Annotated in this window: 55 protein-coding genes (1 of these 55 running past the window's edge); 28 read left to right on the top strand and 27 right to left on the bottom strand. The window is 57.6% G+C overall.

The window, feature by feature from the left end; all coding sequences use genetic code 11:
- From lnt to miaB, 6 genes are all read right to left on the bottom strand, one after another.
- The coding region (lnt, locus tag ACR0JE_RS17615; RefSeq protein WP_480865096.1) for an apolipoprotein N-acyltransferase at positions 1-1,259 on the bottom strand (1,259 nt) is incomplete at its 3' end.
- Entirely contained in the window at positions 1,256-2,143 is an 888-nt protein-coding gene (locus ACR0JE_RS17620; RefSeq protein WP_480541880.1) for a hemolysin family protein, read from the bottom strand. The genes lnt and ACR0JE_RS17620, both read right to left, overlap by 4 nt.
- Before the next feature lie 36 nt (positions 2,144-2,179).
- Positions 2,180-2,674, bottom strand: a complete 495-nt coding sequence (ybeY, locus tag ACR0JE_RS17625) for an rRNA maturation RNase YbeY (protein WP_480541878.1) — start codon at positions 2,672-2,674, stop codon at positions 2,180-2,182.
- A gap of 35 nt (positions 2,675-2,709) precedes the next feature.
- Positions 2,710-3,732, bottom strand: a complete 1,023-nt coding sequence (locus ACR0JE_RS17630) for a PhoH family protein (protein WP_353012261.1) — start codon at positions 3,730-3,732, stop codon at positions 2,710-2,712.
- A 134-nt stretch (positions 3,733-3,866) separates the two neighbouring features.
- Positions 3,867-4,631: an outer membrane protein gene (locus tag ACR0JE_RS17635; protein ID WP_480865097.1), complete on the bottom strand. Its 765-nt coding sequence runs from the start codon at positions 4,629-4,631 to the stop codon at positions 3,867-3,869.
- A 172-nt stretch (positions 4,632-4,803) separates the two neighbouring features.
- Complete coding sequence (miaB, locus tag ACR0JE_RS17640; RefSeq protein WP_480541874.1) at positions 4,804-6,135, bottom strand: tRNA (N6-isopentenyl adenosine(37)-C2)-methylthiotransferase MiaB; 1,332 nt, start codon at positions 6,133-6,135, stop codon at positions 4,804-4,806.
- Between the two features lie 120 nt (positions 6,136-6,255).
- Between miaB and ACR0JE_RS17645 the strand changes: the two genes are divergently transcribed.
- A complete protein-coding gene (locus ACR0JE_RS17645) occupies positions 6,256-7,119 on the top strand; it encodes a glycosyltransferase family protein (protein ID WP_480865098.1) in 864 nt (287 codons plus the stop codon).
- A gap of 2 nt (positions 7,120-7,121) precedes the next feature.
- Here the strand turns inward: ACR0JE_RS17645 and ACR0JE_RS17650 are convergent, their stop codons facing one another.
- Positions 7,122-7,919, bottom strand: coding sequence for a phytanoyl-CoA dioxygenase family protein (locus ACR0JE_RS17650; protein WP_480865099.1), 798 nt, complete (start codon positions 7,917-7,919; stop codon positions 7,122-7,124).
- A 93-nt stretch (positions 7,920-8,012) separates the two neighbouring features.
- Here ACR0JE_RS17650 and ACR0JE_RS17655 point away from each other — a divergent pair, with 93 nt between their 5' ends.
- Positions 8,013-8,909 (top strand): LysR family transcriptional regulator, encoded by an 897-nt coding sequence (locus ACR0JE_RS17655; RefSeq protein ID WP_480865100.1) that lies wholly within the window; start codon positions 8,013-8,015, stop codon positions 8,907-8,909.
- Position 8,910: 1 nt separating this feature from the next.
- Here the strand turns inward: ACR0JE_RS17655 and irrA are convergent, their stop codons facing one another.
- Complete coding sequence (irrA, locus tag ACR0JE_RS17660) at positions 8,911-9,333, bottom strand: iron response transcriptional regulator IrrA (protein WP_170531195.1); 423 nt, start codon at positions 9,331-9,333, stop codon at positions 8,911-8,913.
- A 185-nt stretch (positions 9,334-9,518) separates the two neighbouring features.
- Between irrA and fabA the strand changes: the two genes are divergently transcribed.
- Genes fabA through ACR0JE_RS17680 form a run of 4 tightly spaced genes read left to right on the top strand, consistent with a single transcriptional unit; the run spans position 9,519 to position 12,319 of the window.
- A complete protein-coding gene (gene fabA / locus ACR0JE_RS17665; protein ID WP_170531196.1) occupies positions 9,519-10,028 on the top strand; it encodes a bifunctional 3-hydroxydecanoyl-ACP dehydratase/trans-2-decenoyl-ACP isomerase in 510 nt (169 codons plus the stop codon).
- 31 nt (positions 10,029-10,059) lie between these two features.
- Positions 10,060-11,289 carry a beta-ketoacyl-ACP synthase I gene (gene fabB / locus ACR0JE_RS17670; RefSeq protein WP_480541867.1) on the top strand — a complete coding sequence of 410 codons (1,230 nt, stop codon included), beginning with the start codon at positions 10,060-10,062 and terminating at the stop codon, positions 11,287-11,289.
- 5 nt (positions 11,290-11,294) lie between these two features.
- Positions 11,295-12,086 (top strand): enoyl-ACP reductase FabI, encoded by a 792-nt coding sequence (locus ACR0JE_RS17675; RefSeq protein ID WP_480865101.1) that lies wholly within the window; start codon positions 11,295-11,297, stop codon positions 12,084-12,086.
- A gap of 59 nt (positions 12,087-12,145) precedes the next feature.
- Positions 12,146-12,319, top strand: coding sequence for a hypothetical protein (locus ACR0JE_RS17680; RefSeq protein WP_170531201.1), 174 nt, complete (start codon positions 12,146-12,148; stop codon positions 12,317-12,319).
- Between the two features lie 116 nt (positions 12,320-12,435).
- Here ACR0JE_RS17680 and ACR0JE_RS17685 read toward each other — a convergent pair whose 3' ends face one another.
- Complete coding sequence (locus tag ACR0JE_RS17685; protein ID WP_480541863.1) at positions 12,436-12,864, bottom strand: FKBP-type peptidyl-prolyl cis-trans isomerase; 429 nt, start codon at positions 12,862-12,864, stop codon at positions 12,436-12,438.
- Positions 12,865-12,990: 126 nt separating this feature from the next.
- On the opposite strand from ACR0JE_RS17685, the gene ACR0JE_RS17690 reads away from it, so the two are divergent.
- The 8 genes from ACR0JE_RS17690 (at position 12,991) to ACR0JE_RS17725 (ending at position 20,053) form a co-directional block, all read left to right on the top strand.
- Positions 12,991-13,677, top strand: coding sequence for a haloacid dehalogenase type II (locus ACR0JE_RS17690; protein ID WP_480865102.1), 687 nt, complete (start codon positions 12,991-12,993; stop codon positions 13,675-13,677).
- Positions 13,677-14,504: an alpha/beta fold hydrolase gene (locus ACR0JE_RS17695; RefSeq protein WP_480865103.1), complete on the top strand. Its 828-nt coding sequence runs from the start codon at positions 13,677-13,679 to the stop codon at positions 14,502-14,504. The genes ACR0JE_RS17690 and ACR0JE_RS17695 overlap by 1 nt, the downstream gene beginning before the upstream one ends.
- On the top strand, positions 14,501-15,478 hold the full coding sequence (locus tag ACR0JE_RS17700) for a threonine ammonia-lyase (protein WP_480865104.1): 978 nt from the start codon (positions 14,501-14,503) through the stop codon (positions 15,476-15,478). The genes ACR0JE_RS17695 and ACR0JE_RS17700 overlap by 4 nt, the downstream gene beginning before the upstream one ends.
- Before the next feature lie 46 nt (positions 15,479-15,524).
- Positions 15,525-16,313: a 3-oxoadipate enol-lactonase gene (gene pcaD / locus ACR0JE_RS17705; RefSeq protein WP_480865105.1), complete on the top strand. Its 789-nt coding sequence runs from the start codon at positions 15,525-15,527 to the stop codon at positions 16,311-16,313.
- A gap of 12 nt (positions 16,314-16,325) precedes the next feature.
- On the top strand, positions 16,326-17,039 hold the full coding sequence (locus ACR0JE_RS17710) for an alpha/beta fold hydrolase (protein ID WP_480541853.1): 714 nt from the start codon (positions 16,326-16,328) through the stop codon (positions 17,037-17,039).
- A gap of 97 nt (positions 17,040-17,136) precedes the next feature.
- Entirely contained in the window at positions 17,137-18,336 is a 1,200-nt protein-coding gene (locus ACR0JE_RS17715) for a TCR/Tet family MFS transporter (protein ID WP_480542968.1), read from the top strand.
- A gap of 90 nt (positions 18,337-18,426) precedes the next feature.
- A complete protein-coding gene (locus ACR0JE_RS17720) occupies positions 18,427-19,659 on the top strand; it encodes a mandelate racemase/muconate lactonizing enzyme family protein (protein WP_480865106.1) in 1,233 nt (410 codons plus the stop codon).
- Positions 19,660-19,765: 106 nt separating this feature from the next.
- Complete coding sequence (locus ACR0JE_RS17725; protein ID WP_480542966.1) at positions 19,766-20,053, top strand: ArsR/SmtB family transcription factor; 288 nt, start codon at positions 19,766-19,768, stop codon at positions 20,051-20,053.
- A gap of 3 nt (positions 20,054-20,056) precedes the next feature.
- On the opposite strand, the gene ACR0JE_RS17730 is transcribed toward ACR0JE_RS17725, so the two are convergent.
- Entirely contained in the window at positions 20,057-23,053 is a 2,997-nt protein-coding gene (locus ACR0JE_RS17730; RefSeq protein WP_480865138.1) for an ABC transporter transmembrane domain-containing protein, read from the bottom strand.
- Between the two features lie 256 nt (positions 23,054-23,309).
- On the opposite strand from ACR0JE_RS17730, the gene ACR0JE_RS17735 reads away from it, so the two are divergent.
- Positions 23,310-23,657 carry a DUF3307 domain-containing protein gene (locus ACR0JE_RS17735; RefSeq protein ID WP_480541849.1) on the top strand — a complete coding sequence of 116 codons (348 nt, stop codon included), beginning with the start codon at positions 23,310-23,312 and terminating at the stop codon, positions 23,655-23,657.
- Between the two features lie 7 nt (positions 23,658-23,664).
- Here ACR0JE_RS17735 and ACR0JE_RS17740 read toward each other — a convergent pair whose 3' ends face one another.
- The 8 genes from ACR0JE_RS17740 to ACR0JE_RS17775 all read right to left on the bottom strand — a co-directional run bounded on the left by ACR0JE_RS17740 (position 23,665) and on the right by ACR0JE_RS17775 (position 32,861).
- Positions 23,665-24,396: a hypothetical protein gene (locus ACR0JE_RS17740; RefSeq protein WP_480865107.1), complete on the bottom strand. Its 732-nt coding sequence runs from the start codon at positions 24,394-24,396 to the stop codon at positions 23,665-23,667.
- 57 nt (positions 24,397-24,453) lie between these two features.
- Positions 24,454-25,758 (bottom strand): NAD(P)/FAD-dependent oxidoreductase, encoded by a 1,305-nt coding sequence (locus ACR0JE_RS17745; RefSeq protein WP_480865108.1) that lies wholly within the window; start codon positions 25,756-25,758, stop codon positions 24,454-24,456.
- Positions 25,755-26,429 carry a TetR/AcrR family transcriptional regulator gene (locus ACR0JE_RS17750; protein ID WP_480546269.1) on the bottom strand — a complete coding sequence of 225 codons (675 nt, stop codon included), beginning with the start codon at positions 26,427-26,429 and terminating at the stop codon, positions 25,755-25,757. Before ACR0JE_RS17750 ends, ACR0JE_RS17745 begins: the two co-directional genes overlap by 4 nt.
- Positions 26,430-27,974: a trimethylamine methyltransferase family protein gene (locus ACR0JE_RS17755; RefSeq protein WP_480865109.1), complete on the bottom strand. Its 1,545-nt coding sequence runs from the start codon at positions 27,972-27,974 to the stop codon at positions 26,430-26,432.
- A gap of 2 nt (positions 27,975-27,976) precedes the next feature.
- On the bottom strand, positions 27,977-30,379 hold the full coding sequence (locus ACR0JE_RS17760) for a GcvT family protein (protein WP_480865110.1): 2,403 nt from the start codon (positions 30,377-30,379) through the stop codon (positions 27,977-27,979).
- A 113-nt stretch (positions 30,380-30,492) separates the two neighbouring features.
- Entirely contained in the window at positions 30,493-31,122 is a 630-nt protein-coding gene (locus tag ACR0JE_RS17765) for a glutathione S-transferase family protein (protein ID WP_480546264.1), read from the bottom strand.
- A 31-nt stretch (positions 31,123-31,153) separates the two neighbouring features.
- Positions 31,154-32,302 (bottom strand): acetate/propionate family kinase, encoded by a 1,149-nt coding sequence (locus tag ACR0JE_RS17770; RefSeq protein ID WP_480865111.1) that lies wholly within the window; start codon positions 32,300-32,302, stop codon positions 31,154-31,156.
- Between the two features lie 61 nt (positions 32,303-32,363).
- The gene (locus ACR0JE_RS17775; protein ID WP_480865112.1) at positions 32,364-32,861 is read right to left on the bottom strand and encodes a class I SAM-dependent methyltransferase; all 498 of its coding nucleotides are present in this window, start codon (positions 32,859-32,861) and stop codon (positions 32,364-32,366) included.
- A 233-nt stretch (positions 32,862-33,094) separates the two neighbouring features.
- On the opposite strand from ACR0JE_RS17775, the gene ACR0JE_RS17780 reads away from it, so the two are divergent.
- From ACR0JE_RS17780 to ACR0JE_RS17800, 5 genes are read left to right on the top strand one after another with little or no spacing between them, the layout of a single operon-like run.
- Positions 33,095-34,867 carry an ABC transporter ATP-binding protein gene (locus ACR0JE_RS17780; RefSeq protein ID WP_480546260.1) on the top strand — a complete coding sequence of 591 codons (1,773 nt, stop codon included), beginning with the start codon at positions 33,095-33,097 and terminating at the stop codon, positions 34,865-34,867.
- The gene (locus tag ACR0JE_RS17785; RefSeq protein WP_480865113.1) at positions 34,860-36,770 is read left to right on the top strand and encodes an ABC transporter substrate-binding protein; all 1,911 of its coding nucleotides are present in this window, start codon (positions 34,860-34,862) and stop codon (positions 36,768-36,770) included. Before ACR0JE_RS17780 ends, ACR0JE_RS17785 begins: the two co-directional genes overlap by 8 nt.
- A gap of 13 nt (positions 36,771-36,783) precedes the next feature.
- Positions 36,784-37,812 (top strand): ABC transporter permease, encoded by a 1,029-nt coding sequence (locus ACR0JE_RS17790; protein WP_170531235.1) that lies wholly within the window; start codon positions 36,784-36,786, stop codon positions 37,810-37,812.
- Positions 37,809-38,963: an ABC transporter permease gene (locus ACR0JE_RS17795; protein ID WP_480541828.1), complete on the top strand. Its 1,155-nt coding sequence runs from the start codon at positions 37,809-37,811 to the stop codon at positions 38,961-38,963. The genes ACR0JE_RS17790 and ACR0JE_RS17795 overlap by 4 nt, the downstream gene beginning before the upstream one ends.
- The gene (locus ACR0JE_RS17800; RefSeq protein ID WP_480865114.1) at positions 38,960-40,303 is read left to right on the top strand and encodes a CoA transferase; all 1,344 of its coding nucleotides are present in this window, start codon (positions 38,960-38,962) and stop codon (positions 40,301-40,303) included. Before ACR0JE_RS17795 ends, ACR0JE_RS17800 begins: the two co-directional genes overlap by 4 nt.
- Positions 40,304-40,403: 100 nt before the next feature.
- On the opposite strand, the gene ACR0JE_RS17805 is transcribed toward ACR0JE_RS17800, so the two are convergent.
- Positions 40,404-42,767, bottom strand: coding sequence for a mechanosensitive ion channel domain-containing protein (locus tag ACR0JE_RS17805; RefSeq protein WP_480541824.1), 2,364 nt, complete (start codon positions 42,765-42,767; stop codon positions 40,404-40,406).
- A 275-nt stretch (positions 42,768-43,042) separates the two neighbouring features.
- Here ACR0JE_RS17805 and ACR0JE_RS17810 point away from each other — a divergent pair, with 275 nt between their 5' ends.
- From ACR0JE_RS17810 to ACR0JE_RS17840, 7 genes are read left to right on the top strand one after another with little or no spacing between them, the layout of a single operon-like run.
- On the top strand, positions 43,043-44,257 hold the full coding sequence (locus ACR0JE_RS17810; protein ID WP_480541822.1) for a glycosyltransferase family protein: 1,215 nt from the start codon (positions 43,043-43,045) through the stop codon (positions 44,255-44,257).
- Complete coding sequence (locus ACR0JE_RS17815; protein WP_480865115.1) at positions 44,254-45,501, top strand: glycosyltransferase; 1,248 nt, start codon at positions 44,254-44,256, stop codon at positions 45,499-45,501. Before ACR0JE_RS17810 ends, ACR0JE_RS17815 begins: the two co-directional genes overlap by 4 nt.
- Positions 45,501-46,577 (top strand): glycosyltransferase family 4 protein, encoded by a 1,077-nt coding sequence (locus ACR0JE_RS17820; protein WP_480865116.1) that lies wholly within the window; start codon positions 45,501-45,503, stop codon positions 46,575-46,577. Before ACR0JE_RS17815 ends, ACR0JE_RS17820 begins: the two co-directional genes overlap by 1 nt.
- Complete coding sequence (locus tag ACR0JE_RS17825) at positions 46,574-47,158, top strand: histidine phosphatase family protein (RefSeq protein WP_480865117.1); 585 nt, start codon at positions 46,574-46,576, stop codon at positions 47,156-47,158. Before ACR0JE_RS17820 ends, ACR0JE_RS17825 begins: the two co-directional genes overlap by 4 nt.
- A complete protein-coding gene (locus ACR0JE_RS17830) occupies positions 47,155-48,297 on the top strand; it encodes a glycosyltransferase family protein (RefSeq protein ID WP_480865118.1) in 1,143 nt (380 codons plus the stop codon). Before ACR0JE_RS17825 ends, ACR0JE_RS17830 begins: the two co-directional genes overlap by 4 nt.
- A complete protein-coding gene (locus ACR0JE_RS17835) occupies positions 48,294-49,067 on the top strand; it encodes a polysaccharide deacetylase family protein (RefSeq protein WP_480865119.1) in 774 nt (257 codons plus the stop codon). Before ACR0JE_RS17830 ends, ACR0JE_RS17835 begins: the two co-directional genes overlap by 4 nt.
- Positions 49,064-49,540: a class I SAM-dependent methyltransferase gene (locus ACR0JE_RS17840; RefSeq protein WP_480865120.1), complete on the top strand. Its 477-nt coding sequence runs from the start codon at positions 49,064-49,066 to the stop codon at positions 49,538-49,540. The genes ACR0JE_RS17835 and ACR0JE_RS17840 overlap by 4 nt, the downstream gene beginning before the upstream one ends.
- Here the strand turns inward: ACR0JE_RS17840 and ACR0JE_RS17845 are convergent, their stop codons facing one another.
- The gene (locus ACR0JE_RS17845; RefSeq protein ID WP_480865121.1) at positions 49,541-50,683 is read right to left on the bottom strand and encodes an alpha-D-ribose 1-methylphosphonate 5-triphosphate diphosphatase; all 1,143 of its coding nucleotides are present in this window, start codon (positions 50,681-50,683) and stop codon (positions 49,541-49,543) included. It abuts the gene before it with no gap.
- Positions 50,684-50,735: 52 nt separating this feature from the next.
- Here ACR0JE_RS17845 and ACR0JE_RS17850 point away from each other — a divergent pair, with 52 nt between their 5' ends.
- Positions 50,736-51,419 carry a DUF1045 domain-containing protein gene (locus tag ACR0JE_RS17850; protein WP_480865122.1) on the top strand — a complete coding sequence of 228 codons (684 nt, stop codon included), beginning with the start codon at positions 50,736-50,738 and terminating at the stop codon, positions 51,417-51,419.
- Here the strand turns inward: ACR0JE_RS17850 and phnN are convergent.
- The 7 genes in view from phnN to phnH are tightly spaced (at most 22 nt apart) and all read right to left on the bottom strand, a layout consistent with a single transcriptional unit that may run on beyond the window.
- A complete protein-coding gene (gene phnN, locus ACR0JE_RS17855; RefSeq protein WP_480865123.1) occupies positions 51,401-51,949 on the bottom strand; it encodes a phosphonate metabolism protein/1,5-bisphosphokinase (PRPP-forming) PhnN in 549 nt (182 codons plus the stop codon). The genes ACR0JE_RS17850 and phnN overlap by 19 nt on opposite strands.
- Positions 51,946-52,629: a phosphonate C-P lyase system protein PhnL gene (phnL, locus tag ACR0JE_RS17860; RefSeq protein ID WP_480865124.1), complete on the bottom strand. Its 684-nt coding sequence runs from the start codon at positions 52,627-52,629 to the stop codon at positions 51,946-51,948. The genes phnN and phnL overlap by 4 nt, the downstream gene beginning before the upstream one ends.
- Before the next feature lie 22 nt (positions 52,630-52,651).
- The gene (phnK, locus tag ACR0JE_RS17865; protein WP_480865125.1) at positions 52,652-53,422 is read right to left on the bottom strand and encodes a phosphonate C-P lyase system protein PhnK; all 771 of its coding nucleotides are present in this window, start codon (positions 53,420-53,422) and stop codon (positions 52,652-52,654) included.
- A gap of 16 nt (positions 53,423-53,438) precedes the next feature.
- The gene (locus ACR0JE_RS17870) at positions 53,439-54,278 is read right to left on the bottom strand and encodes an alpha-D-ribose 1-methylphosphonate 5-phosphate C-P-lyase PhnJ (RefSeq protein WP_480865126.1); all 840 of its coding nucleotides are present in this window, start codon (positions 54,276-54,278) and stop codon (positions 53,439-53,441) included.
- Positions 54,275-54,871, bottom strand: a complete 597-nt coding sequence (locus ACR0JE_RS17875; protein ID WP_480541798.1) for an HAD family hydrolase — start codon at positions 54,869-54,871, stop codon at positions 54,275-54,277. Before ACR0JE_RS17875 ends, ACR0JE_RS17870 begins: the two co-directional genes overlap by 4 nt.
- The gene (locus ACR0JE_RS17880; protein ID WP_480865127.1) at positions 54,868-55,959 is read right to left on the bottom strand and encodes a carbon-phosphorus lyase complex subunit; all 1,092 of its coding nucleotides are present in this window, start codon (positions 55,957-55,959) and stop codon (positions 54,868-54,870) included. Before ACR0JE_RS17880 ends, ACR0JE_RS17875 begins: the two co-directional genes overlap by 4 nt.
- 3 nt (positions 55,960-55,962) lie before the next feature.
- Positions 55,963-56,225: the end of a phosphonate C-P lyase system protein PhnH gene (gene phnH / locus ACR0JE_RS17885; RefSeq protein WP_480865128.1), read on the bottom strand. 313 nt of this gene lie beyond the right edge of the window; only the last 263 of its 576 coding nucleotides appear in the window; its start codon lies off the right edge, out of view; the stop codon is at positions 55,963-55,965.

Raw genomic sequence — 56,225 nt, forward strand, 5'->3', positions numbered from 1 at the left:
GCCCGCATGCGGGCCTGCGCCAGATGCTGATACGGGCCCGAGCGGGTGCCAAACCACGCATCATTTGTGATCTGCAGAATGAAATCTGCCCGATCCGGTGCGCCGTTGACATCTTGTGGAAACACGGCCTCGTAACAAATCAACGGTAAAGCGCGGCCGAGCTTTCCAGCCTCCAACAGCGATGGACCGGGCCCCGCACTGAACCCGTGGCCGGTCGTGGCAGCCAGGCCATGAATGCCAAAACGCCCGAGCAAATCGCCAAACGGGACGTATTCCCCAAACGGGGCAAGGTGGTGTTTGTCGTACAATCCCCGTTGGGCACCGGTTTCATCCAGAAAGATCAGCGAGTTGAAAATCTTCAACCCATCCGCGCGCTGGATGCCGAACACAACAGGCGTGCCCTGCGCTGCACTGGCAATCGTTTCCAACCAAGGGCCAGCACGGCTCAACCATGCTGGCACTGCGGTTTCGGGCCAGACAATGAGATCAGGCCGTGGCGCGGCGGCGGTAAATTCAATCTGCCGCGCGAAGAACAGCGATGCGTAGTCCGGGTCCCATTTCTGGTGCTGCGGCGCATTGGGTTGCACCAGCCTTACGACACTATCGGTCTGCTCCACGGCGGGCCTGAGGCCTGCATAGACGAACGCGAAAGCCACGCTGGCGATGGCAAATATACTCGGAGCAACCAAGCCCTCCCCGCGTATCAGCGCCGCCCCTAAGGGGATGGCCACCAACAGGGTCAGCGCACCCAGACCATACGGCCCGATTAGAGACAAAAGCTGCGCCACAGGTGTATCGACCCAGACCTGCGCAAAGCCCGCCCATGGGAACCCGGTCAACACATATCCGCGCACAAACTCAGCAAGCGACAAAGTCAAAGCCAGCAGTACGGCCCTCTGCATGAGTGTGCCGCGAATCCGATGAGCGGCCCAAAACGCCGCAGCCCAAAACAACGCAAGCCCGCCTGCCATAAACACCAAAGCAAAGGGTGCCATCCAGGCGTGGCGTTCGGGGTCCACCTGAAACGGTTCAATAATCCAGCCCAGCGCATGGGCGAAATAGCCGGTTGCAAAGGCCCAGCCCAGAAATCCGGCACGCCAAGCAGTCTCGGAAGCCAGAAAAAGCGGCGCAATCAGAACCAAAGCGGCAAGCGTCACACCCCAATACCCAAATGGAGCTAGACCAAATGCGCCCAGTGCGCCCAATGCTGCCGCGAATAGGATCCTCAGGCTGAATGGCCAGCCCCGGACAAGGGTCATGCAGTCAGTTCCGGCAACATGACACGCAAGCGCTTGATGCGACGCGGATCGGCATCGATCACTTCAAACTCGGGACCTTCTGGATGCAGCACAACCTCACCCCGCGCAGGAACACGGCCCGACAGCATGAAGACCAGACCTCCCAACGTGTCGATCTCTTCTTCATCCACATCCTCGTGACTGGTCAGAGAACATCCGATTTCAGCCTCAAAATCTTCCAACGGCACACGGGCCTGCACCACGTAGCAACCGGGTTTTTCCTGGAACCAGAGCTGATCTTCGTCAGCGTCATGTTCATCGGCGATTTCACCGACGACCTGTTCGATCAAGTCCTCGATGGTCAACAAACCGTCAACGCCACCATACTCATCGATCACCAATGCCATATGCCGACGTTCGGTCTGCATCTTTGTCATGAGAACACCGATCGGCATCGAAGGCGGCACAAACAGTAGCGTGCGCAGCATCGAAACCAGATCGAATTCGGCCGCACCGCCATTGAACCCGTGGGTAAGTGCGAAATCCTTGAGGTGAACGAAACCGAGAGGCGTATCCAGAGTGCCTTCGTAGACCGGGATACGCGACAATCCACTGTCACGGAACACCTGCGCCAGTTCATCCTTTGAGATGGTTGAAGGAACCGAAATGATCTCGGCCGTTGGGATCGCTACATCTTCGACCCGCATCCGGCGCAGATTGATCATTCCACGGGGTTGAGCGGCCATAGTCTCTTGTCCGTTCACCACCTCTTTCTGATCATCGTTCTGACCAGAAAATGCGTCAAATATCCTTGAAAAGAAGCTGCCCTTCTCTTCGATTTCAATGCTGCTGTCCTGTGGTTGCGCGCCCTGCGCCGCCCTAGAACTGCCGTCCGTGTCGCCCATTGTCCTGTTCCAATAGTCCGGGTGAATGTACCCGCTTCATCCATTATATGGGTTATTGATACCCATTTTGCCAAGTATCTTGACCTCAACAGCCTCCATAAGGGTGGCATCAGGGTCACGAATGTGATCATAGCCCAACAAATGCAACGTGCCGTGAACGATCAAATGCGTCACATGATCCGCCATAAGTTTGCCCGCATCGGCTGCTTCGCGGGCGCAGGTATCGTACGAAATCGCAATGTCACCCAGGGCAATTTCACCCGTGAAATCCGGTTGTGGAAGATCGGGCGTAGCGCCTGCCGTTTCCGGGGACAGGTCCTCGGCAGGCCAACTCAGTACATTGGTCGGGGCAGGTTTGCCGCGAAACTCAGCGTTCAGTTCTGTGATGCGGGTATCATCGCAGCCTAATAGGCTAACTTCGCATATGTCGGGATCGAGGCTCCGAAAGCGCAGCACCTCAGCAATGGCTTTGGTGGCAAGAGGTTCCAGATCTTGCCAGCGCGAGTCTTCAATCGTTAGTTCCAGGTTCATTTCACCAGTCCAAAGCCCGTTTCGGGGCCCTGGTTCTAACCGGTCTCACGGCCCGCATCAGCCTCATATGCTTCGATGATCGCGGCGACAAGCGGATGGCGTACAACATCCTTGGACGTAAAGTAGTTGAAGCTGATATTCGGGATCGTCTTCAGCAAACGTTCGGCATCTGCAAGCCCCGACTGGACCCCGCGCGGCAGGTCAACCTGCGACCGGTCGCCAGTGATGACCATGCGGCTGCCTTCGCCCAGACGGGTCAGGAACATCTTCATCTGCATGGTCGTGGCATTCTGCGCCTCATCCAACACAACAAAGGCATTTGCCAGTGTCCGCCCCCGCATAAAGGCCAGCGGCGCGATTTCGATTCGCTTTTCCTCGATCAGTTTCGCCAGTTGTTTGCCCGGCAGAAAATCATTCAGCGCATCATACAGCGGCTGCATGTAAGGATCGACCTTATCCTTCATATCACCCGGCAGGTAACCCAGTTTTTCGCCCGCCTCGACGGCTGGTCGGCTGAGGATGATCCGGTCCACATGGCCGCCAATAAACATCGACACGCCAACGGCTACGGCCAGATAGGTCTTACCTGTGCCCGCTGGGCCGATTCCAAAGGCCAGTTCATTGTTGAACAGTGACTGCACGTAAGCCTTCTGCGCATCGGTGCGTGGTTCAACCAGCTTTTTGCGAGTTTTGATCTCGACAGAACCGCCCTTGAACATCTCAAGCTGATCACCGTCGCGACTGCCGGTATCCTGCTCAGCATTGCCCATGCGCAGCTCTCGATCCACATCCGCAGCTTCGACGTCGCGCCCCCCTTCCAGACGCGTATAGAGTGCCTGAAGCACCTCAATCGCGTTTTTTTGGGAATCTTCGTCGCCCATGACAACCAGTTGATTGCCGCGGCGCACAATCTGCACGGACAGCTTTTGTTCAATCTCTGTTAGGTTACGGTCATATTCGCCGCAAAGATCGATCAGCAATCGGTTGTCTGGAAATTCTACAAACGCCTCGCGCGCGGGCATTTCATTTGGCGGTGGGGTTAGGGCACCGGTGGCCAATCCGTTCTCCTGTCTTGGCGTTACACCCCGAGCGTAGACAAGATGTCTTGGTAGGTGCAAGCCACAGTTTTAAAATTTCCACTGACGTCGACAAAACCGCCAGCAAACCTGCTTTCAATCGCCAGAAACTGTGCTCAGAACGTGTAGTTCAAACCAAATCTGAGGCCGCGATATCCTGGCGTCGACTTGGTCGAAAAGCCTGAACCAAATTCGACGGTCTTGGATTCGAACTGAACATATTGATACTCGCCCGTGATCGACCAGTTTTCGTTCAATTTATGCTCAGCCCCAATGCTGGCCGTGTACCCACCACGCCGATCCGATTCTTCGAACAGCTGGCTGGAGAAGGTCGAGGAGATGCTGCTGGTCGTATCAACCTGACCCCAGATATATCCAACGCTGACAAAGTACAGCACCCGACCGCTGCGGTTTGTCAGGCCGTTGCGCAGTTGCACATAGAACATGTCGGAAATTTCGGTTCTGCCCGTCACCGTGTCACCACCGATCTGGGTCGAGACCGTATCGCTTAGGTTTCCGACGTCATATCCCAGTTCGATCCCATAGACATAGTCGCGGCCAAGGCTGGTGGGAACGACACCACGCCAGCCCCCCCGCATGCTGAAATAGCCACCGCGGACATCCTGATCCCCGATATCGAACACACCGGTGGGAGTTCTAAGACCAAAGCGATCGCTGCCGTTTGCGCCATAACCGGCACCGAACCCAAGATAAAAGGCGCTGACATCGCGGCTGAAACGCTCTGCGCTAATCACATCGGGCTCTGTCACCTCACCTTTCAACTCAGCTGCCAGCGTAGTGCAGGCAAAAAGTGCTGAGACACAGACAACCCACGCTGCGCGCCAAAGGTTCGACCGTTTCAATCCCCGAATAACTTCCACTCGTACCCTCCATCACACGCCGACCACGTTTTCAGGGTAGCGCAATATACGGCTTTTCAGATGCTCAGATATACGCCGAACACATGGTTAGCATTGGTCCGAGCATAGTTCGAGGCCATAAATCAAGGGTAAATTTTGGAAACAAAATCCAGAACCGGTACCGTATCTGCGATCAATCACCAAACGAGAGTAGTTCTCCTGCCAGAGAATTTGCACCCGAATCAGTGATGCGAACCTCTCGCAGATCGCCAACTTCAATCCCGGGGGCCTTAACGTGGACCGAATGCAGATATTCGGATTTACCAACCATTTGCCCTTCGAGACGGCCGGTTTTTTCGAACAGTACGCGTACCGTGCGGCCCACCATCGAATCCTGTATCTCGCGCTGATGCCGGGTGATCAGGGCTTGCAGTCGCTGCAAGCGGTCATCTGCAGCATCCGGATCAACCTGCGCTCGTTCAGCTGCCGGTGTGCCCGGACGGGTCGAATATTTGAACGAATACGCATATCCGTATTTGACCTGCTCGACCAAATCCATCGTCGCCTGAAAATCCTCTTCGGTTTCTTCCGGGAAACCGACGATGAAATCCCCGGACATCACGATGTCCGGGCGCGCCGCGCGAATACGCTCGATCAGTCGAAGGTAGCTTTCAGCCGTGTGGCTGCGGTTCATCCGCTTGAGAATCCGGTCCGATCCGGATTGTACGGGCAAATGCAGATACGGCATCAGTTTCTCGCAGGTGCCATGCGCCTCGATCAGGTCATCAGCCATGTCATTGGGATGAGATGTGGTGAAACGGATGCGTTCCAGCCCGTCAACCTTGTTTAATTCCCAGATCAGAGAGGCCAGCGTCATATCCCCGTTCGGACCCGCGCCGTGATAGGCGTTGACGTTCTGACCCAACAGGGTGATTTCACGCACACCACGTTCGACCAAATCTTGCGCTTCGCGAATGATCCGATCCGCCGGGCGGCTGACCTCGGCCCCGCGGGTATAGGGCACGACGCAGAAGGCGCAGAACTTGTCGCAGCCTTCCTGCACGGTCAGAAACGCCGTCGGGCCACGCTTGGCCTTAGGCCGGTTCTTCAACTTCTCGAACTTGTCTTCCTCGGGAAAATCCGTGTCCAGCGCCTTGGCCCCGGTACGAGTCTTCGCCTCCATCTCAGGCAAGCGGTGATAGCTTTGCGGGCCAACCACCAGATCGACCAGCGGTTGACGGCGCATGATCTCTTCGCCTTCGGCCTGAGCCACACAGCCAGCGACGCCGATCTTCAGATCGGGTTTCTCGGCCTTCAGCCCCTTGAACCGACCCAGTTCGGAATAGACCTTCTCAGCCGCCTTTTCCCGGATGTGGCAGGTGTTCAGCAGAATCATATCCGCATCATCGGCTGACTTGGTTTCGACATACCCCTGCCCGCCCAGTGCTTCGGCCATACGTTCACTGTCATAGACATTCATCTGACAGCCATAGGTCTTGATAAACAGCTTCTTGGATTCGGACATGGGGCGGGCCTTTGCATTCGCTGGATCGGCGTCGTCTATACGCTTCGAACGCCGCTTGCAATGTGGGCGCATTTACCTGAATTTGGCAGGACTTTCCAGCAGGGCACAAATGAACGCGCGATGACCTACGATTCCTTGGACAGCTTCCTCAAATCCGGCCAAACCGCCTTGTCCAAGGGACCGGTTGCTCTGATCTTTGCCGAAGATGATGCCGAAGTTGAAAGCACGCTGCACCATCACCTCTCACTTGGATTTCAATCCGTCGTTGCGTTCATGCCAGCAGAGTTCGACCTGAGCGAGGAGCTCAGCGTGCGGGTTCATCGGGTTACGTTCAATTCCGCGCCCAGATCGGTCGTATTCGATGCGTTGAATCTCATCATCAAAGCGGCTCCGAGAGTCTGGATGTACTACTGCTACAACGCCGAATACCTGTTCTATCCGTTCTGCGAAACGCGCAGCATCGGTGAGATGCTGGCCTTTCACACCGAGGAACGCCGCAGCGCGATGCTATGCCATGTGGTCGACATCTACGCCGATGATCTGGCCAAGTTCCCAAGCGGTGTCGCACCGGACCATGCCATGCTGGATAGCACAGGATATTATGCGCATGCGCGCCACGATGCCTCGGGGCGGCCGCTGGAACGCCAGCTGGATATGTCAGGAGGCCTGCGGTGGCGGTTCGAGGATCATATTCCGTACGAACGCCGCCGGATCGACAGGATCGCCCTGTTCAAAACGCAGGCCGATTTGATCATTCAACCGGATCACACGTTCAACCAGCCGGAATACAACACCTATTCCTGCCCTTGGCATCATAACCTAACGGCTGCCATCTGTTCATTCCGGGCTGCCAAGGCACTGAAAAGCAACGCCGGGTCGACCTTTGACATCTCCAGTTTTCGCTGGAGCCATTCTGTGTCTTTCGAATGGAACTCGCGTCAATTGCTGGATCTGGGCCTGATCGAGCCTGGCCAGTGGTTCTGAAACTACCGTTGCAACAGAATAGGGAACCAATCCTCGCGCAGGCGCTGGCCCGGCACCATCTCATGCCCCGGAAACGGGGGTGAGGTCGGGCCGGGGCGTTCCACATACCGCGCATCATCACCGACCAACCGTAGCGAGAATGCCCGACGTCGGCTGTCTGACTGATTGCCCCGCGCGCCGTGCAAAGTGCGATAGTTAAACGCCACCGCGTCCCCCGGTTCCATCTCGAACTCAACCACTTTCATACCCTCGGCATCAGGGTCTGGCACGGGGATGTACTGACCTTCATCCGCAAAGAACCCCTCTTCAGAGACCCAGCGGGTCGGCAGCACCTCTTTCTCCCAGCGATGCGATCCGGCAACGCAACGCAGCGTGGCCTGTTTCACCGCATCCAGCGGCGACCAGAAGCTAATCGTTTGCTGCCCTTCGACAAAGTAATACGGCCCGTCCTGATGCCACGGCGTCGCCATCGAAGTTCCGGGTTCTTTGACCAGAACATGATCATGAAACATCTGCACAGTTTGCGACTGCATCAAATCAGCAGCCACGGCGGCAGCCGGAGAGGTCTTGATCACCTCCTGAAACTGGGGGATTCGGGTCCAGTTGCAATAATCATCGAAGAATAGGCCGGTTTGGCCCTCTTTCTTGTTTTCTGACGCATAAGGCCCCGGCGCGTCCATATTGGCCGCAACACCTTCGCGCAGTTGTTCGACGTGATCGGCAAACAGCCCTTTGACCAAGACAACACCCTCACTCTGATACGTGTCGATCATCTGCTGCGAAACAAGAGGGTGCGGCATGTCAATCTCCGTTCGGTTACCCTTGAATACATCCGTTAGAGACCACCCAGGTATTCTGTTCAAATCATATCTTTCGAAGTTATAATTAGCTTCATGTTATATATTTCACTGCGTCAGTACGAATACATATGTGCGATCGCGCGGCAGGGCAGCCTATCTGCGGCGGCCCAGGCGCTAAATGTCTCGCAACCCGCGCTGTCCAACGCGCTGACCCGGGTCGAATCAAATATTGGATACCCACTGTTCGTCCGCAGGCGCGGGGCTGCTATGGTTTCAACCCCGCAGGGGCGCCGGTTTGTCGAACAGGCCGAAGGGTTGTTGAGTGCTGCTGCTCAGATTGAAAACCCTGGGTTCGTTCCGCAAGGTCTGGATCATCTAACTGTCGGCTGCTTCGTCGATTTGGCCCCGTTCCACCTTGCCCCCGCCCTGCGCTGTTTGCACGCGACGCTGCCAGATGTTTCGGTGTCTTATTCGGTCGAAGATTTTCAGGGATTGCTGGACAGCTTGGTCGATGGTCGGATCGACCTCGCCATTACTTATGATCTTGGTATGGATGCCAGTTTTGTACGGCAAAAACTGTTCGATAGCGTCCCGCAGGCATTGCTGTCGCCAGAACACCCACTGGCTGGGGCACGTCAGGTTACGCTAACCGAACTAGCGAACGAACCCTTGATCCTGTCAACCGAAGGGCTGTCTGCACAACACATACTTGGCCTCTTCAGACGCCATGGGTTAAACCCAACAGTCAGACACCGGGCCGCCACGCTTGAGATTCAGCGCAGCCTCGCCGCACATGGCGAAGGGGTAGCGATCAGCTATGTCAGCCCAAAGAACGAACTGAGCTACGACAACAAAAGCCTTGCAAGCCTGCCCATCGCCGACAAGGACGTAGCCGAGGCCGTCGTGCTGGCGCGTCACGGCACCGGGCCTGTCGACGCAACAACGAAGGCCGCAGAGCGCGCTCTGCTTGATCAAATGAAGGATCTGTAAATCAGGTGGTTTTCTTGCGCAGACGGATCACCACATCAACCGATGCGATCTCGACCCCTTTGGGGGCCTCTGGCAGGCGCTGGATCACCAATTCCTCGGACGGAGCATCGCTGAGCCGCCCTTCATCTTCCCAAAAGAAATGAGGGTGATCATGCGTATTGGTATCGAAATAGCTTTTTGATCCGTCCACCGTAATCTCTTGCAGCACTCCGGCGTCGCAAAAGGCACGCAAGGTGTTGTAGACTGTTGCCAGTGACACGGCGTCGCCTTTTGTCTTGGCGGACTCAAATAGGCTTTCTGCTGTGACGTGGCGATGGCGACCATCACCGATCAGAAGCTCAGCCAGCGCCACGCGCTGACGCGTCGGGCGCAGCCCTGCGCCTTCCAGCCAATTTGTCGCTATCTTTCGGCTCTGAGGTGTCATGAATCCGATACCCGTTCTTGCTGCCTTATATATAGGGGCGCTCTTACCCAGATTTCAAATGAAATTCATTCGCAAACAGCCATATGCTGCAACATCTTACGGCCCGCGCTCTTGCAGGACCTTGCATACGGGTGCTAGGTGAGGCCAGATATAACGAACGGACCCAAGGCAGGAGAGGCGGCAGAATGGCCCAGTTCCCGAGCAGTTTTGACAAAGACGATCTGCTAAAATGTGCTCGTGGCGAATTATTTGGCCCTGGCAATGCACAACTGCCTGCGCCGCCCATGCTAATGATGGATCGCATCACCGAAGTGTCGGCGGATGGCGGGGCCCATGGCAAAGGCCACATTCTAGCTGAATTCGATATCACGCCAGACCTTTGGTTTTTTGACTGCCACTTTCCCGGGAACCCGATTATGCCCGGATGCCTCGGGCTAGATGGCTTGTGGCAATTGACAGGCTTCAATCTGGGCTGGCGTGGTTGGCAGGGTCGCGGCATGGCCGTGGGCGTCGGCGAAGTCAGGCTTACAGGGATGGTGCGACCGGACCGCAAGATGTTGACCTATAAAATCGATTTCAAAAAGGCGATCCAGACCCGCCGCCTGACCATGGGCGTCGCAGATGGTATCGTCGAAGCGGACGGCGAAATGATTTACGACGTCAAAGACATGAGAGTTGTTCTGTCGGACGCCTAAGGCGGACCAGCCTGAAATAAGGAGCACGCACATGCGTCGAGTAGTTGTCACCGGTCTGGGGATCGTATCCTCCATCGGGAACAATGCCCAAGAGGTTTTGGCCTCACTTAAGGCCGGTAAATCCGGTATCGAAGCTAATGAGCAAATGGTTGAACATGGCTTTCGCAGTCAGATCGCCGGAACGCTGAAAATCGACGTGGCCGAGCATGTGGACAAACGCACTTTGCGGTTCATGGGCCCCGGCGCTGCCTATGCCCATATCGCCATGAGTCAGGCGATAGCCGATTCCGGGTTGGGCGAAGACCAGGTGGTCAATCCTCGCACGGGTCTGGTGGCAGGTTCCGGTGGGCCATCCACAAGCGCAATGCTGACAGCGCACCAGACCGTGCTGAAAACCGGTGCGACTAAGCGGATCGGGCCATTTGCTGTGCCGAAATGCATGTGCTCGACCATTTCCGCGAACCTTGCGACGGCATTCAAGATCAAGGGGATCAACTACTCGATCACCTCGGCTTGCTCGACCTCGCTGCACTGCATCGGCAACGCGGCAGAACAGATCATGCTGGGCAAACAGGATGTCATGTTCGCAGGCGGCGGAGAAGAACTGGACTGGACGTTGTCCTGCCTGTTCGACGCGATGGGTGCGATGTCATCGAAGTATAACGACACACCCGAAAAAGCCTCACGCGCGTTCGACGAAAACCGCGATGGGTTCGTGATTTCCGGCGGAGGCGGAATTGTCGTGCTGGAAGAACTGGATCACGCCTTGGCCCGTGGTGCAAAAATCTATGCCGAAGTGACCGGCTACGCCGCCACATCGGATGGCCATGATATGGTGGCCCCGTCCGGCGAGGGTGGTGAACGAGCGATGCGGCTGGCTCTGGCGACAGTTCCTGAAAGCCGCAAGGTTGGCTATATCAACGCCCATGGCACCTCGACCCCGGTCGGGGACGTGGGTGAGGTCGAAGCCGTGCGCCGCATTTTTGGCGAAGGCAGTGTGCCGCCAATCTCATCGACCAAATCGATGACCGGCCACGCACAGGGGGCTGCGGGCGCGCTAGAGGCGATCTTCTGTCTGCTGATGCTGGATAATGATTTCATTACGCCGTCGATCAATGTCGACACTTTAGCCGAAGGCATTCTGCCCGGTGAAATTGCAACGGAAACGGTTGAAAACGCAGGCTTGGACAGTGTCATGACCAACAGCTTCGGCTTTGGCGGCACCAACGGGTCCATGGTTCTGTCGAAGTATAACGGGTGAATGTGATGTCGGATATTCTAACGGGAAAACGCGGGCTGATCATGGGCGTGGCCAATGATCGCTCGATTGCATGGGGCATTGCCAAAGCCATGCACGAAGCAGGCGCGGAACTGGCATTCACCTATCAAGGCGAGGCATTCGGCAAGCGGTTGGAACCGCTGGCCCAAAGCCTTGGCAGCGATTTCATGGTGGATGCGGATGTCACCGATGACGCATCGTTGGATCGCGCGTTCGGAGAACTGGCCGCACGCTGGCCAACCATTGATTTCGTGGTCCACGCGATTGCCTATTCGGACAAATCCGAACTGACGGGCCGGTTCCTGAACACCTCACGGGCCAACTTCAAGCATTCGATGGATGTTTCGGCATATTCCTTCATCGAAGTCGCGCGACGCGCCTATCCGATGATGAAGGAAAATGGCGGCTCGCTGCTGACACTGACCTATCAGGGTTCGAACCGCGTTGTTCCAAATTACAACGTAATGGGTGTTGCCAAGGCAGCACTGGAGTCTGCGACCCGCTATTTGGCCAACGATCTGGGCCCTGAAGGCATCCGTGTAAACGCCATTTCGCCCGGACCGATGAAGACACTAGCAGGCGCAGCCATCGGCGGTGCGCGTAAGACCTACAAGTTCTGCGACCTGAATGCCCCTATGCGCTCGAACGCGACGCTTGAGGCGGTCGGCGGAACCGCCGTCTATCTGACATCGGATGCGGGCGCCTGCACGTCGGGCGAAATCATCCGTGTGGATGGCGGTTTCCACGTGCTCGGAATGCCACAGCCCGATTTCATGTGACCATATCTTTCCCTGACGCCGCCCAGATTTAACCAAATTTCAGCGTCAGGGTTTGCGATATGAGCAAACTTGACCAGATCATCGCAAGCAATGCCCGCACGGCCCGGCGCAAATCCGGCTTTCTGAGCCAGCGCGCCCGTATCCTGCTTTTGACCCTGACCACGTTGCTGGTGCTATTTGTGTTCTTCACACAACCTCCAGTGCGCAGCGCCATCGAAGCGTTGATCGGATAAGGGCAAAGCCGGGTTCATTGCGTTCAAGAACAGCGCAGGCCCGTGCAGGTCCTGCGATAGTACTGCGTAGATTTCAACCGTTCTGACTGAAACACTCGGATCGATCTTCAATTACACTAGTTGATTGAGGCAACCTCAATCTCGAAAATCAAATCCTGACCAGCAAGCGGGTGATTGGCGTCCAGCGTTACGGTCGCGTCATTTGCGTCAACAATCGTGACCGGCAAAGCCTGACCATCCGGTGTCTGCATTTGCAATTGTGTCCCGGGGTCCAGCGGGATGTCATCCGGAATACCCTCGCGCGGTATTTCCTGGCGCATGGCAGGGTTGATCGGCCCATAGGCATCAACGCAGGCAATCTCGACCCGTTTCTTATCGCCCACGGCAAGGCCGGGCATCGCGCTATCAAGCCCCGGGATGATCTGCCCGGACCCCACAACAAACTCCAGCGGATCGCGCCCGTCCGAGCTGTCGAAGACAGTACCGTCCAGCAGCGTACCGGTATAGTGGATGCGAACCCTGTCGCCTTGTTTGATGTCTGTCATTTGGGGCCTCCGGGCCGATGAGTGTGTGAACCGCCAACCCTAGGGGCCTACACAATGATGTAAACCCTTCGCCCTTTCATGCCCTGCACTCTTGTGCGAACTTGCGCAGAAATATCGGAGGCGTAGATGACAATCACAACCTGTATTTTTGATGCCTATGGCACATTGTTCGACGTCGCCGCCGCCGCCCGTCAGGCCGCGTCCGAGCAGGGCTTTGAGGCGCTGCGCGACACCTGGCCCAAGGTCGCGGGACATTGGCGTCTGAAGCAGCTACAATACACCTGGCTTCGGGCCGTCGCCGATGCGCATGCCGATTTCTGGGATGTCACACAGGATGGTCTGGATTGGGCGCTAGAGGCCGCCGAGCTGCAAGGGGACGCCAAGCTGCGCCAACGCCTGCTGGATCTGTATTGGGAGCTACAGGCCTACCCCGAGGTTCCGGACATGTTGAAGGCCTTAAAAGACGGCGGACTGCAAACCGCGATCCTTTCCAACGGATCTCCGCCAATGCTGGACGGGGCTGTTGAATCTGCCGGGATTGGCGACCTGCTGGATGATGTTCTGTCCGTCGAAAGCGTTGGTGTCTTCAAGCCACATGTTCGGGTCTACGATTTGGTGCAGCAACGGTTCGGCTGCGCCCGAGAAGAAGTGTTATTCGTCAGCTCGAATGGTTGGGATGCCGCTGGCGCCAGTGGTTATGGCTTTGTCACCGCATGGGTAAACCGCGCAAACGAGCCGATGGATCGTCTGCCTTGGACACCGGCGCATGTGCTGGCGGACCTGACCACGATCCCTGATCTGGCGGGGGTTTGATGCCTGATTTTCGAACATCAGACGGCAGACGCCTGTATTTCCAACAATCCGGCTCTGGTGATCCTTTACTGTGTCTGTCGGGTTTGACACGCAACAGTGGTGATTTCTCGTTTGTTCAGCCCCACCTGAATGGCATGCACCTCATCATGATGGATTACCGCGGACGCGGGCGATCAGACCATGATCCAGACTACATGAACTACAACATCTTCCGTGAATCACTGGACGCGATTGACCTGTTGGATCATTTGAACTTGCCCAGAACAGCAATCCTGGGCACATCGCGTGGCGGATTAATCGCCATGGCCCTTGCCGCCAGCCACCCCGAACGACTGACACAAGTGATCCTGAATGATGTTGGGCCCGTGATCGAACCGGCAGGCATCGCCAAGATCATGGATTATGTTGGCAAAGAACCCGCCTCAAAAACCTATGAACAAGCGGCACATGCGCTGAAATCAGGGATGGCAATACAGTTCCCTGATGTTCCATATGACAGATGGCTGGCACAGGCTAAGGTTCAATACAATGCCACAGCTGACGGTTTGACACTGCGCTATGACCCTGCCCTGCGCACCGCGTTGCTGGAACAGGCTGCAACCGGAGCGATCCCCGATATGTGGATGTTCTTCGAAGCGCTAAACGGCATCCCAACCGGCGTGTTGCGCGGTGCAAACTCGGATGTTCTAAGTGCGGAAACCCTGGCTGAGATGCACCGACGCCATCCCGGTTTGATCTCAGCCGACGTTCCGAACCGGGGGCATGTTCCGTTTCTGGACGAACCTGAATCTTTGGCCCTCATACACAAGGTATTGAGCACAACATGAGCAGTATTGAACTGATCGAAGCCGCCGCAGACCGGTTGCGCGGGCATGTAAGGGAAACGCCCGTTCTAACCTCACCCTTTCTGGATGACACTGCGGGCCGTCGCGTTTTGGTTAAACCCGAATGTCTACAACACACCGGCAGTTTTAAGTTTCGCGGCGCATGGTCGGCGATATCTGTGCTTAACCCCGAGCAGCGACAGCGTGGTGTCATCGCCTATTCCTCGGGCAATCATGCGCAGGGCATCGCAATGGCGGCCTCGAAACATGGCGTTGCGTCGGTGATCGTGATGCCGTCGGATGCGCCACAATTGAAGATCGACAACACGCACGCTTTGGGTGGCGAAGTGGTCCTCTATGATCGGTCCCGCGAAAGCCGTGAGGAGATTGGCGAGGCTTTGGCCGCTGAACGAGGCCTGACCCTTATCCGGCCCTATGATGAACCTCAGGTTATTGCCGGTCAGGGTACAGTTGGCCTTGAACTCGCGCGACAGGTCGAAGCGTTCGGTGTTGTAAAGGCAGATGTTCTGGTCTGCTGCGGAGGTGGTGGGTTGACCTCGGGTATCGCTCTGGCATTGGAAAAACATGCGCCCGGCCTGCGCGCCCGACCGTGTGAGCCGGACGGGTTTGACGACGTCAAACGTTCGCTGGCCAGCGGTCAGATCCAGAACAACAACGCCTCGTCCGGCAATATCTGTGATGCGATCCTCACCCCGCAGCCGGGCGAGATTACCTTTCCCATTCTCCAACGGCTCTGCGGACCGGGCCTGTCGGTGTCTGAGGATGAGGCGTTGAAGGCCATGGCTTTGGCATTTCTGCGCCTGAAAATCGTATTGGAACCCGGTGGGGCCGTTGCGCTGGCCTCGGCCCTGTTCCGCAAGGATGAGATTGAAGGCGACGATGTAGTGGTGGTTGCATCCGGCGGCAATGCCGATCCGGAAGTGTTTGCCAAAGCAGTAGAGCGGTTAGACGCATAGTGGTCAGATTGAATGAAGCACGTGTTACGACCCAAAGGACCTTAACATGCCTCACGTGACTATCGGGAACGTGGACCTGAACTACAGGATTGATGGCTCGCCAACCGGCGCACCCATCGTGTTTGCCAATTCACTGGGCACAGACCTGCATCTATGGGATGGGGTGATCCCTCACCTGCCCGACGGTCTGCGGATCATTCGATTTGACAAGCGCGGCCATGGTCAATCCTCGGTTCCACCTGCTCCTTATTCGATGGGATCGCTGATCCGAGATACCGAGGCTTTGTTAGATCATCTCGACGTGCGCGATTGCGTGTTCGTGGGCCTGTCAATCGGTGGCATGATCGCCCAAGGCCTAGCCATCAAACGTCTGGATCAGGTGCGCGCCTTGGTCCTGTCCAACACGGCCGCCAAGATCGGTATGCCCTCGATCTGGCAGGATCGGATGGAGGCTGTTCGCGATGGCGGGATCGAAGCCCTGGCTGATGCCACAATGGAGCGCTGGTTCTCGCGTGAGTTTCGAGCCGCACGAAACCACCTGCTCTGGCGCGAGATGATGGTGCGGCAGCCAGTTGAAGGGTATCTGGGATGCTGTGCCGCTATAGCCGGCACGGATTTTTATACGCCAACGTCGGGTTTGCGGCTGCCCACTTTAGGCATCGCCGGCAGCGAAGACGGCTCGACCCCACCAGACCTTGTGCGTGAAACGGTCGAACTGATCCCCGGCGCGAAATTCAATCTGATGCGAAGGGCAGGACATTTGCCTTGTGTTGAAAAACCAGACGAGTTTGCCGCTATACTTGAAGCGTTTTTGAAAGATATTGGACATATTTAAGGGAGCCTTTCGATGGCTGATTTCCTTCTGATTCATGGTTCTTGCCACGGCGCCTGGTGTTGGCGCGACTTGATTCCCGCGCTGGAAAACTTTGGGCACACAGCCCGTGCCATCGACATGCCCAGCCACGGTGCTGACCCTACGCCGATTGCCGAGGTCACCCTTGATGGCTGCCGAGACGCCATCCTTGCCGCATCGACGCCAGATACGATCATCGTAGGGCATTCCTGGGGAGGGTATCCGATTAGCGCCGCCGCCGAAGCGCAACCGCAAGCCATGCGCGCCCTGGTCTATCTGAGCGCCTATGTCCCGCAAGACGGGGTGTCTATGGTCGAGATGCGCCGCCGTGGACCAAGCCAAACAATCGCGAATGCAGTAGAAAAATCGGCTGATGGATTGTCTTACACCGTCCGTCCAGAGCACGTAAAAGAACTGTTCTACCATGATTGCGCGCCCGAAATCACACCGTTCGCCTTTGCGCGCCTTTGTCCGCAGGCCATACGCCCGCAAGATACGCCCTTGGCACTTAGTGAGCGCTACAAAAGTGTCGCGCGCGCATATATTGCAACCAGCGATGATCACACTGTTCCATTCGCGTATCAAAAGAAAATGGGCAGCGAAATCCGCACGGATTTGCAACGCACTATTGACAGCGGCCACTCCTCGTTCTTTTCCCATCCGGACCAATTGGCGCGTGCGCTGACAGATCTTGAGAAACAGCTTTGATCAGGCGCCTTTGCGACCCTACGTCAAAGAACAGCCCTCTATCCTAACGAATTGGCCCCGCCTAGGGTGCTGGGGACGAAACTTTGTGACGGTTCTGATGCGCCTGCCCTTTGCCTTTGTTCTATGTACGGTGATGATCGATGCGATGGGGATTGGCCTCGTGATGCCAATCATGCCGCAACTGATTGTCGAGGTTCAGGGCGGAACGCTTGCCAGTGCGGCGATTTGGGGCGGAATCCTCAGCACCGCGTTTGCGGCAATGCAGTTTGTCTTTGGGCCTATCCTCGGGAATCTGTCTGACGCCTACGGACGACGGTTGGTTCTGCTGGTGTCGCTGTTTGTGATGGCCTTGGATTACGTGGTGATGGCGCTCGCAGGGAGCATCTGGCTACTGCTGATTGGGCGTATTGTCGGGGGTATCACGGCGGCTACACATTCGACGGCGGCGGCATTTATGGCCGATGTCTCAAAACCGGAAGACAAGGCTGCAAACTTTGGCCTTGTCGGCGCGGCGTTTGGCGTGGGCTTTGTTCTTGGCCCAGTGATGGGCGGGCTGCTCAGTGAATATGGAACACGCGCGCCGTTTTGGGCGGCTGCCGGTCTTTCAGCGCTGACTTTCGCCATTGGCTTTTTTGTGATGCCGGAAACCGTGACCGACAAGACCAGACGGGCATTCAGTTTGAAGCGCGCGAACCCGGTCAGCTCGCTTACCGCGATCGCCGCCCTGCCTGGCATCCGGCCTCTACTGTGGGTCTATTTCCTGTATTCGGTGTCAATCTACGTCTACCCCGCGATATGGTCCTATTTTACCACCGAGCGCTTTGGCTGGTCGCCGCAGATGATCGGCCTGTCGCTGGGCGTTTATGGAATTGGCATGGCCGCAGTTCAGGGCGGACTGATCCGCCCCGCCACGCGTTATCTGGGTGAACGCGTCACCATCCTCTACGGTATGGCCTTCGAGATCGTTAGCTTCCTGTTTCTGGCCTTTTTAACCAATGGCCTGATCGCCCTGATGCTGATCCCGATGACTGCGCTGGGCGCGGTCATCACGCCAGCCTTGCAAGCGATGATGTCACGCGCAACGCCAGATTCGCAGCAAGGTGAACTGCAAGGCGTATTGGCGTCTCTACACGCGTTGTCGATGGTCATATCACCCCTATTGATGACCAGTGTTTTTGCCCGCTTTATCCAACCAGAGACGGCGATCTATCTGCCAGGTGCTCCCTTTCTTCTGGCTCTCGTCCTCATGCTGGTTGGGGTGCTTCTATTTCTTCGCGCACGCCCCATCGCGGTATAACAACGACATCAATCTGACGATTTCCGGCTTGCAGCCCGATTGTTCCCAAGCCACCGTGGGCGAAACAGCCGAATAGCCGGAGCGCTCGGAATGAAGTTGCAAGATCTTGATATTATTGTCACCGCACCCCCCGCCCCCGGTTGGGGCGGGCGGTATTGGATATTGGTGAAACTCACCACCGATACGGGCATCACAGGCTGGGGGGAATGCTATGCCTCGACCGTGGGTCCCGAGGCCATGAGCCATGTGATCCGCGATGTGTTCGACCGGCACATGCAGGATGAAAATCCCGAAAACATCGAACTGATGTTCCGCCGCGCCTATTCCAGCGGATTCACTCAGCGCCCCGACTTGACCGTCATGGGTGCCTTTTCGGGGCTTGAAATCGCGTGTTGGGATATTCTGGGGAAAGATCGAGATCGGCCCGTTTACTCCCTGCTGGGCGGCAAGATGAATGAGCGCATTAGGTCCTATACCTACCTCTACCCTCTGCCCCAGCACAATTTGAATGACTTCTGGACTGCGCCTGATCAGGCCGGAGAAAGCGCCGCAGAAATGGTGCGGCAAGGCTATACGGCGGTCAAATTCGACCCGGCGGGTCCCTATACCATCCGGGGCGGGCATATGCCGGCGATGTCTGATATCTCGATGTCTGTGGCCTTCTGCAAAGTCATCCGCGAAGCTGTGGGGGAAAAGGCCGATCTGCTGTTCGGCACCCACGGTCAATTCAACACGGCTGGCGCTATCCGGCTGGGCCAAGCCTTGGAGCCGTATTCGCCGCTTTGGTTCGAAGAACCCACCCCGCCCGATAATATCGAAGACATGGCGCGCGTTGCGCGCAATGTCCGTATCCCGGTCGCCACGGGCGAGCGCATGACCACCAAGGCCGAGTTCGGTGCAGTCTTGCGCGCAGGCGCGGCTGAGATCCTGCAACCCGCTCTTGGGCGCGCCGGTGGCATTTGGGAAATGAAGAAAGTCGCGGCCATGGCCGAAGTCTTTAATGCGCAGATGGCACCTCATCTTTACGCCGGTCCGGTAGAATGGGCCGCCAATATCCATCTGGCGGCCTCGATCCCCAACCTGTTGTTGCTGGAATCCATCGAAACTCCGTTTCACGATCAACTGATCAAGGGCTCGATCCGGGTTGAGGATGGCTTTGTCACACCACCCACGACGCCGGGGCTTGGGATTGAGGTCGACGAAGATCTGGCGCGTGCTCATCCCTACACCGGAGACGGCCTGCACCTGCAAATGCAGGAAGATCCTTGCGACTACGCAAATGGAAATTCCTTTCAGGGTGGCGCACCAGCAACCGAGGGGTGACAAGCCCGCGCGGGTTGGGGCATATTGCTCCAACCCCTATCTTACAGATGACCGATCCGTGACCCCGAAAGACGCTGCCGTTCTACCCGCTGAAGCATCAGACAGCATGCAAGCAAATGCAGCCCGTGCTGCGGCTTACCTGAAGACATTGGCGCATGAAGGCCGCCTGATGATCTTGTGCCATCTGAGCGATGGGGAAAAATCGGTCGGAGAACTTGAGAGCCTGTTGCAAATCCGTCAGGCCGCCGTCAGCCAGATGTTGGCCCGGTTGCGAGATGAACAACTGGTTTCAACCCGCCGGGACGGTAAGACCGTTTATTATTCACTGGCCGACCACAGCACCCAGCGCGTGATCGGATTGATGTACGAACTGTTCTGCCAGCCCGAGAGCTGAGGATCAGTTCGACACATACCCGGCGATCACCTGCATCAGCTTATAGGCAGTGGCGGCATCGTTTTCGACAACGGCCAGAAACTCCTCTTCACCAATCCGAAGGCAGGACAGGTTGGTTTCGGCAATCATGCTCAGGGCGCGTGGCTCTTTTCGGATCAACCCTAACTCACCTACTAATGCACCTGCGCTTACGGTTGTGATCAGTTGATCCGGGCCATCCGATTGCGGCAGATACAGGCCCGCCTCTCCGTCCAGTACCACATAGGCGCCATCGGTCGGTTGGTCATCTTTCAGGAACACGACCTGTCCGGGTGCTGCATCAAACCAGCGCGCACCAAAGGCCAGCAGGCGCAGCTGTCTGCGATCCAGGCCCGAGAACAGAGGGGTCTGTTCAAGCGCTCGTAACTTGCGCGCAAGATCAGCCGATGCAGCGCTGTCTTCTTCCACGTCCATAGGTCCTTCGTCCGAGACCACACGACCTTGACGGATTTCAACGAACATGTCGAACACGTCCGGATTTTCGAACTGATCGTTCAGATAGATGATCGTGACATCCGGCATCAACTCCCGCAGATTTTTGTAAACAGCAATCTGTGTCTTGACGCTGTAGCTGGCCAGCGCGTTCTCTAGGATCAGGATATCTGGCTTCTTGATCGTTGCCCGCGTGAACGCCAGTGGCTCGGCAAAAACGGCGGGCAGGTTCTGCCCCCCCAGCGAAACCGGCACATCATAGATCAGCTCAACAACCAGCGGGCGCGCGCCATTCTCGGCCAGAACATCCACAATCAGCTTGCGTACCTCGTCAGATCGCGCGCCGCCAATCTGGCTGACTTTGCCAAAAAGAGCGTTTTCCATCACAGACAAACCCGGTGCGATCTGCTTGGAATCCAACGGAACAAACACGTCCTGCAGCGGTTCCAGCAGCTTACTGGAATGGCTATTGCGTAGCTCCAGAATGCGGCTCTTGAGTTCATCAGTGAAGGCTGGGCCAATCTGTTCCGCTGAGATCACAAATGGCACGGCCAGCAGGTTCGCCAATTGAGCGTCATCCAGCCCCTCGGCCCCTTCTTTCCGGGTGCGTTCGACCAATTCAACGGCCGCTTCATAGGTCCCGGCCTCCAGCCCCAGTTTGCGGAACAAGGGATGGTCGGTGCCATCCAGCCCAAAGATCTGCCGCAACATATCGATCACGTCCCGTGTCAGGGCGATCAAGGTCTCATCCAATCCAAGCTCACGCAACTGGCCCAGGAACACGGTTTGCTTGGCCAGAAGCTCTTGGTTGACCGGAACGCAAGGCGTTGCGAACAGCAGGTTCTCGGCCACGGGCAAGGCCGGGTTATAGCTTTCGCGATCGAAGATCAGCGCCTGCGCGGTCAGCTTCGCTTTTGTTACCGTCTCTTGTATCAACGGGCGCAGTTCGATCAGCTTCTGCGCAAGCTGAGGATGAGCGACCGGATCAAAATCCTGCTCGGCTCCGCGTTGAAACAAGGCTGCGCCCGATCCCATACCGTCGATTAGTTTCAACCACCAATCCCGCAGATCAGCCGCGCTCTGAAAGCCTGCGCGAGACGGGTCGAGCCATTCCGCCTGGAACGGGTCGGTGCTGTTGCCGGCACGCAGGGTCTCAGCAAAACCGGGGTGATCGGTGTGTTCAGACAACGGCTTGAACCGCATAGGCATCATAACGTTGTCGCCCAGCGTGCCTTGAAACATCACCGGTCGGGATGATGCATAACCGATCCGCGCCGCCACGACACCCTGATGCAGCGCGGCCAGATTCTGATCACCGATTTCAACCCTACCCGCACTGGGCAGGATTTCGCGTGTTAGCAGTTCGCTGACGGCGCGGCGGTCTTCCTCACTCTGCGCTAGAATGCCGATTGTTTTGCCCGCCGGGAATGTCAGGTTCAGGTCATCCAGCACCTGATTGCCATCCATGTCGCGAACCGAAACGTGATCAAGAACAATATCGCCGCTCAGATGCGGACACTCGGGCGGTTCGCCTTCGAACAAACCTTCATCTTGCATACCCGAAGGCGCAAACCTTTCAACCACCACGTCCCACCGCAGCGACATATCCTGCGTTTGATTGTAGTAGGTCAGCAATTCTTTCCAGGGGGAACTGAGGTCTTTATACGCCGCCAACGCAGCCACCAGCGCGCCCAGCGAGACCGATCCCTGCAGCACCAACAATCCGCCAACTAGGTAGAACATGAACGGCGTCAGTTGTGAGATGAAGTTGTTTATGAATTTCATAAAGAACTTCTTCTGGTAGATCTCGAACCGGATTCCAAATAGGCGCCCCAATTGATCCGAGACCATGGCGCGGCGATAGCGCCAGCCCCCGTTTGCGCGCAGGGTCGAGGCACCGGCTGCGTTTTCTCCGATCTGCGCAGCCAGGGTGCGGACTTCCTGAATGCGTTTCTTGTTAAGAAGGTTGATCTGGCGTTGCAGTTTCGGGATCAACCACGCCTGCACCGGGATCAAAGCAACCGCCGCAAGGCCGAACCAGACGCTTTGCAGAAACAAGAACGATAGGATCGTGATCATCTGACCAGCTTGAAGCACCGGTTGGCTGATCGCATCGCCCATCAACCCGCCCATCGGCTCGCTTTCGGCGGTGATCATCGACACCATTTCGCCTTGGCTGACCCGTTCGAAGTAAGGCTGAGGGAAGCGCAAAGCCCGGCTGATCAGTTGATAGCGAAAGCGCCGCAGCATCCGCTCGCTCAGCACACCTTTCATCGTGTTGATGCGCATCTTCATCAGGCCGTGGGCAAGAACCGCACCCAGAAAAGCAAAGCACAAGATGATCAGGAAATTAGTCTGCGGTAAGCTGTATCCCCAGACCTCTACGATTTCACTGCTGGCCCCAATCGCATCGTTGATGATGCGCTTGGGAAGTTCCAGCGTCAGATATAGCAACGGAAACAACGTTGACGTCACGGCCAGAAGGATAAGCTGGTCGCGTTTGGAGTACTTCCAGATAAAACGAAAGATCGTGCGCTCTATGGAACCGGTTCCTGCTTGCTATCTACAACTCAGCTTTTTGGCATGGCCTCAGACTCAACAGCATAAAGCCACAAAATCCCAGCGAAAACTGATATTCGAGGTCAATAGCGGAACATTTCTTTGCCGAATGTGAACTAGTTTATTTACGTAGCAACTTAATCGTGCCTAGTATCCGCCTCAGGACGTTTTCGGGAGAGGCCTTTTGACTGCCAGTTTTGGCGCAGTTTTTTTTATGCTCTGCTTGATGCAGATTAAGCATATGTTTGCCGATTATTACCTCCAGACGCCCAAAATGCTATCCGGGCGAGGTGAGTATTTTCATGTCGGTCGCGCGCAACATGCCGGGGTGCACGTTGTCGGCTCTGCTGTTGTCTTTATCCTATTTGGCACGCCTTTGCTTTTCATCCTGATTGTCGGTCTGATCGAATGGGTGGTTCATTTCAATATCGACTACGCCAAAGCCAGCTACTCCGACAAGAAGCAGCTAGAACCCAAACAGGCCGCATTCTGGCGCGCGGCCGGGCTGGATCAGTTGATGCATCAGTTGACCTATATAGGTATGGTCTGGGCTTGGGTTACCTTCGCCGCCTGAACCGGTTTCAGGCGACATGTTTCAGATGACTGGGCTCATAAGCCGACAACCACATCCGATCCAAAGCGTCGAGTTTTTCAACATCAAAACGTTGCGCTTCTTCCCAATAGCGCCCGGATGGTACGTGATACGCCAACCGTTCTTCTTCAGCCAAAGCCGCCTTCATGCCTGCGGTCGCGGGTAGTGGTGCCGAGGTCAACCGTGACGACTGCGACGACGGAAAGACCAACCGACTGTCCCCTTGTGACAATCGCACAACACGGCACTTTTGAGCGGCTGCAAACAGGGCCAAACGGGCGGATTTGGCCTCTAACGAGCGTAAGGTGACGTCATCGCGCAGCGGATCAGCCGCGCCCGTGCCATAGAAATGGGTCTGACTCTTGCCCGCATAAACCATGTCACATCCAAAATACGCAAGAACCTCGGGCTCAAGGGCCGATAAAGCCCAATACCCTGCCGTAAAGGCCATCGTGCCGCCTGCGTAGACAAAGCCGCCATAGTGGTTCTGCCGCGGCACATAATCCTCGGCCGTAACAATGCTTTGCCCAGGTTTCAAATGCACAGGGCACCTGTCTGTTGGGAAATCTTCGGGATGGATCAGCACATCCCAATCCTCGCGCACACGCCAGGCGTTGTTGATCACCACTATGTGCGTAAAGGGCGCACGGGGCCATGCGCGCGCCTCAATCGCATCTGGTGCGCTGCCCAAAATCAGAACGCGGTTTCCTGACTGTGCCATCTCGGGTCCTGTGTTTGCTCAGACCTTTCGAAAGCATAGCGCGTTTGGACCGGTCGACTACCCCAGAACCGAAAAACTGCTTTCTTCGTTGATTGGGCGTTTGCGCGAATAGAACCCCACATCGATCATGCGCTTGATATACGGCAGTTCGAACTGCAGCGGCTTGGAATCATGGTCGGCCCCACCTTCGCAATATTCAATCAGCGCAGTCATCATCTTTCCCGCAATTGGAGCGTTCTTATACTGGTTTCCGCTGGTGCCACAGGCCATATAAAAACCCGGCAGGCTGGATTTGTCGTAAATCGGAATCCAATCTGTCGACGCATCGTATAGATCAACTACACCTCGGGTTTTGGACGGGATGCCCAGGCTGGGCACGCGCTGAGCATATCGCATGGCCTGAGTGGTCCACTGATCGGTGAAATCGCGATTGTAGTGCAAATCATCCTCGCACCACTGATGCGGATCGCATTCGGGGTCTTCGGACCCAACGAGGATATGGTTACCATGTTCCGGGCGGCAGTAACACGCGATATCACTGTCCGAGACGATGGTGCCATTGTTCTCGAAATCGAACCCTTCGGGCGCGGGCACATGAACCACTTCTTGCCGCAAGGGTCGTGTCTCAATCGTCATGTCATCCAATACGCCCGCCATCTTGTTGATGATGGCCGACCCCGGCCCGGCCACATTCACGACAACCTTGGCGTGGATTTCTTCGCCAGACGCCAGCTTGACCCCCGTTACACGGCCATCTTCGGATAGAACCTCAACGACCTCAGCCCCAGTCTGCACCCGAGCCCCATGTTGCTTGGCAGCATCCATCAGGTTCTGAGCGGACAGCGCTGGATCGGTGACATAACCTGCCTGCGGCCAAAACACACCGCCCTGCATCTTGCGACCGTTGGGATGACCGAACTCAGGATCATCCATCCGACGTGCTGGTGCAAAACTATCCAAAGAATAGACCGGCAAACGATCGTTGATTACCTCGGGCGACCATTCTTCGAACGGGCAATCCAGATCAGCGCTGTTGGCCATATGCTTTTCCAGCATACCGTTGGCATTGGTCTTCATGACCAGACACCCCGTCTCGCGAAACTGCGCCAGGTCGGCATCGGCAGGCAGACCTAGATATTCGGCCCAATCACGCCAATAGTGATATCCTTCCCAGGCAAAGGCCGTGCCATCGAAGGTCGAATAGTGCATGCGGATGATCGCGCAGGACCCAGCGGTTGAGCCATGCCCCGCCTGGCTGTTCCGATCCAGCGACAGGGTTTTCCACCCGGCTTTCGCCATCTCAAAAGCGATCGCGGCACCGATTACACCGGTCCCAATGATAATTGCATCTGGTTGGCTCATGGGGTGTCTCCTCTCCAATAGCACTGCGAATAGGCGCTGAATTCTTCAACTTCCTCGGGCTGCGGATCAACGCCCGTGAATACATACAGATAGTGCGGCACCATCGAAATCCGCGTGTCCATGGGCTCGTTCAATTGGGCCAGATCATAGCCAATCTGCATGTAGTACAGAACGCGCGCGCGGGTTTCTGCTTCGACCTCGGAATACCCATATCGTGCGAACATTGCGTGCAGGGCGGCCAGGCGTTTGGCGTCGGACTGATCCAGAACGCGCCGCACCTTGCCGGATTTGCGCGCCCAGTCGCGCACCGCAAAGTCCAAGGCAGTGTCAAACAGCGCCGTATTCACGACACACCGATGCACGTTACAGACCGCCGCGGTAATCGTCTTGGCGGGGATTTCAGCCTGTTTGATCAGGGCCGCAGTGTTCGTCGCCTGCCAGCGCGCCAAAAGCGCGTCCAACAATTCCTGGCGCGACTTGAAGTACCAGTAAAAGGACGACCGTGACACAGCCATCCGCTCGGCCAGGTTCAGCACCTTGATCTGATCCACCCCGTCCGAGATCAGCACATCCATCGCCACGTTCAACCAGTCGTCGCGCGTGACTTTGACATTGCCGACCAATGGTTCGGCCTGTGGGTCATCCCGGTGCAGGATCGGTTTGGTGTTCATTCAGCTCTCCGGTGGTGCGCCGCCCTCGGCAGTGCGTCGTTCAATAAATTCGTGCAGGGCTCCGATACGGTCACTATCGGTTGGCGGTGCTTTGAAATCGTTCAGAATAGACTTCCAAACCCCGGTTGCCCGATGGTTGGTGTCAATCGATCCGCGTTCGGTCCAGGTTCCGAAATTGGCGTAATCGTGGACATGGGGCTGATAGAACTCGGTATTGTATCGCTCCATTGTTTGGCTGGAGGCAAAGAAATGGCCGCTGGGCTCAACCTCACTTAGCGCAGTATCAAAGCCGATCTCAGAGGTTCCGGCCTGCGCCCCGGCGCAAAGCTCGGCGACCATGTTGAGAACCTCGGCATCGCAGACAAGCTTCTCGAAGGATACAGTCAGCCCGCCTTCAAGCCAGCCTGCCGAATGGATAATCACAGTTGCCCCGGCCATCAAACAGCCCCACAGGCCGAACTGATTCTCGTTGGCCGCCTGCACATCGTTGACATTCGCCGCCGATCCCGCCGCAGATCTCCATGGAAGACCTAAATGGCGCGCGAGTTGTCCGGCCGCTAGCGAAGCCTGGAAATGTGAGGGCGTCCCGAATGCCGGCGCACCTGATTTCATATCCACATTGCTGGTGAACGTCCCATAGCATACAGGCGCGCCCGGATTGGTGAGTTGCGTCAGGGTCAGCGCCGCCAGCGCTTCTGCATGAGACAAGGTAATCGCCCCCGCCACCGTGATCGGCGCCATTGCCCCCATGAGCGTAAATGGCGTGATAATCGACATCTGACCATGCTTGGCAAAATCGATCAGCCCCTGCGCCATCGGAATGTCCAGCGTGCGTGGGCTGTTGGTGTTGATGATGGTGTAGCAATGGGCTGCATTGCGGAAATCATCATCCGACAAGCCTCGGGCAGTGGCCAGCATCTCAAAGCAATCCATCACCTGTGGCGTCCCGCGCGAGAAGAAGAACGGAAACTTGTCCGTCAGCTCCATCTGCGCTTTGGTCGTGAAATAGTGGCGCAGGTTGGTTGGTACGTCCTGCGGTTCGACCTGGGGTGAGATCATCTGAAACACGTCAAAATGATGGGTGAGTTTCAAAAACTCAAGATAGTCCCGCCCTGTCGCCGGCCGGCGCCCCCGCTCCAGATCGGTGGCATTCGGGGCCCCGGCCCCCGGTTGAAACACCAGCGAACCCAATTCCAGTGTGAAGTCCCGATACCGTGCCCCTGCCCGGCAGGCAATCGACTTTGGGGCCGAGGCAACCGCCGCCTCGACCATATCGCGCCCGATAAAGACCATCTCGGTCTCTTCATTGACCCGTGCGCCCGCCGCAGCAAAAATACGGCGCGCTTCGGGCAGCAGAACCTTGACGCCCAGCTCTTGCAGCATACGCAGCGCGGTCTCGTGCATGTCCGCAATCTGATCTGCCGGGAACACCTCCATCTGCGGGAAAGGGTTTCTAAGTTGGCGATAGTTCACATCCCGCAAAACGGGTGGCGCAGCCTCTGCTCCGCGTCCGCGCCGTCGACGCCTTTGGTCATGCGCCACCATGATCAGCCTCGCATCGCCTTACCCTGCGGGTCGTATGGCGACGCGGCGATCACACAGGCCGGGCGTTCGACGCCGACCACATGTACGGACAGTTCCGTCCCCGGTTCAGCTTTGTCCCTGTTGACCAGAGCCATCGCCAGCGACTTGCCAGTGTAGTGGCCATAACCGCCCGAGGTTACAAACCCCACACGCTCTCCATTCGCCCAGATCGGTTCATACCCGCTGGCATCTGCGTCCAGCGCATCGACCTCAAGCGTGACCTGCACCTGTGCAGGGCCATTGCCATCGCGTTCGGCCACAGCGGCATCCTTGCCGACAAAATCCTTGTCCCAGTCGATCCAACGATCCATCCCGGTCATGCCTGGTGTGTAAAGCTGCGTGAATTCCGCCGACCAGATGCCAAAGCTTTTTTCGAGGCGGGTCGACAACATCGCATTGAAACCACATTCACGGATGCCCTCATCGGCCCCGGCCTCAAGCAGCATCCGACGTAGCTTGATGTGATCGCCGTAGCGGCAGTTGATCTCATACCCCTTTTCGCCAGTCACCGACATGCGGGCCACGCGGGCACGCGCGAGGCCAATATCGAAATCGCCGCAGCCCATGAATTTCAGGCCCGAGATATCCTGTTCGGCCAGTTTCTCGATCACGTCCTGCGATTTCGGCCCGACCAGACCGAAGCCGCAGTATTCCTCACCTAGATCGCGTATGTTCACCCCATCGATCATGTGGTCGTCGAACCAGCGCATGTGCCAGGCGCGCAGGTAATAGCTGCCCATGATCCACCAGGTGCCGTCGCCCCAGTTCAACACGGTCAGATCCCCCTTGAGGCGCCCGTTCTCACCCAGCATCGGCGCCAGTTTGGCGCGCCCTCGGGCAGGCAGTTTCGAGGCCATGACCTTGTCCAGCCATGCTTCGGCATTCGGGCCAGAAACCTCGAACCGCGAAAAGCCCGAGATATCCAACAGGCCAACGCCTTCGCGGATCACCTTACATTCCTCGGCCACGATATCATGCGCGTTGGACCGCTTGAGGGTCGGTGTTTCCTCGAACCCTTTCGGTGCAAAATAAAGCGGCACTTCAAGGTCCCAGCTGACGCCCCATTTGCAACCCGCCTCGGTCATCGCATCATGCGCAGGGGCCATTTTCAACGGGCGCCCTGCGGGCAGTTGTTCGTTTGGATAAGTCATCACAAACCGGCGGGAATAAAACTGACCGGTGGTTTCGCGGATGTAGCGTTTGTTCTGAGCGAAATCGCCGTAGCGCGCTACGTCCATCGGCCATGCATCTGCCTCAGGCTCGCCATGGATCATCCATTCGGCCAGCGTCTTACCAACGCCGCCGCCTTGCAGGAAGCCCGCCATCACGGCACAGGCCGACCAATAGCCACGCTTGCCCGGCACCGGCCCGACCAGCGGGTTGCCATCGGGCGAGAAGGTAAAAGCGCCATTGACCCAAGTCTTGATGCCGACCTCTTGAATCGATGGATAGCGTTCGAAACCCAGCATCAGCTCGTTCTCGATGCGATCCAGCTGCTCCTGAAAAAGCTCTTCGCCATAGTTCCAGGGCGCGCCGTCCATGGCCCAGTGTTCATGGTCGACCTCGTAGATGCCGACCAGAACGCCCTTCTGATCCTGCCGCATATAGGTGAAGCCTTCGAGGTCGACAGTCATCGGCATTTCGAAATCCGCCGCCGCCACTTCGGGCACCGCATCGGTGATCAGGTAGTGGTGCTTGAGTGGCGAAACCGGCAGTTCGACCCCGGCCATGCGCCCCACCTGCTTGGCCCACAGACCAGCGGCGTTGACCACCTGTTCACAGGTGATCGTGCCTTTGTCGGTCACCACTTCCCAGCCATCCGCCGTCTGTGTCAGGCTTTCGACCTTGGTTTCCTCGTAATACTCCGCCCCACGTTTTTTTGCCGCCGTTGCATAAGCCTGAACTGTGCCGGTGGTGTCGATGTAACCTTCGCGGTCCGCCCACATCGCGCCCAAAACGCCATCAGTGGACATAATCGGACAACGTCTTTGCGCCTCTTCCGGCGTCAGCAACTCGCAATCGTCAATACCGATGGATTGGAAGATGCGGTAGTTGGCCTGCAGCCACTCCCAGCGCTCGGGCGTTCCGGCCAAGGTCAGGCCACCGGTCATGTGCAGCCCGATGTTCTGACCCGATTCCTTTTCAATCTCGCTGAGCAGGTCGATGGTATAGGCTTGCAAAGACGCCATATTCGGATCGGCATTCAGCGCGTGGATACCGCCGGCTGCGTGCCAGGACGAGCCCGACGCCAACCGACGCCGCTCGAGCATGACCACATCGGACCAGCCAAATTTGGCCAGATGATACAGAACCGAGGCGCCCACAACGCCGCCCCCAATGACCACCACGCGATACTGCGATTTCATCCCGACCTCCCTTGGGTGACTCGTAGCGGACGCTAGCGGCACTGTTCACTCCTGTCTAGACATTTCTGTACAGTGTAGATCACCGCAGGCCGGCGCACGGTTTGGCGCTGAAGTTACAGGCTTGCGCTGGGCCGGGATTGAACGCTTTGAAACCAGGCTAGGGTGGCGCTGTTGCCTTCAGGGATGCGTGTTTTGATGACACGTGCAAAATCCACAAACACAAATGTGCTGATATCCGCCAAACTGAACATATCCCCCGCAACAAAGCGGCTGGACTGCAATCGCGCCTCAAGCAATGTGAAAAAATCGGAGAGGCGCGTCCTGCCGCGTTCGGCCAATGCTGAGATCTGAGGATGGTTTGTTGGTCCGGGAATGGCCCGGTCCTTGAACGCCGGGTGTGTATTGCGCAGAACCTCTGCGATCGGCATACCGCCCTGTTGTTCAACGATGGCATTCCACATCAAAACCTGCCCCTTCTCATCTGGTTTGCGCCCGAGTAGGGGTGGTTCGGGAAAGCGAGCCTCAAGATAGGCCGCGATCCCCAGGTTTTCGGTCAGAACTGCGCCTTCATCTGTGACCAGAACCGGGATTGTCGCCCGAGGGTTTACGGCCAGAAACGCGTCATCCAACTGCTCGTTCTTGGCAATCGAAACCTCGCGCGTTTCGATCTCCAGCCCTTTTTCCGCGATGAACATTCTGGCTCGGCGCGGGTTCGGGGCGGTCGAGCAGTCGTAGAAGATCATCTCGAATTTCCTCTCATTTAGGGGCGACAATTCAATCCAGTGCCTGGGATACGGCGCGCGCGATGACGCGCTCTTCATCCGTCGGGATCACCAACACCGGAATACCCTTGTCTGATATAACCTTGGAATTGGTGTCATTGGCCTGAACATTCAGGTGGATGTTCAGAAACTCCATCCCCTGCAGCACACGTTGCCGAATTGGGGCCGCGTTTTCTCCAATACCGCCACAAAAGACCACGGCATCAAGACCACCCAGAATGGCGGCCATTGCCCCCAGCTCGCGGCGGATGCGGAAAACGTAGTAGTCAATTGCCTCGCGGGCATGCGGGTCGTCACTGGCCAGCAAGGTACGCATGTCGTGGCTGATCCCGCTCAAGCCCAGCAGGCCGCTCTTTTTGTACAAGATATGGGTGATCGCCTCGACCCCATGCCCCTGCTGCATCAGATACAGCAAGACACCGGGATCAAGCTGACCGCAGCGCGTTCCCATCGGCAATCCATCCAGCGCAGAGAACCCCATGGTCGATCCGACGCTTGCGCCGTTGGTCACGGCACACATCGACGCACCATTGCCCAGATGCGCAATGACAACGCGACCCGCCGCTAAATCGGGGTAGTCCTGCTGCAACTTGCCGGTGATGTAGTCATAGGACAGCCCGTGGAACCCATAGCGCCGCACGCCTTTTTCGTAGAACCGCCGCGGGAGGGCGAAGGTATCGTTCACAAACGCATGGCCTGTGTGGAACGAGGTATCAAAACACCCCACCTGCACCGCATCCGGAAAGGCGGCCTGTGCAGCGCGAATGGCGGCCAGATTGTGGGGTTGATGCAGTGGAGCCAGCGGCGAAAGAGCCTCTAACTGCGTAAGGACATGATCATTCAGAACAACAGGACCATCAAATGTTTGCCCGCCATGCACGATACGGTGACCCACCCCAACGATATGGTGCGTGTCTAATAAGGGCTCGACAGTTTGCAAAATTGCCTCAACGGCAGCCGCGTGGTCGGCTGGGCCGATCTCAATCACTTGAACCCGCCCATCGCCTTGCAACTCCAGCTGCGCAACTGGGCCAAGGTTTTCGACCTGCCCCTGCCACAACAGTTCGGGTTCAGACGCTGCCCGGTATACGCTGAACTTGATGGTCGAGCTTCCCGCGTTCAGTGTCAGGATTGCCTGCATGACGTCCCTCCTGTTTGCTTTGGTTGCCGCCGTGCCGACGCTGCCTCCGGGCTTATCAGACCTAGCGCTGATAAATAAAACAACGCCCCGGAACCGCACCTTGAGGCAAGGGAAGCTCAATAAGTGTTTCAAAATACATCCGGTCGCTCGACACCATAAGACCGCCTTTGGCCAATAGCGGCTCGATCAAGGGTGAGACAAACCGTGCGAAGGCGTCATTCTTTTCACGGTTGTGCCCGCCCAGATCAGCATGGATCAGGCTGGCTGTCGCACCGAACCGATCCAGAGAAGCGGGAAGTGTCTCGCGGACATCGCCCAAAATCACTCGATCCTCGGGCGGTGTCGAATCCGGATGCGAAGCGACCGCGCGTTCGAACACATAGACCGGGCGCTTGGTGACATATTGGATCATGTGGTGATAGGTCCTGCCATTCCCCAGCCCAAGTTCAAAGACCGGCCCACCCATATCTTGGGTCTGCGCGATGGCAAAATCCAGACAGGCCCGCTGGGACACCATGCGGTCGATGAACAGATCAAGTCGGCTTTGATTCTCGGACACTGGGAAATCTCTCCTTGATACCTACTGCCAACATAAGGGCGGTCGAATTGGGCTTTGATGACAAAAGCTCAAGTGTTTGTGTAGTCGCCAGACCCCAAGTTTCACATTTCCGCGACATTTCAGCACAAGAACGGGTTTGACTATACGGGCAGAACCGCGCGAGACTGTCGAAAAAATCACGGGGAGTTGATAGAGCCGATGCAAACATGCGGCCAACCGGGTGGAAAACCCGAATGAATGCTTTGTTGTCCGTCAAAAACCTGAGCATCGGTTTTGGCGCAGGTGAATCTGTTGTCAAAGATGTGAATTTTGATGTCCATGCCGGACAGACCCTGGCGCTGGTCGGCGAGTCCGGGTCTGGCAAAACCATCTCATGCCGCGCCGCCTTGCGCATTCTGCCCCGAACCGCGCAAATCCGCAGCGGATCAATCACTCTTAACGACTCCAAAGGTGCCGCCGAACTGACACAGATCAGCGAGCGCGAAATGCGTGGCATTCGCGGCAACCGGGTATCGATGATTTTTCAGGAACCGATGCGCTCGCTTTCGCCGCTGCACAAGATCGGCAATCAGGTGAGCGAGGTTCTCTGGCTTCATCGCGGCGCGTCCGAGGCACAGGCCCGCAAAGAGGTATTGAGTCAGTTCGAACGCGTTGGCTTCCCAGACCCGCAGCGCGCCTACGATTCCTATCCGTTCGAACTGTCTGGCGGCATGCGTCAGCGTGCAATGATCGCCATGGCAATGGTATCTAAACCCGATCTGTTGATCGCTGACGAACCGACCACAGCGTTGGACGTGACCACTCAAGCACAGGTTCTTGGCCTGATCAAAGAGCTTCAGCGCGAAACCGGCATGGCGCTGATCCTTGTAACCCATGACCTTGGCGTTGTGGCGAACATGGCCGAACACGTGGTGGTGATGCACAAGGGCCGTGTGATGGAGGCAGGCCCCGCCGCGCCGATCCTCACCGCTCCGGCGCATCCTTATACCAAGCAGTTATTCGATGCCGCCCCCGCGATCCCCGATAACGATGCTGTCGGGGTGCCAATGCCGGATGAAGACCTGATCCTGCAGATGAAAGGCGTTTCAAAGACCTATACGATGCGGGCCAGCAAAGGCTGGCAGGCCGACAAGGAAATCCACGCCTGTCGTGGCGTCGACCTGAACCTTGGCCGCGGCAAAACGCTGGCCATTGTCGGTGAAAGCGGGTCGGGCAAGACCACGGCTGCCCGGATCGCCCTGGGGGCAGAGCTACCTGACGCCGGTGGGGAAGTTCTGTTCAAAACCTCCGCACGAGATGACCCGATCCCCGTACATCAGATGACCCGCGCCCAGCGCACCGCGTTTCAACGCAAGGCGCAGATGGTATTTCAAGACCCCTATAGCTCGCTCAGCCCGCGTATGCGCATTCAGGATGCGATGACCGAACCGCTGGAAATTCACCGGATCGGGTCGACATCGGAACAACGCGACAAGGCCGCCGAGATGTTGCAGCGCGTGGGGCTGAACGGGGATATGCTGAAACGCTACCCGCATGCGTTCTCCGGCGGGCAAAGGCAGCGCCTTTCCATTGCGCGCGCCATGATGCTGGACCCGCAACTGATCGTCTGTGACGAACCGACCTCGGCTTTGGATGTTTCGGTACAGGAACAGATCCTGACCCTTTTGGAGAATTTGCAGGACAGTCTGAACCTGTCGTATTTCTTTATCTCTCATGACCTTGCCGTTGTGGCCCGCATCGCCGATGAGGTCGCCGTAATGCGCCGGGGGTTGGTCGTGGAACAAGCCCCGCCCGAAACCCTTTTCTACAATCCGCGCCATCCCTACACAAAGGCGTTGATTGCCGCCCAACCAGAACCCGACATCAACCGCCCGATTGACTTGCAAATGGTCTCATTGGGTGCCGGCGCGCCGGACAGTTGGGATGAAGCCTTTCGTTTCTCTGACACCGTGATACCTTCACTTGTGGAATTGGAGCCGGGCCATAAGGTACGTTGCCATGTATAAGACCACTCGCCATCTGATCCTTGCGGCATCGTTGGCCTTTTCTTTGCCCTTTGCCGCGAGCGCCGAACTTCCGACCTTGCAAGAGAGTGAGTTCTGGTCAAACGAGGTCAATTCCGGCGATCTGCCGCCCATAGCCGAGCGCCTGCCTAAGGAACCGCTGATCGTTGATCTGGCCGCGAAAGGCCGGGAATTCGGAACCCAGGGCGGCACCTTGCGCACCATGGTGACCCGGTCCAAGGATATCCGTCAGATGGTCGTCTATGGCTATGCGCGACTGGTCGGGTTTGACGAGAACTACAACATTGTCCCTGATCTGCTGGCCTCGTTTGAAAACGAAGGCAACCGTAAGTTCACCCTGAAGCTTCGGGAAGGTCACAAATGGTCTGACGGGTCGGCGTTCACGTCCGAGGATTTTCAATATTGGTGGGAAGATGTAGCAAACAACCCTTTGCTCAGCCCATCCGGCCCGCCAGATTTCCTGATTGTCGAAGGCAATCCGCCCACAGTTTCTTTCCCGGATGAAACCACGGTGATCTTTGAATGGCCGGATCCCAATCCGGATTTCCTGCAATCACTGGCTCAGGCCCGCCCACCGTTCATCTATCGGCCCTCGGCGTTCTTGAAACCCTATCACGAGAAGTACGCAGACCCTGAAGAGCTTGCCTTTTTAGTCGACGACGCCCGGGTCAAAAGCTGGGCCGCGCTGCACAACAAGCTGGACAACCTGTACAAGTTCGACAATCACGAACTGCCCACGTTACAGCCTTGGTTGAACGCAAGTTCTGGCAAGAAAATCCGCCACAACTTTGTCCGCAACCCCTACTATCACCGCATTGACTCAAATGGCGTCCAACTGCCCTATATTGACATCGTCGCGATGGAGATCGTCGCCCCCGGTCTGGTCGCCGCAAAAACCAACGCGGGCGAGAGCGATCTACAGGGTCGCGGCTTGGCCTTCCGGGATGCATCGATCCTGAAAAAGGGGGAAGAGGTCGGCGACTACAAAACCCTGCTGTGGAAAACCGGTGTCGCCTCGCAAATCGCAATCTACCCCAACCTGAACTACGCGGATGAGATCTGGCGGAATGTGCTGCGCGATGTCCGGGTGCGCCGGGCGCTGTCTTTGGCGATCGATCGCAAGACCATTAATCAGGCGCTCTACTTCAAACTGGCGAAGCCAATGGCGATGTCCGTCCTGCCCGCCTCGCCCTTCTACAGCGAGGAAGATGCCAAAGCCTGGGCCGCATTCGATGTCGATATGGCCAATGCTCTGCTGGATGAGGCCGGGCTGGACCAACGCGACGGCTCTGGCACCCGTCTATTGCCGGATGGCCGCCCGATGGAACTGATCATCGAAACCGCAGGTGAGCGGCAAGAGGTTGAAAATGCGCTGCAGATCGTAACCGACACGTGGCGCGAGATCGGAGTCAAACTGGTGATGCGACCGCTTGACCGCGATATCCTGCGGAACCGGGTTTTTGCAGGCAATACCATGGCTTCGGTCTGGTTTGGATGGGATGACGGGCTACCGCAGGCGCACACCTCTCCGGCCTATCTGGCGCCAACAGATCAGGTTTTCCTCGCCTGGCCGAAATGGGGGCAATTCTACCAGACAGGTGGTGAGGTTGGCGAAGCCCCCGATATGCCCGAGGCCGAGCGCCTCATGAATCTGAACCATGATTGGGAGGTCGCCACCACGGACGAGGAGCGCACGGCAGTTTGGGCAGAGATGTTGAAAATCCACGCCGATCAGCTTTATGGCATCGGCATCCTGAACGGCGCCCCACAGCCTATCGTCGTATCGAACCGTCTACGCAACGTCCCGGAACAGGCCATGTGGGCGTGGGAGCCCGGCGCGCATTTTGGCGTCCACCGCCCAGACGAATTCTTTTTGGTCGACTGACAGGAGCAGCTAAATGATCATGCTGCGCTATGCGGTCTATCGCTTCTTTACGATGCTGCTGACCCTGTTGGTGGTCTCGGTTCTGATTTTCGTCATTATCAACCTGCCGCCGGGCGACTATCTGAGCAATCAAATCGCTGAACTTCAGGCCTCAGGTCAGTCAGCAGGTGTGGCAAAGGCCGAGTTTTTGCGCACCGAATATGCGCTGGATCGGCCGATGTGGGAACAATATCTGATCTGGATGGGCTTCTGGCCCGGCCCGCACGGGTTCTCTGGCATGATACAGGGCAACTGGGGTTGGTCCTTCGAGTTCGACCGCCCCGTGTCCGAGATCGTGGGTGATACGCTTTGGCTGACCGTTGTTGTGAACCTGGCCGCTATCCTATTTGTTTACGCCGTCGCCCTGCCCCTGGGCGTGATCGCCGCAGCACGATCGCGGACGTGGATCGACTATACTTCGGCCTTTGTCGGTTACCTGGGGCTGGCCACACCAAACTTCTTGCTGGCGCTAATCCTCTTCTACTACGGCCATCAATATTTCAACCTGCCCATCGGCGGACTAATGGATCCCAAATTCGAAGGTGAGCCAATGAGTTGGGACAAGCTGAAATCGATCCTAGTACATCTGATCGTGCCCACCTTTGTGATTGGCACCTCCGGCGCCTCGGCGATGATGCAGCGTTTGCGTGCGAACATGTTGGACGAGCTAGGCAAGCCCTATGTTGAAACCGCGATTGCCAAGGGAATGGCGCCATCGCGGATGCTGACAAAATACCCTCTGCGCGTTGCGTTCAATCCCTTCGTGGCCGATATTGGCAACCTGCTGCCCTCGATGGTGTCGGGTTCGGTTCTGGTGTCCGTTGTGTTGGGTCTGCAAACGATTGGTCCGACGCTGCTGACAGCCCTTAAGACACAGGATCAGTTCCTGTCAGCTTTCATTCTGATGTTTGTGGCGCTGTTGACACTGATCGGTACGATGATCTCAGATATCCTGTTGGTGATGCTTGACCCCCGCATTCGGTATGAGGGGCGCGAAGCATGACAGATCGCCCTGATAACCGCTATGTTGACGAGGCACCGTTCGATCCCGAAGCCTCGGTCCAGCAGCTAGAACGCGCTGATCTGGACGCCCCGAACTGGGTGCTGGTCTGGCGCAAATTCAAAACACACAAGCTGGGCTTGATCTCAGGCATCTTCCTGTTGCTGTGCTATCTTATGTTGCCGTTTGCGGGGTTCATTGCACCGTACGGCGCCAACGAACGCAATGGCGAGCATCTCTATGCCCCGCCCCAATCGATCAACTGGTTCCATGATGGCGAATTCATCGGGCCGCATGTCTATCCAATTGTAGCCGAAGCCGATCTGGAAACGTTCCAGTGGAAGTTCGTTGCGGATACTGACGACCCAAAACCGATCAAGTTCTTCTGCGAAGGCTCCGAATATCGTCTGGCCGGGTTCATTCCATCTGACACCCATCTGTTCTGCGCACCGGATGGAGCGACCGTGTTCCTCTGGGGCTCGGACCGACTGGGCCGCGATATCTTCAGCCGCATCCTCTATGGCGCGCAACTGTCGCTGACTGTGGGCCTGATTGGCATCTCGGTATCGTTCTTCCTAGGCATTCTGTTCGGTTCAATGGCCGGGTATTTCGGCGGGCGCATCGACTGGACCATCAACCGTGTCATCGAAGTTCTGCGATCCCTGCCCGAACTTCCATTGTGGCTGGCTCTGTCTGCCGCCGTGCCCTCGAACTGGAGTCCTGTTGCGGTCTTTTTCATCATCTCGATCATCCTCGGCATCCTCGACTGGCCCGGCCTCGCCCGATCCGTGCGGGCCAAATTCCTTTCGCTGCGCGAGGAAGAATATGTACGCGCGGCCGAGATGATGGGCGCCAGCTCGGGCCGGGTGATCCGCAAGCACCTGCTACCAAACTTCATGTCGCATTTGATTGCCTCAGCCACCTTGTCGATCCCGGCCATGATCCTAGGCGAAACGGCGCTTAGTTTCCTGGGTCTGGGCCTGCGCGCGCCTGCGGTCAGCTGGGGGGTCATGTTGAATGACGCGCAGAACCTCGCCTCAATCGAGATCTATCCGTGGACAGCCATCCCCATGCTTCCCATTATCGTCGTGGTTCTGGCCTTCAACTTCCTGGGTGACGGATTGCGCGATAGCCTCGACCCTTATCAGCAATGAGCCTGCTGGCCTCTCTTCCTGCAGTCAGCAGCTACCGCACGAAGAAGCCCGGTGCATTGCACAGTGCGTTTGCTGTCTCGGAACTGGCGACCGCCAGCATCGCGGCGGTTGGACAGGAACTGTCGCGCCTGATGTTTGCGCTGAACCTCACAGCAACCGCGCCTGAAGTGGTTGTGGATCAGCGCCTGGCCTCAATTTGGTATCGCTATTCCTTCAAACCAGACGGCTGGGAAATGCCAAGCCTGTGGGACGCGGTCGCCGGAGACTATCAGGCGGCAGACGGGTGGATTCGCCTGCACACCAACTTGCCGCATCATCGGGCCGCAGCCTTGAAGGTGATTGGCACACGCGCAGACCGGGACACCGTCGTACAGGCATTGAAATCATGGTCGATCGTTGACCTGGAAACCGCCATCGTCGCCGAAGGCGGGGTCGCCGCCGCCATGCGCAGTCGGGCCGAATGGCTGGACCATCCTCAGGGGCGCTCTGTGTCGCGGGACCCTTTGATTGGTTGGCACGGTCCTAGAAATATCTCTCCACGGGATCGGCCCGAAGCAAGCACCAATCGCCCGCTGGCTGGGCTGCGCGTGCTGGATCTGACGCGCGTTCTGGCGGGCCCGGTCTCAACCCGCACGCTGGCGGGACTTGGGGCTGATGTTTTGCGCATCGACCCACCAGATTGGGACGAGCCTGGCGTCATCCCTGACATCTCTTTGGGCAAACGCTGCAGCTATCTCGACCTCAAATCACCAGAGGGGCTTGCGCGGTTGGAGGGGCTTCTGGCAGAGGCCGATGTGTTTGTCCATGGCTATCGCCCCGGTGCATTGGATGCGTTGGGACTGAATAAAGCCAAGCGAGATCAACTGGCCCCAAACCGGGTTGAGGTGACGCTGGATGCGTATGGCTGGCAAGGTCCTTGGGCCGCACGGCGCGGATTCGACAGCCTGGTACAGATGAGCGCCGGGATCGCACATACCGGTATGATCTGGGCGCAGGCGGACAAACCAACCCCGCTGCCGGTTCAGGCGCTCGACCACGCAACCGGCTATCTTATGGCTGCCGCTGTTCTGTCCGCTCTGGCCGAAGCGGCGCGAGGTAACACCGTGATGCATGCCCAGCTGTCGCTTGCCCGAACGGCAGAGCTGTTGGCAGCCCTGGGCAAATCCGATTCGGAAAAGGCCATCAAGGACGCCTCTCAGTCTGACTATAACAATACGCCCGAAACCTCGGGTTGGGGGCCGGGATATCGGCTGAGATCGCCGCTGAGCGTTGGCAAAACCAAACTGCACTGGAACCTGCCCGCCTCAAAACTGGGCACATCCGACGCCGTCTGGCCCTAGCCGATCAAAACACGCGACCGCCGCACGGAACGCGCGGCCCGGCCCAACGCTTTGGAGGACGTCTCGCCAGAGACGCATCCCAAAGGGACGGGAGCCTACCCTAGCGATCATCTCCACCCGGGCCGATATCGTCCAGGTAATCTTCGTCAATAGCAGCTTGAACCGCGCCGGTGACCGCCTCACGCTGTTTCGGGCTCAGGTCTTCGACCTCTTTGCCATCGGCCAGTCTGACGGTCACCTCACGATGGGCAAAGCGGATACCTTCACGCGCAAACAGCTCTCGGATGTCCTGGTAGACCTTCTTGCGCACCAGCCACTGATCACCGGGCTTAGTCATGAACTTGACGCGGATGATCATCGCGGAATCCTGCATCTCGATCACGCCCTGCGATTTGAGCGGTTGGATGAAGTTTTCACCAATCACCGGGTCGCTCAGCAGTTCCTGCCCCAGCTTCTTAATCAGCTTGCGTACCTTTTCGACATCAGTGTCATAGGTCACGCGCAAGGGCAGTTTCATGATCACCCAATCACGCGAATAGTTGGTCAGCACTTTGATCTCACCAAATGGGATGGTGTTCAGCGCCCCCAGATGATGCCGCAGCTGGAATGACCGGACCGAGATCTTTTCAACCGTCCCTTTTACGTCCCCAATGTCGATGTATTCCCCTTTGCGGAACGCGTCATCGAGCAGGAAGAAGGCACCCGAGAAGATATCGCGCACCAAGGTTTGCGAGCCAAACCCGACCGCCAGCCCGACAACACCGGCACCAGCGAACAAGGGGCTAACATTGATGCCCAACTCCATCAGTACGATCAGGATAATCGTCACTACGACAACGGCCAGGATCGCCCCACGGAACAGTGGTAGCAGAGTCGCCAGACGGCTTTGCCCGCCTTCGCCACCTTCGTCCCCAAGTTCGGCCTCGGTACCGTCATCGGATTCTTCGGCGATCTTGCTGTCGATCCAGATGCGAAAGAAGTTGAACAGGATGTAACCGATGAACAGGATCACCATGACATCCAGCGCGCGCTCGATGGGCAGGTCTTCGCTCCAACTGGCTTCGGGGTTCCAGATCACGACCAAAGCGTAGATGCCGACTACAAAGGCCAGAATGCCGGCCACACGGCGGGCCAGATCCTCATAAGTAAGGATCACATGCTTGCGTTGCTCAGCTTGCGGCGTGTCGGCATCCTCGTGCGCTGCATCTGCAATGGCATTCTTTTCTTCTATACGCCGGTTGCGATCAAAATAGCGTTCCAGCACATAGTTCATCGCGCCGTATGCGACGACAACTGACATGAAGATCATATAGCTACTGGCAACAATCGGGATTGAATTGTCATTCTCCAGCACCAGATCAACGGCCAGTTTGAACCAGCTGAACATCAAATAGACGATCAGAAATGGCGCCCAGGCGAAAGAAATAAACCTCAAGAGCCATGATACTTGAGCCGGGGCCCGTCCACCTCGGATCGCGTTAGAAATCGCACGCGCATTGAATAGGATCATCAGGATGTTGCCCACGGCACCGACCATGGTCAGCCCGCCATACACCATGGCGTAGACATTGTAGTTCAACCCGAAATCCGCGACCCAGGTTGCAAATAAAACGGCCGAGATATCATAGGTCGCCAGAAGCGAGGCCCAGATATACAGCCGCTTCGCATCCCGGTCCGAAAACGGGGGCAATCGGTATTGGCTCAGAAAGGGTGACAGCACCATCCGCCACAAGTCAGACACCGTGCGCGCCAGGAAAAAGGCGGTGAAGATGGCAGTCACCGTAAACTGGATCGAAATATCTTCGGCCTCGCCAAAGAACAGATAGCCAACGATCAGGGCCATCAACATCGCAAAGATGGTTCCGCCTATCCCCATAAGGAAGCGGAACACCAAGAACGGCATCTTTTCCTTATAGCCTTGCGGGTTTTCCTTGATCCGGGCCACCACCCAGCGTCTGGCGAACCGCTTGCCATAGATTTCGGTGGACAGCCATCGGCCCAACAGCAGGAACAGAACGTTCCAGCCCAGAACCTCGACATAGGTCTGTATCCGCCCGTCCGGGCTGGTCTGGCGCAAGATGTACTGAACTTCGAACACCGAATACGGCAACGCCTCCAGCCGTGATGCGGCGGAATCGCGGAATTTCGAGAACCGCTCCTGCGCTTTCATCAGCTGCGACCCATCAGCCATTGGGTTACCCGAAGCGTCTTCCGATGCCTCTGCCGCAGCACCGGTTGACGTGACGACCTGCCCTGCGCTGTCAATGACAATAACGCTGGCACCGGCCTCACTGGCGGCGCGGATGGCAGCGGCCAAATCGCTTTCACTGGTGGTGTCGGTACTCTCGCTTGATCCAGAGGAATAGCCCGGTATCAACCCGGTTTGCGCGGTTCCGCTGACCGGATAGACCAAGACAAAGGTCATGAACGCAAAAAGCAATCCAGCCAGAACATTATGTTTCATAGGGTCTTACATCCCGATCCAAAGTTTCGGATAAGGTTACAAAAGCGTTCGGTTCAGTTCAAACCATCTTGGCCCAAGGTCCCAAATTTGTGTTAAATTGCGTGATCGGCGCACCGTGACAAGGATTCCTCAAAACCCATTCGGCTGTTGCCAAATCACAATGTTTGGCGCATTTGCAAAGGCGCTTTTCCACCTTTGGCAAGCGCGGCTTAACAATGTAAGGTATGTGGTGCAAACGCGCAGACCATAAGTAAGACCAAAACACAGGCACCAATATGAGCCTCGGCAAAAACACAGTTAACACCGGTCGCGCGCCGCGCATCCTGTTTTACAGCCACGATACTTTTGGGTTGGGGCATCTGCGACGCTCGCGCGCATTGGCTGCAGCGATCACACAGGCTGATCCGACCGCCTCGGCCCTGATCCTGACGGGATCGCCCGTGGCTGGGCGGTTTACCTTCCCGCGCCGCGTCGACCATGTCCGCCTACCCGGCGTCACCAAGCGCGCCGACGGGTCTTATGCCGCGCGCACAATCGGGATGGGGATCGATGAAGTGACCGACCTGCGATCCGGCCTGATCCAGACAGCAGTTCAGCAGTTTAACCCCGATATCCTGATCGTTGACAAGGAACCCACCGGGTTTCGGGGTGAGCTTTTGCCCACGCTTGAATATCTTGAAAACAACTGCGGCACACGGCTGATCCTGGGTCTGCGCGATGTTCTGGATGAACCCGAGGTGCTGGCTGCAGAGTGGGAGCGCAAAGAGGCCATCGCCGCAACCGAACGGTTTTATCATGAAATCTGGGTTTACGGGCTGAACTCAATCTATGATCCAACCAAAGGATTGCCGCTGAGCCGCAGCGCGCAATCCCGTATCCACTACACCGGCTATCTGCGCCGCGATCTGGGCCCGGTTGGTGAACCGCCCGAACAGCCCTATATTCTGATCACACCCGGCGGAGGGGGTGACGGCAAGGCCATGGTCAATCTGGTCCTTTCCGCCTACGAAAAAGATCCCGATCTGTCCCCCCGAGCCATTCTGGTCTACGGCCCGTTCCTGTCGGGTGAGTTGCGAGAAGAGTTTGAAACCCGTGTCGCTGCGCTAAACGGTCGGGTCACTGCCGTTGGCTTTGAATCCCAGATCGAAACCCTGTTTGCCGGGGCGGCCGGGGTTGTGTGCATGGGGGGCTACAACACGTTTTGCGAAGTTCTGTCCTTTGACAAACGTGCCGTTATCGTGCCCCGCACCACTCCTCGTCTAGAACAATGGATCCGGGCCTCGCGCGCCGAAGGTCTGGGGCTTGTGCGCATGCTGGATGAAACCCGCGATGGCCTGACGCCCGACGCGATGATCAAAGCCATCCGCGCGCTGCCGCAGCAATCTTTGCCATCGCAAACCATCCGTGCTGGCCTGCTGGATGGCCTTGACTATGTCACAGCCCGTATTGATGCCCTGCTGACCGGGGAAAAGGAACGAGCCACCGGATGAATGCCAATGCTCCGAAGCTAGCGGTGCTGGTCAAAGGGTGGCCGCGCCTATCCGAGACATTCATCGCGCAGGAACTGGTCGCCCTTCAGGATGCAGGCCACCAGTTTGATATCTGGTCGCTGCGCCACCCCACGGATACCAAGCGTCATCCTTTGCATGACCGCTTTAGCGGTCAGGTGCACTACCTGCCTGAGTATCTGTATGACGAACCCCAACGCGTCTGGGCCGCGCGCGCGACGGCACAGCGCCTGCCCGGTTATGCCGAGGCCTATGACGTCTGGCGCAAGGATCTGCGCCGCGACCTGACCCACAATCGCATTCGCCGCTTTGGTCAGGCCTGTGTTCTGGCCACCGAGCTTCCGGTGGAAACACGTGCGCTTTATGCGCATTTCATGCATACGCCTTCTTCCGTCGCGCGCTATGCCGCCATCATGCGCGGCCTACCGTGGAGCTTTGCCGCCCACGCCAAAGATATCTGGACCTCGCCGGACTGGGAAAAGCGCGAGAAGCTGCACCCAGACACCTATGGTGCAGCCTTTGGAGCGACGTGCACTGCATTTGGTGCCAAACATCTGCGCGGATTGGCCGATACACCAGATCGAGTCGATCTGATCTATCACGGGCTGGATCTGGGCCGGTTCCCTGCGCCGCCAGACCGTCTACCACGACAACCCGATGCGGTCTTCCATATGATGTCGGTTGGCCGGTTGGTTGAGAAAAAAGGGTTTGACCGGCTGATCGCCGCTTTTGCCTTGCTGCCGGATACTCTGAACTGGCGCTGGACCCATATCGGCGGCGGCGGTTTGGGGCCAAGCTTGCGCGATCAGGCCTTGGCTGCCGGTGTTGCAGATCGCATCACCTGGAAAGGGGCCTGTGATCAGCCCGAGGTGATTGCCGCCATGAGGCAGGCAGATTTGTTTGTTCTGCCAAGCCGGATTGCCGAAGATGGCGACCGGGACGGGCTGCCAAATGTCTTGATGGAGGCGGCCTCGCAAAAACTGCCGATCCTGTCGACACCGGTTTCGGCCATTCCCGAGTTCATCGAAACGGGGGTTCATGGCCTCTTGTCCAGCGACGGTCCTGCCGCATTGGCCAGTGCGATTTGTGACCTTGCAGCGCACCCATCCCAAACCGCCCAAATGGCCGAAGCCGCTTATACGCGCCTATTGGCAGAGTTTCGGATGGATCCAGGAATTGCGCGTTTGTCGGCCCGTCTTAAGACCCTGTGCGCGGATGCAGCCTGATGGCGCGGGTCGCGTTCTATGCTCCGATGAAATCGCCCGATAGCCCCAAACCCTCGGGCGATCGCGAGATGGCCCGAAACCTGATGCAGGCAATCGGGGCACAGGGGGATCGCGTTGATCTGATCTCGGACCTGCGCATCTATGACAAGGTCGGAGATGCGGCGAAGCAGCGCGCCCTGCGACAAGCGGCTGAGGTTGAAGCACAGCGGCTGATCTCGGACATGCCTGAAGACATCGACCTTTGGGTGACCTATCACAACTACTACAAGGCGCCCGACCTGTTGGGGCCGGTCGTCGCGCAAGCACTTGGCATTCCTTATGTGCAGTTGGAAAGCACCCGCGCCACAAGTCGCCTGATGGGACCTTGGGCAAGATTTGCGCAAGATGCGCATACAGCCTGCGACGCGGCACAGGTGATTTTCTATCACACGGCCAATGATCTGATCACACTGGAGCGCGAACGCTATGACGACCAGGCGCTGATTGAGCTGCCTCCATTCTTGCCTATGGCGGATCTGCCACCCGCAAGTACTTGCGATGGCCCGATGCTAACCGTTGGGATGATGCGCCATGGGGATAAGCTGTCCTCGTACCGGATTCTGGCCGAGACGCTGTCGCACCTGTCAGGCGATTGGCACCTGAACATCGTGGGTGATGGCCCTGCGCGCCCGGATGTCGAAAACCTGATGGAACCGTTTGAAGGCCATATCACCTTTCTGGGCCAACTCGATCGGGAGGCGCTCCAACGTGTTTACGGCGAGGCCTCGATATTCGTTTGGCCCGGTGTGAACGAAGCCTATGGGATGGTCTATCTGGAAGCGCAAGTCGCTGGCGTACCCGTCGCCGCGCAAGACAGACCCGGTGTGCGGGACGTTCTGGCCCCAGCGGACTACCCGGCTGCTGAGGCGGGGGCAAAAGGATTGGCGCAGCAGATTCAACCTTTGCTGGATGATCCCAAGCGGCGGCGCGCCCTTGGCCAAGCGGCCCGCACGCATGTTGCCACCCGTCACCTGATGCCCAAAGCGACCGAGGTGTTTTGGGCAGCCATACGCCCATTGCTGGAGGTGACGGCATGACCCGATTGGCTCTGCTGCGCCATGGACACACCCACTGGAACCGTGCTGGACGCATTCAGGGGCGCAGTGACATCCCACTGGATGACGATGCCCGTTCAGAACTGGCCGAATATGCCCTGCCAAACGGTTGGGAAGACGCCGAGATATGGTCCAGCCCTTTGGCCCGCGCGCAAGAGACCGCGCTGATACTATCGGGTTGCACCCCTCAGACCTCGCCCGCGTTGACCGAAATGAACTGGGGCCGATGGGAAGGGTTGCGCGGGGTCGATCTGATCGCTGACCCAGACAGCGGGTACCGCCATATCGAGGACTGGGGTTGGGATTATCGCCCACCCGAGGGCGAAAGCCCTGCTGAAGTTTGGGCACGATTGGAATCCTGGCTGTGTAAGCTGAACAAAGACACTATTGCTGTCTGCCACATCGGCATCATGCGCGTCATTCTGGCCCGGGCGTGGGGATGGAATTTTGAAGGCCCAGCGCCCTTTAAGATCAAACGCAATCGGCTCTATATCATTGATATGGCCGATATGACCCCAACCCCGGATCCCGTTCGCCTGATTGCTCGCGGAGTGACCGAATGAATGTGATGATTGTCGTCACCCATCTGTTGGGAACGGGCCATCTGAGCCGTGCGTTGACGCTTGGCCGTGCCTTTGCCGAAGACGGCAGCGACGTGATGATCGTGACCGGCGGGATGCCCGCGCCGCAGTTAAACTCGGACGGCATAACACTGTTTGGCCTGCCCCCGCTACGCTCGGACGGAACAGATTTTATGCGTCTTTTGACAGAGATCGGTGAGGCCGCCGACCCTGCCTATCTGTCGGCGCGTAGTGCGGCCCTTGTTCAGGCTGTACAAAGCTTTCAACCGGATGTTCTGATCACCGAGCTGTTCCCCTTTGGCCGCCGGTCTCTCGCGGCGGAGTTCGAAGCGGGCCTTGCGGCGGCACATGCCTTGCCGAAACGCCCGCTGGTTCTGGCCTCGATCCGGGATATTCTGGCCCCGCCATCCAAACCGACCAAAGCCACCCTTGCCGACGAAATCATCGGTCGTTTTTACGATGGTGTCTTAGTGCATTCAGATGAGAGCATAATCCCGTTATCGGTCAGTTGGCCGATATCCGAACAACTGGCCCAGCACCTGCACTATACGGGTTTTGTTGCGCCTGCCGCGGCGCGACCGCATCCCGAGGCAATTGGAGCCGATGAAATCCTGGTAAGTGCTGGTGGCGGATCGGTGGGGCAGCCGATCTTTCGTGCGGCCATCGAGGCCGCGCGAAAGATGCCCAACAGGCGCTGGCGCCTGTTGGTGGGGGGACGCGATGCGGAAGACCGCATTGAGAAGCTGTCGCAACATGTGGGTGACGCGCTTGTACTACTGGAACCCGTCCGCCCGGATTTTCGCCAGATGCTGCCACACGCAGCAGCCTCGGTCAGCATGTGCGGCTACAACACTGCGCTGGACATCCTGCAATCGGGCACCCCTGCGGTACTCATCCCGTTTGATGACGGCAAAGAGGTTGAACAGGACCTACGCGGTCAAAGCCTGTCAGAATTGCCAGCAATAGAAGTGCTGCGTAGTCAGGCATTGACCGGCGATAGTCTTGCCGAACGGGTCGAACAAGTGATCTTGGAAGGCAGGCGTGCACCCAAGCAAGACGGCCTCGATGGAGCACAGCGCTCAGTCGAGATCACAAAGCATCTTTTGGGGCGGCGCACATGAGGCCGGATTGGAAACCCTTGGAGGACGAGCTTGCGCATTGGCATGCCCAAGGCCTGACGCTGCCCCTATGGTGGCGCGATGATGATGCCACGGTGCAAACACCGCAATTGGCGACACTGAATGCGCTGTCCGAACGCGTTGGATTGCCGGTACATCTGGCCGTTGTCCCCCGGGATGCGAATGCCAGCCTTGCGGGTTTCGTAGCACGCCACGAAAGCCTAATCCCTGTCGTCCATGGCTGGGCACACCAAAACCATGCGCCTGCGGGAGAAAAGAAGTCTGAATTTCGCGCGCATCGCCCGTTACAGGATATCATTGCCGACGCGCAAGCCGGGTTTGTTCGCCTGACGGATCTGTTTCACGACAGGTTGCGCCCCATGTTTGTCCCCCCCTGGAACCGGATCGGGGATGAGGCTGTCGCCCAACTTCCTGCACTTGGGTTCCGAATATTGTCGACAGCAACACCGCGGAAAGCGACCTTTGCGGTCCCTGGACTGGAACAGATCAACACGCATCTGGACCCGATTGACTGGCGGGGCACACGGGGATTGGTCGCACCGGACATTCTGATCGCAAGGATGGCCGCACTACTGCAAGACCGCCGCACGGGTCAGGCCGACAATACAGAGCCCTTCGGCATCCTGACCCACCATCTGGTCCACGACCCAGACATTTGGACCTTTACCGAGGCATTGCTAACAAAACTGCTGGAGGGACCCACGCACCCTTGGGTCGCCTCCGACAGCCCAGAACGGAGTTCCTCCATATGAGCAGATTGGATTCCATGCTGCGCCGACTGACCGCTCAGCGCGACGGGCTGAACTGGGCCGCAGCCCGGATCGCCAACCAAGACGGAGATGTTCTGGACATGGGTCTGGGCAATGGTCGCACCTATGACCACCTGCGGGAAATCATGCCGGATCGGCGCATTTGGGTGATGGATCGCGTGTTGCAATGCCACCCTGACAGTACCCCACCCGAACAGGATTTCTTGCAAGGTGAGGCCGAGCCAATGCTGCAGAAACTGGCAGCCTCGGGCCACAAGATGGCCATGGCACATTACGATTTCGGACGCGGGATCAAGGAAGACGACGTGGCTGAAGCCGCGCACCTCAGCCCGATGATCGCACAGGTCATGCAACCCAATGGGTTGTTGATCTCGGGCCAACCTCTGGTCGGGTTCAACCAGATCGAAGGACCCGAAACCATCGCCCCGGACCGTTATCTGTTTTACACCGCCTGATCAGGCGACCCGCTGCCCGCGCGACCAAACGGCGCTGAGCGCGGGTACATTGCCACGCATGCGGAACCGGATCAGGTCAGCGCGTGCATCTTTGCGCAGCTCACCCCGATCCTGCAGCCCTGCGGCCTGCGCTGGGGTGAGCGTAACGGTCTTGAGGCCGCGCGCCATATCCCCCCACATCTCGCCCAATCGCACTGCCGACAGCAACAGCGCAGATGGCACATAGTCAGACGACATGATGTCCAGATGGCCCAACTCGGCCAGGTCCCGGGCTGCGACGTTCCCAGAATGCGACCCGCCCCGAATGATGTTCGGTGCCCCCATCATCACCTTGATGTCGTGATCATGGCAGGCGCGCGCCGCCTCGACGGTCGTGGGAAACTCGGCCAAGCGGATACCGTGGCCAGCAGAAACCTTCACCTGATCCTCGGTCGTGTCATCATGGCTGGCCAGCACCGCCCCAAAACGACGCGCGGCCTTGACAGTCTCGACCTCATGCTTCTCACCATACGCATCCCGCAGACCCTTCAGTCGCGCCACATGCTGTAGGAACATGTCATCGTCCATGGCATGCTTGCCCTTCACATAAGCCTCAAGCTTCGAGATATCCCGAAACTGGCGTTGCCCCGGCGTGTGATCCATCAGCGAGACCAACCCAACCCGATCTTCCGGGCCGAACTCATCCAGTTCTTCGACCAGGGTTTCCGAGCAGACCTCTGCCCGCAAATGCAGGAAGTGACTGATCTTAAGGGCGTCCTGTTCGCGTAGCTCCCACAGTTCTTGCGACAAACCGCGGGCGTATTTGCCATACCGCGCCGCACCAGATGGGATCGACCCCACCCGCATGGCATCGAACACCGTGGTAATCCCGGTGCTGGCCAACTCGGCGTCATGAGCCAGGATCGCAGCAGCATGAGGCCAGTCCACTTTCGGACGCGGCTGGATATGCCGTTCCAGATTATCCGTGTGCAGCTCGACCAGACCGGGGCAAACATAGTCGCCCTCACAATCAATCGCACCCGCCGGAACCGCAGCCCCGGTGTCGATATCGGCAATATGCTCACCAACGATGCGAATGCTGCCGGTTACGGTCTTATCCGGGAAAACAAGCGTGGCATTGGCAAGGGTCAATTCTTCTGTCATCTGAACTTCACACTGTTTGAGCTATTGGAAGGCCACGCACTAGGAGGCCAATGTGACATTCACGCGATACGCGATCTATTTTGCACCACCCGCCAAGGCGGATTGGACGGTTTTTGCAACCCGCTGGCTGGGTTGGGATATGGAAAGCGGAACGCAGGTCGCACACCCACCGGTCGATGGTGTTGATGTTGCTGCCGTGACCGAGGTGCCCCGCAAATACGGGCTGCACGCGACTATGAAACCCCCGTTTCGCCTGCGCAATGGCCAAAGCTTTGAGGCTTTGCAACAGGCCTGCGAAACGCTGGCGGCCAATCACGCGCCGGTGACTCTGGGTGGGCTTGAAATTGCGCGTCTTGGTCGATTTCTGGCCTTGCGTCCGGTTGGCGATACGGCAGCGCTGAATGCGCTGGCCGCCGCCTGCGTGACAGAGCTTGATAGGTTCCGCGCGCCCGCATCCGAGGCCGAACTGGCGCGTCGCCGTGCCGCCAATCTGACCCCGGAACAGGACGCCCATCTGATCAGATGGGGCTATCCTTACGTGCTGGATGCGTTCCGGTTTCACATCACGCTGAGCGGGAAGTTGGACAAACCCACTCTGGCCGCGACCGAAACTGCGCTTCACACGCATCTGGCTCCGCTTTTGCCAATCCCCTTCCAGATCGACGATCTGGCTTTGATGGGCGAGGCCGAGGACGGGCGATTTCACCTGATCCATCGCTACACGCTTTCCAGTTGAAGTCGGTTCAGGATTTCGCTGACCGTATCGTCCAGCGAGCCCGAATTGTCGATTTCGAACACTCGCTCCAGCCCCTCAGGCAAAGGGGCGCGTGCTCGCCCAAGGCGGCGCGCTTGTTCCACGCTGCTTTCGCGCCCACGCGCCGCAAGACGCTGGGCCAGAACTTCAGCGCTGGCAGTCAGCGAGACCACAACCAAATCCCCGAAGACCTCCTGCGCCTGCACCAGTATGGACCGAGAGAGGTTCACCAATACAGCGCTGCAAGTCTTGCGCTGCTCAGCAATCTGAGACGGCACGCCATATAGCAACCCATGGGCCGACCAATGCAGCGCAAAGGCCCCGTCCAGTATCATCTGTTCGAACAGATCGACCGAAACGCGGTCAAAATCCTCGCCCTCTTCCCCTTCGGGCCGGGTGATCACACGGCGCAAACGCTGAATACCCGGCGCGCGGGCCTCCAGAGCCTCCATCACGCTGTCTTTGCCAACCCCTGAAGGACCGACAACAGCAATGACCGGAGCCAGCGTCATGCGGCTTTCCCAGGGGTGAAGCCCGATACGTCGATCTCGCGGTCACACACCCGCTGACGGGCTTCGATATCGTGGAAGATGCCCACAATCGCCGCGCCGCGCGCTTTTGCCTCTTCGATCAGTGACAAAACCGTTTCGCGGTTCTGCGCATCCAAACTGGCCGTTGGTTCATCCAGTAGCATCGCCGGGTACTCATGCGCGAAACCCCGCGCGATGTTGACCCGCTGCTGCTCGCCACCCGAAAACGTCGTCGGGCTTAGCGCCCAAAGCCGTTCAGGAATGTTCAACCGCTTGAGCAGGCCTGCAGCCTTGTCCAACGCGATCTGCCTGTCATGCCCCAACGCCAACAACGGCTCGGCCACAACCTCCAGCGTCGGGACCCGAGGGACCACCCGCAGAAACTGACTGACATAGCCCAGCGTCTCGCGCCGCAGTGCAAGAATCTCGCGCGGCTCAGCCTGTGCAACATCCAGACCGCCGACCAGCACCTTACCCGAGGCCGCCAGATAATTCCCGTAGATCACCCGCATCAACGTGGATTTCCCCGCGCCCGAGGCCCCGGTCAGCGCGACGCATTCCCCCGCACTGACCTTTAAGGAGGCCCCTTCCATAACCGGGATAACCGCGCTGCCCTGATTGTGCAGGGTAAAGCTCTTGCTTACGTCATTCAGCTCAATCATAGCTTCATCTTTTCCCAACTATTCAAACCTGCAGAACGCTGGAGACCAGCAGCTGCGTATAGGCATGTTGCGGATCGTCCAGCACCTGATCGGTCAACCCGGCCTCGACCACATGGCCGTCTTTCATGACCATCAACCGGTCCGCCAGCAGACGCACAACGGCCAGATCATGGGTGACGATGATGGCGCTCAGCCCCATTTCGCGCACCAACCCGCGCAACAGGTCCAACAGGCGTGCCTGAACCGACACATCCAGCCCGCCGGTGGGTTCGTCCATGAACACCAGCCGGGGGCCTGTGACCAGATTGCGCGCGATCTGCAAACGTTGTTGCATCCCGCCCGAAAACGCCGTGGGCCGGTCATCAACGCGTGCCTCGCTGATCTCGACCCGACCCAACCAGTCGATCGCCTTGTCGCGGATGTCGCCATAGTGACGATCGCCGACCGCCATCAGGCGCTCGCCGATATTGCCACCCGCACTGACCGACATCCGCAACCCGTCGCGTGCATGCTGATGAACAAAGGCCCAATCGGTGCGGCTGAGCATCCGGCGCTCGGGTTCCGACATAGTCACGGTGTCCACCGGACCATCTGCACGAGTATCAAAAACCACTTGACCGGCATCCGGCTCCAGGTGACCGGCCAAGCAGTTCAAAAGGGTCGATTTGCCCGAGCCGCTTTCGCCCACGATCCCCATCACTTCGCCCGGATAGAGATCAAAGCTTACATCCGCGCATCCGATCCGCGCGCCATAGTGTTTCTGAATATCTTTGACTTGCAACAAGGGGGTCATGCCGCGTTCTCCTTGGTCATTGGACCACATGGCCCGCCTCGCGGCGCGACCGGCAGTAATCAGTGTCCGAGCAGACAAACATGCGATTACCTGCGTCATCCGTAATGACCTCATCCAAATAACTGTCCGCGGCCCCGCACAGATCGCAACAATGATCGGCCTTGGTTGCCTCGAACGGGTAATCCTCGAAATCAAGGCTGACGACTTTGGTATGCGGCGGTACCGCGTAAATCCGTTGCTCGCGTCCCGCGCCAAACAGCTGGATCGCGTCCATCTCAAGCTTGGGGTTGTCGAACTTCGGAATCGGGGACGGATCCATCACATACCGTTCCGACACTTTCACCGGATAGGCGTATGAGGTCGAAATAGCGCCGTGCTGGCTGATATCTTCATACAGCTTCACATGCATTAGCCCGTATTCCTCTAGGCTGTGCATCTTGCGTGTCTCAGTCTCGCGCGGTTCCAGAAAACGCAGAGGTTCCGGGATCGGCACCTGATAGACCAATATCTGATCTTCGGTCAGCTTCGCCTCGGGGATGCGGTGGCGGGTCTGGATAACAGTCGCCTTGTCCGTTTCTTCCGTGGTTGTCACACCTGCGGTGTTTTCAAAGAACTTACGGATCGAAACCGCATTGGTGGTGTCATCCGCGCCCTGATCGATCACCTTGAACGTATCATCCGGCGTCAGCGTCGCGGCCGAGACCTGCACCCCGCCTGTGCCCCAACCATAGGGCATCGGCATCTCGCGGCTGGCGAATGGCACTTGGTAGCCTGGAACTGCCAACCCTTTGAGAATGGCGCGGCGGATCATCCGCTTGGTCTGTTCGTCCAGATAGGCGAAATTATACTCGCTCATAAGAACCCTCTTTCGGTTAGCGCGATGTCCAGCGCTTTTGGCGTGGTAAAATGGATACCGTCCATGCCGACTGCCTTTGCGCCTTCGACATTGTGCAACCCGTCATCAATGAAAACGCAGTCTTCTGGCGCGACTCCCGCACGATCACATAGCATGTGGTAAATACGGGCATCCGGCTTCATCACACCTTCTTGCCCAGACACGACCAGAGTGCCGAAGACCTCACCCAAACGTGGGTGGACCTTCAGACCTTCGGGCCAGGTTTCAGCAGACCAATTGGTGATGGCGTGGACTGGTGTTCCTTGAACCTTCAATCGGTCCAACACGTCCCACGTTCCATGGATCGCGTTTTCTACCGTCCGGGCGTAAAGCGAAACATAGTCTACAAACAGGTTTTGATCTTGCGGGTCTTCTAACTCTTGCGCCAGATCCGCAAACTGCTCACCATTGTCCGCACGCGCGTTCTTTTCCCGAAAACCCGTTCTTTCGATAAACGCATGAGCAGCCTCTTCTGAACCCAGCGCTTCGGCCCAAGCCAATTGCGGCTGCCAATCAATCAGCACACCGCCAATATCAAAAACGACCGCCTTCATTCCGCGGCCTCCCTGGGCGCAATCCGCTCTTCGGCCTCGCGGCGCAGTTTGCGGACCAATTCCAGTTCGGACTGGAAATCCACGTAATGCGGCAGCTTGATATGTTCCAAGAACCCGGTCGCCTGAGTGTTGTCCGAATGGCTCAGAACAAACTCTTCGTCTTGCGCCGCAGCACCAACAAAATCCTCGCCCAGTTCTTTCCAGCGCAGCGCGCGATCAACCAAGGCCATCGAGATGGATTTCCGTTCCGATTGCCCGAACACCAAACCATAGCCGCGCGTGAATTGCGGCGGTTCGGTTTTCGAGCCTTTGAACTGGTTCACTGTTTCACATTCGGTCAGCTCAACCTCGCCAATGTCGATGGCAAAACCCAATTCGGGGATATCCATCTCAACCGCGACCTTGCCAATCCGCAGCTCGCCGACAAAGGCGTGGTTCCGGGCATAGCCGCGCTGGGTTGAGTAAGCCATACCCAGTACGAACCCTTCATCCCCACGTGTCAGCGATTGCAAGCGCAAAGGTCGGTTCGATGGGAACTCCAGTGGTTCGCGCGTCAGATCACCGGGTGTTTCATCACTGGCAATTTCGTCCTGAATGATGTCCTCACCCTTGAGGAATTCAGTGATATGCGGCGTGTGTTCGGTGCGTGCCGCCCCTTCCGGCGCGGCGGGCACCTCTCCGTCAGCGGCCAGTTTGAAATCAAGCAGGCGATGGGTGTAGTCGAAAGTCGGGCCCAGAACCTGCCCGCCGGGCGCATCCTTGAATGTGGCCGAGATCCGTCGGTCACAGTCCATCTGCCCCGTATCAACCGGGTTCGAATACCCAAAGCGCGGCAAGGTCGTGCGATAGGCGCGGATCAGGAAGATCGCTTCGATCAGATCGCCACGCGCCTGTTTGATCGCCAATGCGGCCAGATCGGGATCATACAGAGAGCCCTCGGCCATGACCCGGTTTACCGCAAGGCTCAACTGCTCGCGGATTTGCGCAAGGCTCAGTTCGGCCACGTCGGCTGATCCACGCCGTTCCTCGGCCAGCCAGGCATGGGCGTTTTCAATCGCTTTTTCGCCACCTTTGACAGCTACATACATGGCTTAGCCTCCTACCGTGATCTGCGTGCTGCGCGGCAGGGCCGCAACCTGATCACCGCAGGTCAGAAAGAAATCACACCCCAACGGGTAGAGCGCCGCGTTAGCTTGCAAAACAGCCACATCCGGTAGTGACAGTTGGGTGACATCCTTGATGCCTGGCCCAGACAGAACCGCACCTGACGCCTGCAGGTCATCGCACTCCACGATCAACGTGGTCGAGCGGTCGGGGTATTCCGGCGTTCCAATACGATACGCATTGAGGGGCC

This window comes from Ruegeria sp. H3 (assembly GCF_056533095.1).

What these genes read in the sequence shown, in the direction of transcription:
- ACR0JE_RS17620 (WP_480541880.1), bottom strand. Translation starts at nt 2,143, where the DNA reads ATGGGCGACACGGACGGCAGTTCTAGGGCGGCGCAGGGCGCGCAACCA.
- ybeY (WP_480541878.1), bottom strand. Translation starts at nt 2,674, where the DNA reads ATGAACCTGGAACTAACGATTGAAGACTCGCGCTGGCAAGATCTGGAA.
- miaB (WP_480541874.1), bottom strand. Translation starts at nt 6,135, where the DNA reads ATGTCCGAATCCAAGAAGCTGTTTATCAAGACCTATGGCTGTCAGATG.
- ACR0JE_RS17645 (WP_480865098.1), top strand. Translation starts at nt 6,256, where the DNA reads ATGACCTACGATTCCTTGGACAGCTTCCTCAAATCCGGCCAAACCGCC.
- ACR0JE_RS17650 (WP_480865099.1), bottom strand. Translation starts at nt 7,919, where the DNA reads ATGCCGCACCCTCTTGTTTCGCAGCAGATGATCGACACGTATCAGAGT.
- ACR0JE_RS17655 (WP_480865100.1), top strand. Translation starts at nt 8,013, where the DNA reads ATGTTATATATTTCACTGCGTCAGTACGAATACATATGTGCGATCGCG.
- irrA (WP_170531195.1), bottom strand. Translation starts at nt 9,333, where the DNA reads ATGACACCTCAGAGCCGAAAGATAGCGACAAATTGGCTGGAAGGCGCA.
- fabA (WP_170531196.1), top strand. Translation starts at nt 9,519, where the DNA reads ATGGCCCAGTTCCCGAGCAGTTTTGACAAAGACGATCTGCTAAAATGT.
- fabB (WP_480541867.1), top strand. Translation starts at nt 10,060, where the DNA reads ATGCGTCGAGTAGTTGTCACCGGTCTGGGGATCGTATCCTCCATCGGG.
- ACR0JE_RS17675 (WP_480865101.1), top strand. Translation starts at nt 11,295, where the DNA reads ATGTCGGATATTCTAACGGGAAAACGCGGGCTGATCATGGGCGTGGCC.
- ACR0JE_RS17680 (WP_170531201.1), top strand. Translation starts at nt 12,146, where the DNA reads ATGAGCAAACTTGACCAGATCATCGCAAGCAATGCCCGCACGGCCCGG.
- ACR0JE_RS17685 (WP_480541863.1), bottom strand. Translation starts at nt 12,864, where the DNA reads ATGACAGACATCAAACAAGGCGACAGGGTTCGCATCCACTATACCGGT.
- ACR0JE_RS17690 (WP_480865102.1), top strand. Translation starts at nt 12,991, where the DNA reads ATGACAATCACAACCTGTATTTTTGATGCCTATGGCACATTGTTCGAC.
- ACR0JE_RS17695 (WP_480865103.1), top strand. Translation starts at nt 13,677, where the DNA reads ATGCCTGATTTTCGAACATCAGACGGCAGACGCCTGTATTTCCAACAA.
- ACR0JE_RS17700 (WP_480865104.1), top strand. Translation starts at nt 14,501, where the DNA reads ATGAGCAGTATTGAACTGATCGAAGCCGCCGCAGACCGGTTGCGCGGG.
- pcaD (WP_480865105.1), top strand. Translation starts at nt 15,525, where the DNA reads ATGCCTCACGTGACTATCGGGAACGTGGACCTGAACTACAGGATTGAT.
- ACR0JE_RS17710 (WP_480541853.1), top strand. Translation starts at nt 16,326, where the DNA reads ATGGCTGATTTCCTTCTGATTCATGGTTCTTGCCACGGCGCCTGGTGT.
- ACR0JE_RS17715 (WP_480542968.1), top strand. Translation starts at nt 17,137, where the DNA reads ATGCGCCTGCCCTTTGCCTTTGTTCTATGTACGGTGATGATCGATGCG.
- ACR0JE_RS17720 (WP_480865106.1), top strand. Translation starts at nt 18,427, where the DNA reads ATGAAGTTGCAAGATCTTGATATTATTGTCACCGCACCCCCCGCCCCC.
- ACR0JE_RS17725 (WP_480542966.1), top strand. Translation starts at nt 19,766, where the DNA reads ATGCAAGCAAATGCAGCCCGTGCTGCGGCTTACCTGAAGACATTGGCG.
- ACR0JE_RS17735 (WP_480541849.1), top strand. Translation starts at nt 23,310, where the DNA reads ATGCAGATTAAGCATATGTTTGCCGATTATTACCTCCAGACGCCCAAA.
- ACR0JE_RS17740 (WP_480865107.1), bottom strand. Translation starts at nt 24,396, where the DNA reads ATGGCACAGTCAGGAAACCGCGTTCTGATTTTGGGCAGCGCACCAGAT.
- ACR0JE_RS17745 (WP_480865108.1), bottom strand. Translation starts at nt 25,758, where the DNA reads ATGAGCCAACCAGATGCAATTATCATTGGGACCGGTGTAATCGGTGCC.
- ACR0JE_RS17750 (WP_480546269.1), bottom strand. Translation starts at nt 26,429, where the DNA reads ATGAACACCAAACCGATCCTGCACCGGGATGACCCACAGGCCGAACCA.
- ACR0JE_RS17755 (WP_480865109.1), bottom strand. Translation starts at nt 27,974, where the DNA reads ATGGTGGCGCATGACCAAAGGCGTCGACGGCGCGGACGCGGAGCAGAG.
- ACR0JE_RS17760 (WP_480865110.1), bottom strand. Translation starts at nt 30,379, where the DNA reads ATGAAATCGCAGTATCGCGTGGTGGTCATTGGGGGCGGCGTTGTGGGC.
- ACR0JE_RS17765 (WP_480546264.1), bottom strand. Translation starts at nt 31,122, where the DNA reads ATGATCTTCTACGACTGCTCGACCGCCCCGAACCCGCGCCGAGCCAGA.
- ACR0JE_RS17770 (WP_480865111.1), bottom strand. Translation starts at nt 32,302, where the DNA reads ATGCAGGCAATCCTGACACTGAACGCGGGAAGCTCGACCATCAAGTTC.
- ACR0JE_RS17780 (WP_480546260.1), top strand. Translation starts at nt 33,095, where the DNA reads ATGAATGCTTTGTTGTCCGTCAAAAACCTGAGCATCGGTTTTGGCGCA.
- ACR0JE_RS17785 (WP_480865113.1), top strand. Translation starts at nt 34,860, where the DNA reads ATGTATAAGACCACTCGCCATCTGATCCTTGCGGCATCGTTGGCCTTT.
- ACR0JE_RS17790 (WP_170531235.1), top strand. Translation starts at nt 36,784, where the DNA reads ATGATCATGCTGCGCTATGCGGTCTATCGCTTCTTTACGATGCTGCTG.
- ACR0JE_RS17795 (WP_480541828.1), top strand. Translation starts at nt 37,809, where the DNA reads ATGACAGATCGCCCTGATAACCGCTATGTTGACGAGGCACCGTTCGAT.
- ACR0JE_RS17800 (WP_480865114.1), top strand. Translation starts at nt 38,960, where the DNA reads ATGAGCCTGCTGGCCTCTCTTCCTGCAGTCAGCAGCTACCGCACGAAG.
- ACR0JE_RS17805 (WP_480541824.1), bottom strand. Translation starts at nt 42,767, where the DNA reads ATGAAACATAATGTTCTGGCTGGATTGCTTTTTGCGTTCATGACCTTT.
- ACR0JE_RS17810 (WP_480541822.1), top strand. Translation starts at nt 43,043, where the DNA reads ATGAGCCTCGGCAAAAACACAGTTAACACCGGTCGCGCGCCGCGCATC.
- ACR0JE_RS17815 (WP_480865115.1), top strand. Translation starts at nt 44,254, where the DNA reads ATGAATGCCAATGCTCCGAAGCTAGCGGTGCTGGTCAAAGGGTGGCCG.
- ACR0JE_RS17820 (WP_480865116.1), top strand. Translation starts at nt 45,501, where the DNA reads ATGGCGCGGGTCGCGTTCTATGCTCCGATGAAATCGCCCGATAGCCCC.
- ACR0JE_RS17825 (WP_480865117.1), top strand. Translation starts at nt 46,574, where the DNA reads ATGACCCGATTGGCTCTGCTGCGCCATGGACACACCCACTGGAACCGT.
- ACR0JE_RS17830 (WP_480865118.1), top strand. Translation starts at nt 47,155, where the DNA reads ATGAATGTGATGATTGTCGTCACCCATCTGTTGGGAACGGGCCATCTG.
- ACR0JE_RS17835 (WP_480865119.1), top strand. Translation starts at nt 48,294, where the DNA reads ATGAGGCCGGATTGGAAACCCTTGGAGGACGAGCTTGCGCATTGGCAT.
- ACR0JE_RS17840 (WP_480865120.1), top strand. Translation starts at nt 49,064, where the DNA reads ATGAGCAGATTGGATTCCATGCTGCGCCGACTGACCGCTCAGCGCGAC.
- ACR0JE_RS17845 (WP_480865121.1), bottom strand. Translation starts at nt 50,683, where the DNA reads ATGACAGAAGAATTGACCCTTGCCAATGCCACGCTTGTTTTCCCGGAT.
- phnN (WP_480865123.1), bottom strand. Translation starts at nt 51,949, where the DNA reads ATGACGCTGGCTCCGGTCATTGCTGTTGTCGGTCCTTCAGGGGTTGGC.
- phnL (WP_480865124.1), bottom strand. Translation starts at nt 52,629, where the DNA reads ATGATTGAGCTGAATGACGTAAGCAAGAGCTTTACCCTGCACAATCAG.
- phnK (WP_480865125.1), bottom strand. Translation starts at nt 53,422, where the DNA reads ATGACCCCCTTGTTGCAAGTCAAAGATATTCAGAAACACTATGGCGCG.
- ACR0JE_RS17870 (WP_480865126.1), bottom strand. Translation starts at nt 54,278, where the DNA reads ATGAGCGAGTATAATTTCGCCTATCTGGACGAACAGACCAAGCGGATG.
- ACR0JE_RS17875 (WP_480541798.1), bottom strand. Translation starts at nt 54,871, where the DNA reads ATGAAGGCGGTCGTTTTTGATATTGGCGGTGTGCTGATTGATTGGCAG.
- ACR0JE_RS17880 (WP_480865127.1), bottom strand. Translation starts at nt 55,959, where the DNA reads ATGTATGTAGCTGTCAAAGGTGGCGAAAAAGCGATTGAAAACGCCCAT.